Source organism: Streptomyces purpureus (genome assembly GCF_014648195.1).
GTDB lineage: Bacteria > Actinomycetota > Actinomycetes > Streptomycetales > Streptomycetaceae > Streptomyces > Streptomyces purpureus.
Genome location: NZ_BMQQ01000026.1, coordinates 54,908 through 99,004 on the forward strand (window position 1 = coordinate 54,908; position 44,097 = coordinate 99,004).

Below are 44,097 nucleotides of genomic sequence, written 5' to 3' on the forward strand. Positions count from 1 at the left end.
CCTTCGTCGTTGTCTAGACCTCCCGGGGGCTGGCGTGCCCTCCGCAGGTGACGGCAACGGCGCGGGGCCGGACGGCGCGGTCGGTCCACCATCGGCCGTGTCCGGTGGCGAGGGCGTGCTCGACGAGGGCACCGGTGCCGGGCGCCCCGGTCGGAAACGCCCGGGCGGGGGCCGGTGGTTGCTGGGCGGGACGAGGGATCACGGGTGTCTCCGTTACGGATGGCGGGGGCGGCCGGTCAGGGGACGGGCCGCCCCCGGGGTCAGCGCCGGCCGGCCTTGCGGCCGTGGTTCGCCCTCTTCTTGCGGTGGTCCTTCTTCATGCGGGCGCGCTTGGACATGGCAGGGTGCTCCTTCAGGCGGTGTGGCCGACGAGGAGGTCGGCGAGCTTGGTGAGGCGCTTGACGGTGCGCGGCTCCGTGGCGACGGGTGCTGGGGGGACACGCTGATCGCGGTCGTAGTAGGCGCCGTTGACGATCTCGGTGGCCGGGTCGCAGAGCCGTACGACGTGTGCGGCGCCCTCGGCCGGCGACTCGCCCTCGTGCGCGTAGAGCGGCATCAGGCTGGTGGTGCAGACGCCGGGGTGGACGGAGACGGCGGTGACGCGCGGGTCGGCGGCGAAGACGGTCAGCGCCAGCTGCGACTGGGCGTAGGCGGCGAGCCGGGAGTAGCGGCGGGTGCGGTTGGGGTCGTTCCACTGGATCGAGCCGGAGCGGTGGAGGGAGGAGGAGACATTGACCACCCGGCCGCCCGGCTCGCTGGTCAGGGCGGGTTCGAGCAGGTGCGTGAGCAGGTAGTGGGCGAGGAAGTTGACCTGGAACGCGATCTCGTTGCCGTCGGTGGTGACCGTGTGCCGCTCCGGGGCGGCCATGCCCGCGTTGTTGACGAGCACGTCCAGGTGCGAGTGCTCCGCCAGGACCCGGGTGGCGAGCCGCTCGACCTCCTCCAGGCGGGCGAAGTCGGCCCCGAAGGCGCACAGGCGGTCGGCGGGTACGTCCGCGAGGGTGACGAGCCGGTCGGCGGCGGCGCGCGCCTCATCGGCGGTACGGCCGTGCATGAGCACCGTCGCACCACCATCGGCGAGCAGCCGGGCGGCCTGGTAGCCGATGCCGGAGGTCGCTCCGGTGACGAGAACGGTGCGTCCGGACAGGGAAGAAGACATGGGTCGTCCAGGGATCTGGGAAGTGGTGGGGAAAACGGCGGGGCGCCGGACCGATCGCACGGTCCGGCGCCCCGGGTCAGGCGGACGGGCGGGCGTCAGCGCAGGGCGGACGCGCCCGTACGGCAGCGGGGCACGCGACGCGGCGGCGCCTGCTGAGGCGGCCGGTCGAGCTGGAGCCACGCGCTGTTCACGTGTCCCATCGAAGCCGTGGCCGTGGCCCTGGACAAGAGTGGATCCTCGTTTCTGACGTTCCCCTGATGGACTTCTGACGGCTTCTCAGCCGATGCCGGGGACGGAGGAGACGATCAGGTCGATCAGCTTGATGCCGAGGAACGGCAGGACGAGGCCGCCGAGGCCGTAGAGGGTGAGGTTGCGTCGCAGCAGGTCGTGCGCGGAAGCGGGGGTGTAGCGGACGCCGCGCAGAGCGAGCGGGATGAGGGCCACGATGATCAGGGCGTTGAAGATGATGGCGGAGGCGATCGCCGAGGTGGGGCTGTGCAGGCCCATGATGTTGAGCGCTTCGAGCCCCGGATGGGCCCCGGTGAACATCGCGGGGATGATCGCGAAGTACTTCGCGACGTCGTTCGTGATGGAGAACGTGGTCAGGGCGCCGCGGGTGATGAGGAGTTGCTTGCCGATCCGGACGATCTCGATGAGCTTGGTCGGGTTGGAGTCGAGGTCGACCATGTTGCCGGCCTCCTTCGCGGCCGACGTACCCGTGTTCATCGCCACGCCCACGTCCGCCTGCGCGAGCGCCGGGGCGTCGTTGGTGCCGTCACCGGTCATCGCCACGAGCTTGCCGCCGGCCTGCTCCCGTTTGATGAGGGCGAGCTTGTCCTCGGGGGTCGCTTCGGCGAGGTAGTCGTCCACTCCTGCCTCGGCCGCGATGGCCTTGGCCGTCAGCGGGTTGTCACCGGTGACCATGACCGTACGGATGCCCATGGCGCGCAGCTCGGCGAACCGTTCCCGGATGCCGTCCTTGACGACGTCCTTGAGGTGGACGATGCCCAGGACCCTGGGCCCGTCGGCGTCGTGGACGGCGACGAGCAGGGGCGTACCGCCCGAGGCGGCGATCGCGTCGGCCCAGGTGCGGGCCTCGGCCGGCACCGTACCGCCGTACATCTCCACCCAGTCGATCACCTGGGCCGCGGCCCCCTTGCGGATGTGGCAGCCGGAGCCGTCGCCCCAGCGCAGGTCGATGCCGCTCATCCGGGTCTGTGCGCTGAACTCGACGAAGCGGGGGTTCGCCGGCTCGCCCTCGGCAGGGGCGGTCAGGCCGTACTGCCGCTGGGCGAGGGCGACGACGGAGCGGCCTTCGGGGGTCTCGTCGGCGAGGGAGGCGAGCTGGGCGGCGTCGGCGAGGACGGCCGCGTCGACGCCGGGCAGGGGGACGAAGGCGGCGGCCTCACGGTTGCCGAGGGTGATGGTGCCGGTCTTGTCGAGGAGGAGGGTGTTCACGTCTCCGGCGGCCTCGACTGCGCGGCCGGACAGGGCGACGACGTTGCGCTGGACGAGGCGGTCCATGCCGGCGATGCCGATGGCGGAGAGCAGCGCGCCGATCGTCGTCGGGATGAGGGTGACGAGCAGGGCGACGAGAACGGTGGTGGACTGAGCCGCGCCCGCGTACCCGGCCATGGGCTGAAGTGCGAGCACGACCAGAAGGAACACGATGGTCAGCGCCGAGAGAAGGATGTTGAGGGCGATCTCGTTCGGGGTCTTCTGCCGCTCGGCGCCCTCGATGAGGGCGATCATCCGGTCCATGAAGGAGTGTCCTGGGCGCGAGGTGACCCGGACGACGATGCGGTCCGACAGCACGGTGGTGCCTCCGGTGACCGAGGAACGGTCGCCGCCCGCCTCCCGGATCACGGGCGCGGACTCGCCGGTCACGGCCGACTCGTCGACCGACGCCACTCCCTGGACGACGTCGCCGTCGGCCGGGACCATCTCGCCCGCCTCGACGAGGACGACGTCGAACTGCTTGAGGTCGGTCGCGGCGACGGCCTCGGTCGCCGCCCGGTCCACGTCCGTCCCGTAGCGCCAGTGGCGCAGGCGCAGCGCCACCGTGTCGGTCCGCGCCTTGCGCAGCGTCTCCGCCTGGGCCCGGCCGCGGCCCTCGGCGACGGCTTCGGCGAGGTTGGCGAAGATCACGGTCAGCCACAGCCAGACACTGATCGTCCAGGTGAAGACGGACGGGTCGAGCAGGGCCGACAGGGTGGTCAGGACGGAGCCGGCGGCCACCACGAACAGCACCGGATTGCGGACCAGCGCGCGGGTGGAGTTTGCGCAGGGCGTCCGGGAGGGACGTCACCAGTTGTACGGGGTCGAGCAGGCCGCCCTGGCCGGTCCGCCGGCGGCCGGACCGCCGGGGAGCGGGGTTGCGGGGCGGCGCGGGAAGCGGGGGCGCCTGCTGGGGCGCGGCGGAACGCATCGCGGGAGACCTTCTGGTAGCCCGGCCGTCCGTGCGGCGGCGGCCGGTGGACGAACGGACGGGCCACCCCATCCAGCGGCTCTGTCGAGGGCCGGTGCAGGCCGCCTGCGGACGCGGCAGGAGCCTTCTCATCCGCGGGGCGGTACCAAGGTGGGGGCCGTGGCGCGAGGGCACGGACGCCGGATGGGAGGACGTCCGCGCCCTCGCGGCCCGGGGACGGTCAGGCCACTGACGTCCACGGCACAGAGCGGCCGAGAAGGAACCTACGGGCTTCCCGGCGCGCGGTCGGCCTTTCGCGCACGGCTTTGACGGCGCTCTGACGGATCATGTCGAAACGCGTCAAAGCGGCGTCAGAATCGCTCGCGCCGACGGAAGAGGGTCGTCAACGCTCCCCCGGCGCCGGCGGCACACGCGGTTTCCTGAGCGGGTCGGATTCGGGCGGGGCAGCCCGCAGCACAGGGGAGTTGATCGCTGGTGAGCGAGGAGAACTGGGTCGGGCTCATGGTGGCCCTGTCACTGGTCGGCTATCTGGTGGCGGCTGTACTGCGACCGGGGAAGTTCTGAACGCCTCTCGGTGAGGTGCCTCGTGCCACCCGCCGCCCGCACCGGGGTACCGGGATAGGGTGACCGCCGCCGGTTCGTTGACGGGTTCGATACGCCCCCCGGCTTCGTAGCGGTGAGGCGAGGGAGGCCGACTGGTGGCCGGTCAGCTGACGGCGGTGCGGCGGTCGCTGTTCGCCGTGCATCCGGCCCGGACGCTGGTCACGGCCTTCGGCGCGGTGATCCTGCTGGGCGCGTTCCTGCTCATGCCGCCGGTGTCCTCGCAGGACGGAGGGGCGACCGGTTTCGTGACCGCCCTGTTCACGTCCACCTCGGCCGTGTGCGTGACGGGCCTGGTCGTGGTGGACACCGGCACGTACTGGAGCGGCTTCGGTGAGGGCGTGATCCTCGCGCTGATCCAGGTCGGCGGCTTCGGCATCATGACGATGGCCTCGCTCCTCGCTCTGCTCGTCTCGGGCAAGCTGCGTCTCCGGCTGCAGCTGACCGCCGCGGCGGAGACGAAGAGCTTCGGCATCGGCGACGTACGCCGTGTCCTGCTCGGCGTCGCCGGGACCACGCTCGCCGTGGAACTCGCCGTGGGCGGCTGGCTCGCGCTGCGCTTCCGGTTCGGCTACGACCAGCCCATCGCCGAGTCGGCGTACTCCGGGCTCTTCCACGCGGTCTCGGCGTTCAACAACGCGGGCTTCGGCCTCCACGTCGACAGCCTCACCCCGTACGCGCAGGACCCGTGGGTGACGCTGCCCATCGCCCTGGCGGTCATCCTGGGCGGGCTCGGCTTCCCGGTCCTGCTCGAACTGCTGCGGCACCGGACGCGCAGAAGGGTCACCGGACGCCGCACCTGGACGCTGCACACCCGGATGACCCTGCTGGCCACCCTCGTCCTGCTCCTGACCGGCACGGTCCTCACCTGCCTGCTGGAGTGGACCAATCCCGGCACGCTGGGGCGGTTCGACTGGGACGAGAAGCTCCTCAACGGGTTCTTCCACTCCGCGATGAGCCGCACGGCCGGCTTCAATGCCGTCGACATCGGCGCCATGCACGCCTCCACCCTGCTGATGACCTGCACGCTGATGTTCATCGGCGGCGGCAGCGCCGGCACGGCCGGCGGCATCAAGGTCACCACCTTCGCCGTGCTCGCCGCGGCCATCGCCGCCGAGGTGCGCGGCGAACCGAACTCCACCGTCATGGGCCGGCGCCTGGCCCCGCACGTCCTGCGCCAAGCGCTGACCGTCGCCCTGCTGGCCGTCGGCCTCGTGATCGGTGCCACGCTCGCCCTGCTGACCGTCTCCTCGGCGCCGATGGAGGCCGTCCTGTTCGAGGCGGTGTCCGCGTTCGGCACCGTCGGACTGTCCACCGGCATCACCGCCGACTTCCCGGACAGCGGACAGCTCGTACTGATCCTGCTCATGTTCGTCGGCCGGCTCGGCCCGGTCACCCTCGTCTCCGCGCTCGCCCTGCGCGAGCGGACCCGCCGCTACCAGCTACCCGAGGAGCGACCCGTCATTGGGTAACTACCTGCATCACCTGCGCCACCGCCGCCGCAAGCGGCTCGCCCAGCAGTACCCCGAGATGAGCGACCAGCGGGTCGCCGTCATCGGCCTGGGCCGGTTCGGCAGCTCCCTCGCCCTGGAGCTGACCCGGCGTGGCTGGGACGTCCTCGGGATCGACACCGACCCCGCGCTCGTCCAGCGCCACAGCGACACGCTCACGCACTCCGCCGTCGCCGACTGCACCGACCCGGAGGTGCTGCGCCAGCTCGGCGTGCACGAGTTCACCAGCGCCGTGGTCGGCATCGGCACGGACATGGAGGCCAGCATCCTGATCGCCTCCAACCTCCTTGAGGAGAACGTCCCCAACATCTGGGCGAAGGCGATCAGCCGCCAGCACGGCCAGATCCTGGAACGGCTCGGGGTCCACCACGTCGTGCTGCCTGAGCACGAGATGGGCGAGCGGGTGGCCCACCTCGTGACGGGGCGGATGCTCGACTTCATCGAGTTCGACGACGACTACGCCCTGGTGAAGACCGTCACCCCGGACAGCATCACGGGCGCCCCGCTGGGCCAGAGCGGGGTACGGACCAAGCACGGGGTGACCGTAGTGGGCATCAAGCGCCCCCACGAGGACTTCACCCACGCGACCGCCGAGACCGTGGTGATGAAGGGGGACGTCATCATCGTCACCGGCAAGACCCGCGCCGTGGAGGCGTTCGCCGAAATAAGCTGACGGCCGGCGGCTGCCGACGTGGTTCAGGTGGTCGCCTCCGCCGGCAGCTCCGGCCGGACCGGCTGGTGGGACGGCGTTTTGGGCAGGGCGATCACCATGGTCAGCCCGCCGCCGGGGGTGTCCTCGGCCGTGACGGTGCCGCCCATGGCCTCGACGAACCCGCGGGCGACCGCGAGGCCGAGGCCGACACCGGCACCGCGTGGTGCGTCGCCGTATCGCTGGAAGGGCTCGAAGACGCCGTCCTTCGCCTCGTCGGGGATACCGGGGCCGCGGTCGACGACACGCAGTTCCACCCTGTCGCCGATCGCGCTGGCGGACACCAGGACCGGCGTGCCGACGGGGTTGTACTTGACGGCGTTCTCGACGACGTTGGCCACGGCCCGTTCAAGGAGGCCCCGGTCCACCGTGACCATCGGCAGGGTCTCCGGGATGTCCAGGAGCACGCTGTCCTCCGGTACGCCGCCCAGCGCCATCGGCACGACCTCGTCGACGTCGGTCTCGCGGAACACCGGCATGACGGTGCCGGTCTGCAGCCGGGACATGTCGAGCAGGTTCCCGACCAGGTGGTCGAGCCGGTCGGTGCCCTCCTCGATGCCGGCGAGCAGCTCGGCCCGGTCTTCTTCCGACCACTCGACGTCGTCGGCACGCAGGGAGGTGACGGCGGCCTTGATGGCGGCCAACGGGGTGCGCAGGTCGTGGCTGACGGCGGCGAGCAGAGCCGTGCGGATCTTGTTGCCCTCGGCGAGCTTCCGGGCCTCGGCCGCCTCGCCGACCAGGCGCTGACGGTCCAGGACGACGGCGGCCTGGGAGGCGAAGGCGCCCAGGACACGGCGGTCCTCGGCGGGCAGGACCCGGCCGGTCAGGGCCAGGGCCAGGCGGTCGTTGACGGGCATGTCGACGTCCGCGTCCTCGGGCCGGGCGACCGGCCGTGCCGCGCCGACACCGCCCACACAGGTCCACGGCTCGACGTCGCTGGTCCGTTCGAGCAGGGCGACGGACTCCATGGCGAAGGTCTCCCGCACCCGCTCAAGGAGTGCCTCCAGGCTGGTGTCGCCACGCAGCACGCTGCCCGCGAGCAGGGACAGGGTCTCGGACTCCGCCCGCAGTCTGGCGGCCTGCTGGGTGCGGCGGGCCGCGAGGCCGACGACAGACGCCACGGACGCCGCGACGGCGAAGAACACGAAGAAGGCGAAGATGTTCTCGGGGTCGGCGATGGTCCACGTGTGGACGGGGGGCGTGAAGTACCAGTTCAGGAGCAGCGAACCGACGGTGGCCGAGGCGAGCGCCGGCCACATCCCGCCCAGCAGGGCCGCCGCGACGGTCACCGCCATGAAGAGCTGCATCTCGTTGGCCAGCCCCGTACCGCTGCCGAGCGAGGTCAGTGCCAGGGTGAGCAGGAGCGGTCCGGCCACGCCGACGAGCCAGCCCGCCACGAGACGCGGGCCCCCGAGGCGGCTGCGTTGCCGCTTGGGCAGCCCGCGACCGCGTCCGACGGCGTCGTGGGTGACGATGTGGACGTCCAGGTCGGGGCCCGACTCACGGGCGACGGTGGCGCTGACCCCGGGCCCGAAGATGTACTGCCACGAGCGGCGGCGGCTCGCGCCCAGGACGATCTGGGTGGCGTTGACCCCGCGCGAGAACTCGAGCAGCGCGGACGGGATGTCGTCGCCGATGACGTGGTGGAACGTGCCGCCGAGGTCCTCGACGAGGGTCCGCTGGACGGCGAGCTCCTTCGGCGAGGCCGAGGTGAGCCCGTCGCTGCGGGCGATGTAGACGGCCAGGACCTCCCCGCCGGCACCCTTCTCGGCGAGCCGGGCGGCCCGGCGGATCAGGGTCCGCCCCTCGGGGCCGCCGGTCAGACCGACGACGATCCGCTCCCTCGACCCCCAGATCGCCGAGACCTCGTGGTCCGAGCGGTACTGGTTCAGGTACTCGTCGACCCGGTCGGCCACCCACAGCAGGGCGAGCTCCCGCAGCGCGGTGAGGTTGCCGGGCCGGAAGTAGTGCGACAGGGCCGCGTCGATCTTGTCCGGCTTGTAGATGTTCCCGTGGGCCATCCGCCGGCGCAGCGCTTCCGGCGACATGTCGACCAGCTCGATCTGGTCGGCGTGGCGGACGACCTCGTCGGGGACGGTCTCCTTCTGCCGTACGCCGGTTATGGACTCCACGACGTCTCCCAGCGACTCCAGGTGCTGGATGTTCGCCGTCGAGATGACGTCGATGCCGGCAGCGAGGAGCTCCTCGACGTCCTGCCAGCGCTTGGAGTTCCGCGACCCGGGGATGTTGGTGTGCGGGAGCTCGTCCACCAGGGCCACGGCGGGCCGGCGGGCCAGGACCGCGTCGACGTCCATCTCCGTGAAGGTGCTGCCCCGGTACTCGATCTCACGGCGCGGAATCTGCTCCAGGCCGTGCAGCATGACCTCCGTACGCGGGCGGTTGTGGTGCTCCACGAAGGCGACGACGCAGTCCGTGCCCCGCTCGACACGGCGGTGGGCTTCGGAGAGCATCGCGTACGTCTTGCCGACGCCCGGCGCCGCGCCGAGGTAGATCCGAAGCTTCCCGCGTCCCATGGGTGCGATCTTTCGTGTCGAAGCAGATGATTCCGTGGCAGACCGGAGAGGCACGCGGCCGGAGGCGACAGCCGTTCTCAGCCCTCGAAGCGGTAGCCCATGCCCGGTTCCGTGATCAGGTAGCGCGGGTGGGAGGGGTCCTTCTCCAGTTTGCGCCTGAGCTGCGCCATGTAGACGCGGAGGTAGTTCGTCCGGGTGGCGAAAGTGGGTCCCCAGACCTCCTCCAGGAGCTGCCGCTGACTGATCAGGCGCCCCGGGCTGCGGACCAGAATCTCCAGCAGGTGCCATTCCGTCGGGGTGAGACGGACCGCTTGGCCGCCGCGCCGGACCTTCTTGGCCGCGAGGTCGACCGTGAAATCGTCCGTGACGACGGTGAGCGACCGAGGCTCGTCCGCCGGCAGCACGCCGCCCGCGCCGTCCGGCGTGTTGCGCCGCACCGCGGCCCGCAGCCGGGCGAGGAGCTCGGCCATGTCGAACGGCTTGGTGAGGTAGTCGTCGGCCCCCGCCTCGAACGCCTCGACCTTCTCGTGGGTGGTGCGCCGGGCCGACAGGACGACGAGCGGCACACGGGTCCAGCCGCGCAGGGCCTTGATCACGTCGATGCCGTCCATGTCGGGCAGGCCGAGGTCGAGGACGACGACATCGGGTCTGCGCTCGGCGGCCAGCCGCAGCGCGGTGGTGCCGTCGGAGGCCGCGTCCACCTCGTACGCGCGCGCCCGCAGGTTGATCGTCAGGGCCCTGACGAGCGGCGGTTCGTCCTCGACCACCAGCACCCGGGTCATCGGGGGTGCCACCTTTCTTGTCGTCTCGTCGTTCACGGCATCGCCGTCGGGCACGGGGTCCGCCTATACGGGAACCGCCGGGCGGGAGGAGTCCCGGCCCCGGCGGTTCCCAGCAGGCTGCCGACGGGACCGTCAGCGCGCGGCCAGGTCCTTCAGCGCGAGGTTGAGCTTGAGGACGTTGACGTGCGGCTCGCCGAGGAACCCGGCCGTGCGGCCCTCGGTGTGGTCCTCGACCAGCTTCGTCACCTGCTGCTCGGACAGGCCGTTGACCTTCGCCACCCGCTTGATCTGGATCTCCGCGTACTCCGGGGAGATGTGCGGGTCGATCGCGGAGGCCGAGCCGGTGACCGCGTCCTTGGGGACCTCGGACTCCGGCACACCGTTGAAGGCGGCCACGGCCTTCTTGGTGTCGCCGACCAGCTTGGTCAGCGTCGGGTCGGACGCGCCGAGCTGACTGGAGCCCGTGGACAGCGGGTCGTAACCACTGTTGGACGGACGCGGCTGGAACCACTTCGGGTCCGGCCGGGGCACCTCGTTCTCGTCGTCCGGGTTCTTCTTCGGCAGGTCCCAGGTCTGGCCGATCAGCTCGGAGCCGACCTCCTTGCCTTCGACGTTCACGATCGAGCCGTTGGCCTTGTCGCGGAAGAGGCCCTGGGCGATGCCCGTGACCGCGAGGGGGTAGAGGACGCCGGTCACGACCGTGAGGACGAGCAGCATGCGCAGCGCGGCCCAGGCCAGGCGTCCCGTGTTCGCTACGGAGTTGTTCATAGCCGATCAGCCGATTCCGGGGATGAGGGTGAGGAGCATGTCGATGAGCTTGATGCCGACGAACGGGGCGACCAGGCCGCCCAGGCCGTAGAGACCGAGGTTGCGCCGGAGCATCTTGTCGGCGCTGGTCGGCCGGTACTGCACGCCCTTCAGGGCGAGCGGGACCAGGGCGATGATGATCAGCGCGTTGAAGATGACGGCGGAGAGGATCGCGGACTCCGCAGAGGCCAGGCCCATGATGTTGAGCTTGTCCAGCGACGGGTAGGCGACCGCGAACATCGCGGGGATGATCGCGAAGTACTTGGCCACGTCGTTGGCGATGGAGAAGGTGGTCAGCGCGCCTCGGGTGATGAGGAGTTGCTTGCCGATCTCGACGATCTCGATGAGCTTGGTCGGGTTGGAGTCGAGGTCGACCATGTTGCCGGCCTCCTTCGCGGCCGACGTGCCCGTGTTCATCGCGACACCGACATCCGCCTGGGCGAGCGCCGGGGCGTCGTTGGTGCCGTCGCCGGTCATCGCGACGAGCTTGCCGCCGGCCTGCTCCCGCTTGATGAGGGCCATCTTGTCCTCGGGGGTGGCCTCGGCGAGGAAGTCGTCGACGCCGGCCTCTTCGGCGATGGCCTTGGCGGTCAGCGGGTTGTCACCCGTGATCATGACCGTCTTGATGCCCATCCGGCGCAGCTCGTCGAAGCGTTCGCGCATGCCGTCCTTGACGACGTCCTTGAGGTGGATGACGCCCAGGACGCGTGCGCCCTTGTCGTCCTCCACAGCCACCAGCAGCGGCGTGCCACCAGCCTCGGAAATCCGGTCCGTGAGCGCCTGCGCGTCCTCGGCGACGGTGCCACCCTGCTCCTTCACCCACGCGACGACCGAGCCGGTCGCACCCTTGCGGATCTTCCGGCCGTCGACGTCCACACCGGACATGCGCGTCTGGGCGGTGAACTGGACCCACTCGGCGTGGGCCAGTTCGCCCTGGTGACGCTCGCGCAGGCCGTACTTCTCCTTGGCGAGGACCACGATCGAGCGGCCCTCGGGCGTCTCGTCGGCGAGCGAGGAGAGCTGGGCGGCGTCGGCGACCTCGGCCTCGGCCTCGGCGGTGCCCTTGACCGGAACGAACTCGGCGGCCTGACGGTTGCCGAGCGTGATCGTTCCAGTCTTGTCGAGCAGCAGCGTCGACACGTCGCCCGCGGCCTCGACGGCGCGGCCCGACATGGCGAGCACGTTGCGCTGGACCAGGCGGTCCATGCCGGCGATGCCGATCGCGGAGAGCAGCGCGCCGATCGTGGTCGGGATGAGGCAGACCAGCAGGGCGGTCAGCACGATCATCGAGGTCTGCTGGTCGGCGCCCGCGTAGATCGCGAACGGCTTCAGGGTGACGACGGCGAGCAGGAAGACGATGGTGAGGGACGCCAGCAGGATGTTCAGGGCGATCTCGTTGGGGGTCTTCTGCCGGGCGGCGCCCTCGACCAGGTTGATCATCCGGTCGATGAAGGTCTCGCCGGGCTTCGTCGTGATCTTGACGACGATGCGGTCGGAGAGGACCTTCGTACCGCCCGTGACGGCCGAGCGGTCGCCGCCGGACTCGCGGATGACCGGAGCCGACTCGCCGGTGATGGCCGACTCGTCGACGCTCGCGACACCCTCGACGACGTCACCGTCGCCGGGGATGATGTCGCCGGCCTCGCAGACCACCAGGTCGCCGATCCGCAGGTCGGTGCCGGGCACGCGCTCCTCGTTCGGGCCGATGATCCGGCGGGCGACGGTGTCGGTCTTGGCCTTGCGCAGGGTGTCGGCCTGGGCCTTGCCACGGCCCTCGGCGACGGCCTCGGCGAGGTTGGCGAAGACCGTGGTGAGCCACAGCCAGGCGGTGATCGCCCAGCCGAACCAGTCGCCCGGGTTCTTGATCGCCAGGACGGTGGTGACCACCGAGCCGACCAGCACCACGAACATGACCGGCGACTTGACCATGATCCGCGGGTCGAGCTTGCGCAGCGCGTCCGGGAAGGACTTCAGGAGCTGCTTCGGGTCGAACAGACCCCCGCCGACCCGCCCGCCCTCGGGCTTGTGCCCGGTGGGCACGTCCGCGTGCGGCGCCGGGCTCGTCGTGGTGGTGGACATGTCGTCCTCGTACTTCTCTACGTCGGTGGTCATGCCGCGAGCCCTTCGGCGAGCGGGCCCAGCGCGAGGGCCGGGAAGAACGTCAGACCGGTGATGATCATGATGGTGCCGACCAGGAGCCCGGTGAACAGCGGCTTCTCGGTCCGCAGGGTGCCCGCGGTCTCGGGGACGGGCTTCTGCTCCGCCAGCGAACCCGCGAGGGCGAGGACGAACACCATCGGCAGGAACCGGCCGAGCAGCATGCACAGACCGAGTGCCGTGTTGTGGAACTCGGTGTTGGCTCCGAAGCCGGCGAAGGCCGAGCCGTTGTTGTTCGAGGCGGAGGTGTAGGCGTACAGGACCTCGGAGAAGCCGTGCGCGCCCGTGTTCGTCATCGAGGCCTCGCCGTGCCCGGTGGCCATCGCGACCGCCGTGCCGATCAGCACCAGCGCCGGAGTGATGAGGATGTAGCAGGCCGCGTACTTCATCTCGCGGGTGCCGATCTTCTTGCCCAGGTACTCCGGGGTGCGGCCGACCATCAGACCGGCGATGAACACTGCCACGACCGCCATGATCAACATGCCGTAGAGGCCGGAGCCGACACCGCCGGGCGCGATCTCACCCAGCATCATGCCGAGCAGCAGCACACCGCCGGACAGACCGCCGAAGGAGTCGTGGAAGGAGTTGACCGAACCGGTCGACGTCATGGTCGTGGAGACCGCGAACAGCGACGAGGCGCCCTCGCCGAACCGCTGCTCCTTGCCCTCCATCGCACCGCCCGCGAGCTGCGAGGCGGTGCCGGGGTGGGCGTATTCGAGCCAGGTCACCAGGACGACACCGACGAACCAGATGGTGGCCATGGCGCCGACGATCGCGTAGCCCTGCCGAACGCTGCCGACCATCCTGCCGAAGGTGCGCGGCAGCGAGAACGGAATGACGAGCAGCAGGAAGATCGTCAGGAGGTTCGAGAAGCCGTTGGGGTTCTCGAAGGGGTGGGCCGAGTTGGCGTTGAAGTAACCGCCGCCATTCGTGCCCAGGTCCTTGATGGCCTCCTGGGAGGCGACCGCTCCGGGGCTGATGGACTGCGTCTGCCCGGTGACGGTGGTGACCTCGTGGATGCCGGCGAAGTTCTGGACGGCGCCGGCCGCGACCAGCAGAACCGCCGCGATCACGGTGATCGGGATCAGGATGCGGACGACACCGCGGACCAGGTCGGCCCAGAAGTTGCCCAGCTCGCCCGTACGGGAGCGGGCGAAGCCGCGGACCAGCGCCACGGCCACGGCGATGCCGACGGCGGCGGAGACGAAGTTCTGGACGGCCAGGCCGGCGGTCTGAGCGACGTGGCCCATGGACGACTCGCCCGAGTACGACTGCCAGTTCGTGTTGGACACGAAGGAGGCCGCCGTGTTGAACGCCTGGTCCGGGGTGATCGCGGCGAAGCCCAGCGACCCGGGCAGGTCGTCCTGGATCCGCAGGATCAGGTAGAGGAACAGCACGCCGATCGCGGAGAACGCGAGCACGCCGCGCAGGTACGCGGGCCAGCGCATCTCCGTGTCGGGGTTGGCGCCGACGGCGCGGTATATCCACTTCTCGACGCGCAGGTGCTTGCCGGAGGTGAAAACGGCGGCCATGTAGTCGCCGAGGGGACGGTGCACGAGGACGAGCGCGACGATCAGCGCGGACACCTGGAGCACGTCAGCAAGAACGGGGCTCATATCCGTACTCAGAACCTCTCCGGCTTGACGAGGGCGAGGACGAGGTAGCCCAGCAGGGCGACGGCCACGACGAGGCCGATGATGTTCTCGGCAGTCACAGCTTCGCCACCCCCTTGGCGATCAGGACCACCAGCGCGAACACCGCGATCGTGGTGACGACGAAGGCCACGTCGGCCATCGCATGCTCCTAGAAGAGGCTCGGAGAGGAACGGACACCCTGAGAAAAGCGCACCCGTGGCGCGAAAGCGCCCCCCGTTGACGGCGCCCATACGCCTCCGACGGCCCCCTTGACGGCATCCATACGGCGCAGTGCCCCACGTCACGCCCACGGCGGACGGCGGCGGTCTCGCCGCAGCAGCAGCCGCACGACGACGAACGTCGCGAGGACGAACACGGGCAGCAACGAGACGGCCACACCGATGGCATCCATGTCGATCGCACCCCACCCCGAAATCCATGGGCCGTCGGCCGATCAGCCGAAGCAATGGCATGCCCGTTCACCTCAGGGTGGCCCCCGTGAGCCTGGAGGCCAGAGAGGTTGACGCAGCTCTGACGCGTGGGACGCCAGGCCTGATGCGCTTCTGATGCGGAGGGCGGGAGCGAAGCGGCCGGCACCCACAGCCCGCGCGCCCTTGCTCATCCCCTCGGCCCCGGCACCGTCAGGTCGAGGACGGCACGGCGACGTAGACGAGGAACAGCAGCACCACTGCCTGGAGCACCCTGGCGCCCGAATTCACCCGATCATCCTCTTCCTGACGAGATTCATACGCTCTGCCCATTGCCGCCTTGGTGATCATCCGGCAGGACTCTCCTGCAATGCCACGCGAACAGCGGTCTGACCAGCCGCAGTTGCGACATCAACATGAATCAAGGGGGAGACCTGTGAAGAAGATCCTGGCGGCGATGGCGGCCTCCGGCGCCGTCCTGCTGGCGTTGGCCGCCGCACCCGCCTCCGCGGCGGACGAGCCGTCCGACAGCGGTGGCGGGTTCCTCACCCAGACCACGCTCAAGGACGCGGCGACCGTGGGGGAGCTGGCCCGCGAGCGTGCGGAGGAGGTCCACGCCCGGACGCCGGCGAACAAGCTGTGCACCGGCACCTGGACCCACGCCGTGTCCACCGTCACCTTCCAGCGGGCGTCCGGCGGCACCCTGGCCTGGGGCTTCAAGCTGTCCAACACGGCTCGCGCGAACCTCGGTTCGCCCGTCACGGTGACGATGCCGTACGCGTACGTCAACGGCAAGGCCGTCAACCCGCCGTACGGCCCGCACACCGCCATCAGCACGTACAACTTCCACGGCAGCATGAACAAGTACCAGTACGTCGGCGGCGGCTCCGGCACCATCGCCACCGGCAACAAGCTGACCTTCTACTGGTTCCTGAAGGGCTCCAAGCCCAACTCCGCCGCCGACCGTTACATCACCTGCCAGCCCGAAGCCCGGAAGCGCGTGAGCACCTCATGAACAGCAGCCGTACGCCCCGCCCCACCGCCCGCATCCTGGACGGCCGCCACGAACTCGTCGTCGACGGCCTGTCCAGGAAGCAGGATTCGTTCACACTCCGCTACACCGTCACGCCGCCCCTGCCTGAAGGAGACGACGCGTCGCTCGTCCTCCTGGCGCTGGAGGCCCGCGACGACGCCGGCAACGAGTACAGCGACTGGGGCGGGGCGTACGGCCTGAGCGAGGACGGCGCCCACACGGACGGCACGATCACCGGGCAGCCCGCCGTCGCCCCTTCGGCTCGCGTACTCACGGTCCGCCTCACCTTTCTGCGGGAGGGACGGGAGTACCCCTGCGAACTCGATCTGGAGGTGCCGGGGGCGCTCCCCGACCCCGGCTGACGACGCGGGCCTGCCGCCCGACCTCATGCCGCCTTCTGAACGGAGGGCTCGGGGGACTTGCACCGTGCTCAGCCCCGCCGGGGTACACCGCATCAAGGGGTGCACGTGCACAAGGCTACTGGGGGAGTTCGGAGACCGAGCCCTTGGATCCGACGCCACGATTGCGTCCGGGAAGGCGCCCCCGGGCCACACCGGCGTCCGCCCCCTGTCGCCCATCCACCCGCAGAAGCTTCGCCTACGCGCCCGCCCTGCGGCGCCATGCCCCAGCCGTGCCCTTCGGAACGGTGAACAGCGGTCAACGACTGTGCTCCGCGGCCCCCGGGAGGCGCCACGTCGGAGGATGTTTCCGCAGGTCAGACGCTCTGCACCCTGTCCGAGCGGCGGTGATTCCCAAGCTTATGGCGCGGGTTCGGCTCCCATCATCCGCTGCACTGCAAAGCCCCAGGTCAGAGACCTGGGGCTTTGATATCGGTAGGCGGATACTCCTAGGCCATGTAGCTGTGGATCGGCCAGAACTGCGGCGTCGGGGGCGGGCCCGAGGCGCCGGCGGCCTGGAGGGCCGGGGCGAGACGCTCGGCGATGAAGCGCTTCGCGTCGTCCTCCGATTCCCAGATCTCGATGACACGCCAACCACCGGTCGGGCTCGGACCGGCCGCGTGGAAGATGCCGCCCGCGGGCTTCTCCTGCATCCCCAGCTGCTCCCGGACCTTGTCGTATATCTCCTGCGAGCCGTGTGGATTGTCCACCAGCATGGCGATCGCCATCACTGCCTCCTCTTGGTCGGTCTTCCATTCCCCGAGTGGTCATGCGGCGCGCGGCAGAAGGGGCCTGCCGATCTCCGTCCGCAGCGCTTCCAGGAAGGCTTCGGGCTGCTCGAAGGCGGGGTCGTCCGCGGCGTTCTCGATCACGTGCAGCGGCCATCCGTATCGGGCGCTCGCGGCCTCGGCGACCTTCAGCCGCACCTGGAGGTCGTGCCGCCCGCAGATCAGGCTCGTGGGCACGGTGATCCGTGCCAGGTCGGCCTCAGGGATCGGCGTCATCGCGAACTCCGGCATGAGGCTGCGGAGAACGGGCTTCTGGCCGGGCGCGCGAGCTCGGTCGAGAGCGTACGCCTCCAGCAACTTCATACTGTCCCCGAGCTGTTCGCGCAGCCTGCCCAGGTCCGTCATGCAGGCCCCCATGAGCTGGTCCTGCGCACGCGGCGTAGGCCGCACGAGGAAGCGGGCCATGGCGAGGGCGAACCTGGGGGCGGGCCGGAACCGGCCGAGGCCGTACGTGTCCACCAGCACCAGTCGGGCGAGCCGGTCTCCGTGGTCGCAGGCGAATCGGGCGGCGATGGCGCCGCCGAGCAGATGACCGGCCACGACCGGGCGGGACGCGCAGGTCCGCTCGATCAGCTCGCCCAGCCAGGCGAGGACGCGATCCGCCTTCAACGGGCCTTCGCCCGCCTCGGAGGCACCGTGACCGGGCAGGTCGGGAGCGACAACGCGGTGCGTCGCCATCAGGGCCGGCATGACGCGCATCCAGGTCGCGGCGAACTCCCCGGGGCCGTGCAGGAGGACGATCGGTGGACCGTCACCGCCTTCCAGCACAGCGGTCGGGACACCGGCCAGGTCGATGCGTCGTTCCGTGGCGGGGAACCCGGCGAGGAGCCGCTCACGGATGCCGCTGTCGGTGTGGGAGTCGTTCATCGTCGCCACCTCCATCCGCTCTCAGCGTCCTCGCGGCGACCCGCACCGGCATCGCTCGGAATCACCAAAGTCCCGCCGTCCGAGCGCCTGGTGCTTTCTGACCACGCGGCTGAGGTCAGACGAGGTGGTGTTCGTACGCGAACGCGCTGGCCGCGGTCCGCGACGACACGTCGAGCTTGGCGAAGATGTTCTGGATGTGCCGGGCGACGGTGTGCTCGCTGATCACCAGGGCGGAGGCGATCTCTCTGTTGTGCTTCCCGGCAGCGACCAGGCGCAGCACGGCCTGCTCCCGCGCTGTCAGGCCGGCGATACTCCCGGGTGCGTGCCCGGAGAACTTCTCCGGCGCGGCGCCCCGGGTGATCGAGTCGACCCGGGCGACGTCCGGCGCGGCTCCGAGGCGCTCGAACACGGCACGGGCCGCCTCGAGTTCCAGGGCCGCCGTGTCGTCGTCTCCCAGAGCACGGCAGGCCGCGCCCATGCCCATGCGCGTCCGCGCGGTCTCGTACGGTGCTTCGAGTTCCTGCCACGCCTGCTCCGCGCTGCGGAGTGCGACAAGGGCGGACCGTACGTCACCGGTGGCGAGCTCGACCCTGCCACGGACGTCCTTCGCGATCACGGGCAGTGCCCCGCTCGGGTAGCTCTCGGCGATCGCCCCCAGCTCGTCGCAGGCGCGGCGCGCGGCCTCCGTGTCCCCCACGGCCAGCATGATCTCGACGCAGGCGGGCAGCAGCCTCGCCCTCCTCAACGGCTCGGTGGTCTCCGCGATCACCCGGTTGATCGCGCCGGTCGCGGCGCTCTCGTCGCCCTGGGCCAGCCGCAGCAGGGCCAGCCCGGGCTGGGGGTCCCCTCCGCAGCGGGCGGCGTCCCGGTACGCCTCCTCGGCCGCCGCGAGCTCGCCGCGCAGGCGGTGGATCTCGGCCTGCCGGTAGGGGGACTGGGCGGCCGCCCAGTCGTTCCGTTCCTGCCGGAACCGCTCGCCCGCCCGCCCCGCCTCCGCGAGGGCTTCCGGCCACGCGCCGTGCAGCTGCATGATCTCGGCCCGGTATACGAGGCACTGGCCGCTGAAGGCCACCATGTCGGGCTGCTGCTGACACCACGACGTCAGCGCCTCGGTCCACTCCTGGGCGCGGCGGAGCTCGTACACGGCGCGGCAGGCGTCGATCACCTCGCAGTAGATCACTCCGGTGAGGACGGGGGAGAGCGCCCCCGCGGTGACGGCCACCATGGCCTCGTCCAGGAGCCTGAGCCCCACCTCGACCCGCCCCTCCCTCACGCACGCGTGCCCCTTCTCTTCCAGGGAGAGGGCGAGGAGGTCCGTGTCCCCGAATCGTTCCGCGATGACGACCGCCCGGTCGGCCGTTGCGTAGGCGCCGGCGTAGTCACCGCCGGCCCGCTGCGCCATGACGGCCGACATGAGGACGTAGCCCTCCTCGGCGCAGGCGACCTCTTCGGCCTCGACGAGCCGCTGGGCCCGTCCGAACCATCCGGCCGCGCGGCCCATCTCCCTCCTGAATGCCAGATCGGCGCCCGCCCAGAAGGCGCAGCGCACAGCGCGCAGCGGCCGGCCATCCTCCAGGTACGAGCCGTACGCCCGCTCGAGACCGCTGACCATGTCCTCGTGGCGGCCGGTCATGTGGGCGGACGTGGCGAGGAGTTCGAGGTCCTCGGCGCCGAGGGGAGTCACGTGATCCGCGAGATCCAGAGCCTTGTAGGCGTCCGCCCACGCCCGTACGGCACAGGCTGCCCGGCCGCGCTCAAGATCGCCGGCCACAGACATGACGGCCCTCTTCCCTGCACTGCTTCATGGCGCCTCCAAGGAGCACCTCAATTTTATTCGACGCCCAGGAATAGATCCATTTACCCCCTTAAAGGTGAATTGCCCCGGTCATGAGGTGAGCAGCGCGCCTGGCGTGCCTGAGCGAAACATGGGGCGGGGACGGCACGGCACATGCCGATCTGGAGCGCAACAAGAGTTCCACCCGCGCCCGCGCCGCTACGTGCCAGTAGGGGAGGTGGACAGCGGTCACCAAGGGGGCCGACGAAGCAGTCGGATCGAGGCCGCCGACGGGCGTTTCCACAGGTCAGATGCCATGCGCAAGAACAAGTGCCGGGTGATTCCCAAGCTCAGCGCGGGTTCGATTCCCGTCACCCGCTCCACGAGAAAGCCCCGGGCCAGAGGCCGGGGGCTTTGTTGTTGTCCGGACCACGCGCGCAGTCCGTGATCCAGCGGGTGCCCCAGCGGTCGATGGAGGCGGCGGCGTGTCAGTACGTTGCCGTCGCAGCGGCCGCTGGTGTACGGCACCTGCCGCGGCGTACGCCGTGAGCCCTTCGTGGAGGCCGGTGGACGTAGGGGCAGGGCTGCGGCATGCTCACGCGGACGATGACTGTGCCCGGATGGGGAGGGGGGCCGACGTGCTGCGTATTCACTTCACCGCTGAGGACCTGGTCCGCGTCCGGGTTGCCGACAGCGTGGGCGTGATGGCGGAGACGTACGGCTGTGCCGTGCTGGCCCGGCAGAACCGGGGGGCGCTGCCCTTCCGCGGCTGGCAGAACGCAGTCCCGGGCGGGATCGACGCGGCCTCGGGGCCGTTGCGGGCGCTTGCCGGGGCGGGTGGTCCGAGGCTGGACCTGCACACACTCGCCGGAGGCTCGACAAGCGTGGAGCAAGGTGCCGACACCCTCATGTCGGCTTCACGCGCGCAGTTGCGCGGAGAACTGGAAGACCTCACGTTCTTGTCGGCCCCCTCCGCCGTGTGGGTGCGGAGCCTCGCCGACGGAGACACGGCAGCGAAGCAGCATCTGGTCGACGCCTTGACCGCCTGCCACCGCGCGGCTGTCGCCCCGCATGCGAGACGTATCCGTGCGCACCTGGACGGCGTACGCGCCGGGTACGCACGCGCCATGCTGGAGGGTGGGGTCCAACGGCTCATGGAGGCCGTCTGCGCGCCCCCGGAGAGCTGTTGGTCGCCCCCCGTCCTGACGATCAGGTCCCCACGCAACGCCGATGTCCACCTCGCCGGGCGCGGCCTCGTCGTCGCACCGACCGTGTTCCTCTGGCGCCGCCCGATCCTGTACTGGAACCCTCTGGACGAGGCCGCGGCCCCGGTGCTGAGCGTGCCCACAGTGCGGGACCCGGTGACGGGGGCCGCACTGTGGGCCGACGAGGCGGCGGGAGATCACACCTCCCTGGTGGCACTCGTGGGCCGTACCCGAGCCGCGGCCTTGACGATCGTGACCGACGGCGCGTGCAGTACCACGGAGCTCGCCAGGCACCTGGACGTCTCGGCCGCCGCGGCGAGCCAGCACACCGGCGTGCTACGGAACTCGGGGCTGATCACCACCCGCCGCCACGGGCCCAGTGTCCTGCACACCATCACGGAGCTGGGCGCCGAGCTGCTCACCACCACGGGCCGCAGGCGCTCTGCCCCTCGTCAACGGCACGTCCGCACGCCCTGAAGCGGAGGTTGGGGTCCGGGCTCGCCGCGTGCGCAGGGGTCCAGGGGCTCTGCCCCTCCCGGGTCAGCGTGAACGGGCCGCACTGGATCCAACTACGGCCGCCGTCACGGCTGACGTCCATCCAGTACTTGTCACCGGCCTTGGTGTAACCGGTGATCCTCGCCCAGCCGTGCTGGACCCCATTGATGTTGCCGGCACGCAGTTCGACCTGACGCCGGTTGTACGGGAGGGTGTAGCCGGTGGTGAGCGGGGTGCTGGTGACCGTCCACTTCTCGGTGGCGGCGTCGGGGGCGCGCCAGTTCTGGCAATCGGCGGGGGATGCGGCGGCCGGTGGCGCGGTGGTCAGGACCAGGGCTCCGGACGCCAGCGCGAGACAGGACAGGACCGTGGTGAAGGTGGCGCGGAGCGGTGTCGCCGGCGCGCGCCTGATGCTGGGGCGCATGGGTGTGACCTTTCTGGGGCGGAGGGGTGCGGAGGGGGTCAGATGCAGGTGGGGACGCCTGGCATCCAGGCGGGGCCTTGGAGGTAGATGTTGGTGATCCACCCTCCGTAGTCCGGGAGGTAGGACCAGGCGTCATTGGTGATGCCGTCCGCGGTGATCCGCTGGCCGCGGGCTTGGCAGCTCACCCGTACCGGTGTTCCGCCCTTGACCGTGGTGACCACGGAGCTTGCGGTGGTGGTGTTCTGGCGGACGTTGATCACGTCGCCCCATGTGGTGAACGTGGCCCCTGAGCCGGGTTGGGTGCCGGAGCAGGTGGGGACGCCTGGCATCCAGGCGGGGCCTTGGAGGTAGATGTTGGTGATCCACCCTCCGTAGTCCGGGAGATAGGCCCAGGCGTCATTGGTGATGCCGTCCGCGGTGATCCGCTGGCCATGCGTTTGGCAGCTCACTCGGACACGGCTTCCACCCCGGATGGTGGTGACCGGTGCGCCACTGGTCGAGGGCCCCCGGCGCACGTTGAGAACATCGCCCCACGTGGTGAAGAACCCGTCGCTGTTGCTTCCGCCGCTGATCTCGACGAGCGGCAACCGGTAATCGGTGTTCCTGACCATGGAGGCGCTGACGCCAACGGGAAGAGCAGTGTTGGGCTCCTGGTAGAAGACGGTGTTGTCCCCCGGGTCGTCGACGATCTTGAGGTAGCGATAAGGGGTGTACCAGCCTGTCCAGGCTTCCTTTCGATGCTTGACCGGGTATGCGCCGAAGTCGTAGGCCCAGTAGCTCGTCTTGCCGGCGTCGACCCACCGGTCGAACAGCTGGGTGTGCCGTTCCGCGTGAACGTCGCTGAAGTGCATGAGGAAATCGCCCGGCTTCAGCTCGTTCTTGCTGATCTTGCGGGAGACGTCGGATCGGGTGAGGCCCTCGCCCGGGGGCAAGGCGGAGAAGCTGTTCGTGGCGTTGAGTGCCATGGAGACGAAGCCCGCACAGTCCGTGCGGTAGTAGGAGGGGAAGCAGCCGCCCGTGATGGCGCTCCACCTGATGTCGACGCTGCCGACTCCGGTCAGGTAGCAGTCCTCCTGGCTGTAGGGAATGCGCTCTCTCAGCTGGTACCAGGCATGAGCACGCGTGATGACCTCGCTGCGCGACATCGCGCCACCGACGACCGCGCCCGGCTCCTCCGGAGCCGGAAGCGCGGACGCGGGCACGGAACCGAGGCCGAGCAGAGCGATGACCATGGCCATGAGCAGCGGGATGAGGGAAAGATGTGTGCGCCGAGTCTTCACGAGCGGTGTGGTGTGCACGAACCATCTCCTGTCGCGCGAGCTTCTCGGGGTGTGGCGGCCGGGCTTGGCCGACGGTGTGGCACGTTGGTGCCGTGGAGCGTGGAACAGGTCCGTTCCGTATACGGATGCGTCCGGTCGGGCCTTACGCGCGGGGCGCCTCATCGGCCGCCGACACCGATGCCGCACATCGGAACGCCGGGTATCGGCTCCCAGTCGCCGCCGTAGCTCACCGCATTGGCGGGAAGCCATCCCCAGCCGTTGTTCATGAAGCCGACATCGGCTTGCGTGTACAGCCAGTAGTTGTTGACGCCCGTGCCGTTCTTCGGATTCGTCCCGCCCATGCGCTGGCAGACGACCCAGTTGTGACCGGCGTACAGGACGCCGGCGCTGGCCGTGCCGCCGTTGGGGTCCTGCCGGACGTGCGAGGTGATCCATGTCGGGCAGACCGAGGTGGGGAACCGCCCTCCCAGGAAGTCGGTGACCGTCGGCCCCTGCCGGCAGGAGCCGCCACTGGCCTGTGCGGAGACGGCCGTGCCCAGTGCGAGCACGGCTGTGGACGCGAACAACGCCGCCAGTGCGGCGCGGCGTTGGAATCTGCGACGTTTGACCATGTGAAGTCCTCTTCGTGACCGCCGGCACACGGATACGGCCGGCGTACACCGCGCTTGGCCGCGGTGTGGGTGAACGAAGGCTCCAGGAGGGGGGTCAGGCCGACAACGCGGTTAGCTCGTCACTTAAAGGGCCTGGTCATGGGCGGCACGACAGAGGCAGCAAGGCTGGGCGTGAGAGTCGGCCCGCACATCGCCGCAGTGTGCTTCAGTAAGAGCCCGTGCCTCGGAGTGAGATGGATGCCGCGTCGGCGACGAAGTCCTTCTCCATGCGGGAGCCCCACCGGGCGTCGCTCGCGATCGCATAGAGCTGACGGGTCGTCAGCGGCGGTGAGGGGCGGTTCGCGGGGCCGAGCGCCCCGCAGGGGCCGTTGCAGGTAACCGCCTGGATCTGCACGCCGTCCGGGCGCAGGATGCTGACCGAATTCTGGATCTTGTTGCGGTCGTTGGGGTCGGCACCGTTGCCGGTGAAGTCGATGGACGTGATGTGGGCCCAGCCGCCGCCGGGGAGCGGGTGGTCGGCACAGGTGATGACCCGGATCGATGTCATCGGGGAGAGGTCCGCGCAACGCTGCGGCGCTGTACCGGAGTCGGCTGGGGCGACGTTGACGACGACGCTCGCCGGGCCGTGCCCGTCGTCGAGGGTCAGCCGGCCCTGCAGGCGGCCGTCCGTGTTGTGCCCCTCGTACCGCGACGTCTTCGCGGAATCCGGTACGAGAGCGAGTAGCAGGGCCACCATCGACTCGGCGGTCGTGGCCACAGGGCTGGACATCCGGAGGGCAGCGGGCAAAGGGCCGGGCGACCATACGGGACCGTCTTCCGACGCGTACGAGGGCTGCCCCCGCCCATCCGGGGCGCTCCCCTTCTGCTCCAGGCCGGGCGCACTGCCCTGCGGCGCCGGCGCCGTGCGCGTGGCGGACACGGAGGGGACGGGAGAAGCCCCTGGGGAGAGCAGGCCGGCCGTCTGACCCGACACGGCCAGCGTGGCCCCCACGCCGATCACTCCGGCCGCCAGCGCGGCGATGCCCGCGGGGATGAGCGACGCCCTCGGGCTGCGGCTTCCCCCGACGGAACCAGAACCCGCCCGCCCCCTCCGCCCTGCCGGGACCGCGGTGGGCGGGGTCGGCGAGTCGGCGTCCGCGCTCCGCGCCCCCTCTGCCTGCCGAGCCTCGGCCGTACGGAGCGCAAGACGCCCGACCAGCGCGGCTCGGGACTGCTCGTCACGGTCCAGGCAGGCGTGGACGAGGTCCCTCCACGCCTGCGGCAGCGTCGGTGGGAATTGGGGGAGCTGATCCGACGAGCGCACATGGGACGCTCGCGCTCCCGGAGTGGCTCCCGGGAACGGGTGACGGCCCCCGGTGAGGATCTGCGTGGCCAGAATGCCGAACGCCCAGATGTCCCGGGTGGCGCGCACCTCGACGCCGTAGGCGGTGGCGTGCGAGGACCACCATTCCGGGGGCAGGTAGTCCGGAGTGCCCAGGGGCTCGATGTAGGCATGGGTGCCGTCGAGCTCCGCCGCCAGACCGAAGTCGGCGAGGACCGCGCGCCCGTCCGCCATGATCAGGACGTTGCCCGGTTTCAGATCGGCGTGCACCCAGCCCTGCGCGTGCAGGGAGTCGATCGCCGTCGCGATGTCGGTGAGGAGCTGGTGCGCCTGCGGCAGGGGGGCTCCACCCGGGGCGGCGGAGAGGAGCTCCGCCAGGGAGGAGCGGGCTCGCTCCATGACGAGGGCGGTGACTCCGTCCAGGTGCGGATGCGCCGGATCGTGGATGACATGTACGTCGTGGATGCGCAACAGCCCCGGCGAGCTGACGGCGGCGGCCCGGCGCTTCTCCCTGGTGGCCATGGCCCGCAGCGTCGCCTGGTGCGCGGGCGTCAGCCGCCCGCCGGGCATGAGCTTGACCGCCGCCTCGGTTTCCCCCGAGCCGTCGGCTCGCCGCACCGCGTACACACTGCTCCAGCTACCCGACGCGATGGGTTCGGTCAGGCGCCACTCACCGATGCGGTAACCCTCCGGAGCCGCGACCGCCCAGCCCTCGACCACCGGGCCGCGTTCGTCCCCCCGGTTCTCCTCACCCGGCCAGGGCGTCGGCGCGGCCTCCGCATGCCCGCGGTGCTCCGGTGCGGAGCCTGGCGCGAGACCGTCCTGGCCCACTGCGTCACGTCCCGTTGTCGATCGTCGAAGTTGACCGCGCGCTGCACGATCACGGAGCAGTCCGCCCTGCTCCGGCGGCGAGCCCGAGTGCCGGGCGCCGGGTGCCGGGCGCCTGAGAGTCCCGGCGAACCCTCCCCGCGGCACGCGCACGCTACCCTGTTCGCCTCCAGCCCGGCCAGCGGCCTTCCACGCTTTGCGGCGGACGTCACGGCACGCCCGCACCGACGGCGGCCGGCCCACCCGGAGTACCCACTCTTCAGCGTCGCAGCGGGAGGCGTACGCGTACATCGACGTGAGGTGTGTCATGGCAACGGTGACGATCGAGCTGCCGAACCGAAGACCGGAAGGCCCCTCGCGGGTCGTTCCGCTCGCCTCCGGCCAATCGGCCGCCTTCGGCCGTGGCGCGCCCGGCACTCCGGTCGACATCGAGCTGCCTTTCAGCGGTGTGTCCCGGCTCGCCGGGACGATCACTGCGGTCCGCGACTTCTGGACCGTGAGCAACCTGGCCCGGTACTCCGCCTTCGTCATCGAGAACCTCGAAGGCGCCGGTGAGCATCTGACGGTGGCACCCGGCCGCCTCGACGCTCCCATCGCCTTCGAGATGTCCCGGCTGATCATCCCCGCCCAGGGCGAGCCCTGCGAGCTGAAGATCTACGCGCCCGAGCACAGGTTCGCACCCGCCGACACGCCCGCCGGCACACTCGGCGAGCCCACCGACGCGCTGTACTCCCTCGACCCCGCCGCCAAGTACTTCCGGGTGCTGGTGGCCCTGTGCGAGCACCGCCTGCGCGATCCGGCATCGGTACAGATCCCCACCACGACGCAGGTGATCACCCGCCTGTGCGCCCTGCCCGAGTACCGGGGTCTCACGGCGTCGGCCGTGAACTTCCACATCGATTACCTGATGAGCACCAAGCTGCGAATCCGTGACTCCACGAGGCAGCCCCCGGACGGGCGGCTGCATCGCCGCAAGGACGCGCTGGTGTCGTTCGCTCTCCGGTTCGGTCTCGTACGGGAAGAGCATCTGGCGTTGCTTCCGGAGAACCGGCCCTCGGTGCGCCGGGGCCCGGACCACCCGTCCGCGACAGGCTGACGGACGGTGCGGCCCGAGGGTCACCCTGCAGGGTTACAGGTACGCATGCAGCGCCAGGGTTCCTAGGCTCGCCCTCGAACAAGGCGGGGACGGCACGGGCGCTGATCGCGCAGTACGCGCCCACCACCACCGCCCCGAGCACCGCTGTGTGAGGAAACCGTGCTTCCACCGATGATTACCCCCGTGCGCCGCGGGCTCCGGGGCCGTGCCGCCGTCGTTGCCCTGACCGTCCTGTCACTCGGCGCCTGCACCGATGGCCACCGAACCACAGGGGATGCGGGCTCGGCCCACACCACCTCCTCACCGAGCGCTGCTCACGCGCCGTCCCCCGCCCCCAGCCCGTCCGGCAGCCCGGCTGCCCCCGCACGCTCCACCGGTCCACGCCCCGCGCAGACGTCGATGGCCGTGTCCCCGAGTTCGCCCCGTAGCGCCACAACCTCCCCAGCCGAGAGCGCACACACCCCGGCACCGTCCCAGCCGCCTCGACAGAACTTCTCGTACCGGGGCATACGGCTCACGCTCCCCGCCACCTGGGCTGCGGACGGCGGAGCGGCAAAGGACCAGATCTGCCTGCGTCAGGCCAGCGTCCACCCCGACGCCTGCCGAGGCATCGAGCTCCATGTCCAGGTGAGCTCCTCCCGCCCCAGCGGCGGCAGCATCACGGATCACCACCTCTCACCGCTCGACCTCGACCTGGACGAAGGCTGGGCGGTCGGCCAGCCGGGCTGCCGCGCCCCGGGCGCAAGCAGCCTCGACGCCGACACCCCGCCCATAGCGAGCCGCCTCACGCGTCGCGACCTGACCACCCTGGCGGACGGCCGCAGAGCCCTGCACCGGGAATGGCGGGTGACCTGTGCCAGCGGACGCTCCTTCACCGTCGAAGCCTGGTACCTGCCCCAGAGCAAGGTCCTCGCCTATGCCCGCGCTGTCCCCCTCGCAGAAAGAGACGTCTACGCCCGGATCATCGGCTCGATGGACCTCCGGGACTACCGCCGCTGAACGCAAGCCATGGGCAGCAGGTGAGAGCCGTCCACCGCTGCCGGGCCGGCCCGCAGACGCGTCGAATCCTCCCCACGGCCGGGCCGGCACCGCTGGACGATCGAGCGCAGGATGTCCTGGCTGGGCGGCTGCCGCCGCCTGCACCGCCGCCACGAGCGCAAGGCCGAGCGCTTCCTGGCCTTCGCCGCCATCGCGACCGCCGGAGACGATCATCAATGCCGCCACGAGGCAGGGTCGGTACGGCGCCGTCGACCAAGTCGTGCAGCAACAGCAACAGCCCTCCCCCCGCCCGGGAATGGCACCTTGATACCGCGCCCGACAGGTCGGTACAGGGAGTCTCGTAGGTGATCACCGTGCCGCATGGTGTTGTCGGTCCGCAGCGTCTCGGCGACCTCCTGGGGCGTGACGCCTCCGCTCACGTACCCGGGGTGGCCGATCACGACCGTGGCCGAGGCTCGAAGGACTCGTGCGGTGTCCCGCACGGTCGAGCGAGGTGATCACTCGATCGTGAGTTCCTCCGCTCTCGCGTGCGGTGTGACGCGATGCTCGAAAGGGCGGCGCGTGACCGGCGCCGCCTGGATGCGCAAGGGGTGGGGGAAATGGACATGACGCCGGAGGAGCCACGCCGCGGGGGCCTGGACGGGCGGGCGGTGTTGTTGGTGGCTGGGCTGGCCGATCTGGCGGTCAGTACCGTCGGTTCGGCCGTGGGGACGGTACGGGGGCTGCTGCGACGCTCGGACGGAGGGGAGCTGACGGCGGATGCCGGGGACGAGCTGGTGGCGCGTGGGCGGCTGGTGATGGAACGGTACGCCGCCGTGCCGCCGGCCCACTTGGAGATCCTCGCGCGGCACTCTCTGGCTCGTAAGGCCGCCGGTGGCGTCTGAGCGGTGGGAGGCGGCCGCGTTCAAGGCGCGTGTCGACGAGGTGCTGCGCCGGTTCGTCGCCCAGGAGGCGGACGGGTTCGCGGCGATCGATCCGCTCCTGGGTCCGGTGGCCGAGCAGCTGGAGGCGGCGGTCGCGGACGGCAAACGGCTGAGGGCGGCGTTCTGCTACTGGGGCTGGCGCGCCGCGGGACAGCCCGACAGCGACGCGCTGCTGCGGGCGGCGGCCTCCATGGAGCTCGTGCACGCCGCCGCGATCGTGCACGACGACCTCATCGACGACAGCCCGCTCCGGCACGGTCGCCCCACCGCCCATGTCGCCCTGCTCGCTGCCTTACGGCACCAGTCCCACGCCGAAACCTCGGCGCGGTCGCTGGCGATGCTGGTCGGGGACCTGCTGATGGCGCTGGCCGGGCAGTTGTTCGCCGCCAGTGGTCTGCCCGCCGCGTATCTCGCACGGGCCCGTCCGCTGTGGTCGGTGATGGCCCGCGAGCTGGTCGCGGGCGAATGCCTGGAGATCCTCCGCACCGGAGACGCTCCGGACACCGAGGCGTCGTTGAAGGTCGTCCGCTACAAGACCGCCAAGTACACCGTCGAGCAGCCCCTGCTGATCGGCGGCGCCCTGGCCGGGGCCGGCCCGCGGCTGCGCGAGGGCTACACCGCGTACGGGCTGCCGCTGGGCGAGGCGTTCCAGCTCAGGGACGACCTGCTCGGCCTGTTCGGCGACCCCGCACGCACCGGCAAGGCCAACGCCGACGACGTGCGCGGCCGGCGGCCCACGGCCCTGCTGGCAGAAACGTGGCGGCTCGCAAGCGGCGACGACCGGGAGGTGCTGAGCGATCTGCTGGGACGCGGCGAGCCGGACGGGGAAGACCTGGACGCGGTCCGTGCGGTGATGCACCGCCTCAAGGCACCCGACCGCATCGAAAACATGATCGGCGTACGGGTCGGGGAGGCCCTCGACGCCCTGCACGAGCTGGACGTACCGGCGCACTCCGCCGCTGCCCTGACCGCGCTGGCGCATTCGGCAGCGGTCCGCCTGTCCTGACCGCTCGTACCAGGACGGCCGCCGTCCCCACCCCGCCTGAACGCCGACGATCCTGTGCAAGACAAGGAGAGCCCCGCCATGACCTACACCGAGGCATCGATGGAAGCCCTGCGGCAGGCCGGTGACGAACTCGCCGACGCCACCGTCGCGACCCTCTTCGAACGCGGGGAAGTGGGCAAGTTCAACACCCTGATGCGGTACGTCTCCACCGCCGGGGCGCCCCTGCCGGACGGGCTGCCCGACGTCGCCCGGGAGTACTTGGCTGCGACCCGTGTCCCGCCGGCCTGGGTGGACTGGGCGGAGATGGAGAAGGCCCGGCTGTTCTTCATCGACAACAACGTGCACGTTTCCACCGCGCTGTCCTTCGCCGCCATGCCCGCCTGCTACGTCGTCCCGCACGTGGCGCGGCTGCTGTCGGCGACCCACGGGCTGAAGTACCCCTCCAAACGCATGGCGGAGACAGGTCAGTTCACCGTCTACCTGATGCAGCCCGACGCCTTCGAGGCCGGCAGCCGCTTCATTCCCGCCGCCCAGAAGGTCCGGCTGCTGCACGCCTCCATCCGCCACCACCTGAAGCGCGAGAACCTCTGGGACAGCGAAGCGCTGGGGGTGCCGATCTGCCAGGAGGACATGATCGGCGGGCAGATGTTCTTCTCCATCCTCGTACTGGACAGCCTGCACCGCCTCGGCATCCACATGTCGACCGAAGGCGCGGAGGCGTACTACTACGCCTGGCGCGTCGTCGGCGCCATGCTCGGCGTCGACCAGGACAGCGTCCCCAAAACCCTGGAGGAGGCCCGCCGGTTCCTCGACCTGTACATGATCCGGCACATGGGTCCCTCGGAGGAGGGCAGGCACCTGACCCGCCAGCTCATCGACCTCTACGAGGAGGTAGTGCCCGGCACCTTCTTCGACCCGATCGTCTCCGCCCTCATCCGCCACCTCACCGGCGACACCTGCGCCGACTGGCTCGGCGTGCCCAGCACCCGGTGGGACACCGTCGTCAAGGCCGTCCCCCACCTCCTCGGCGTACTGGAGACGATCGAGGACCACTCCCCTTTCGGCGCCTGGGCCCTGGACCGCCTCGGCCACCTCACCACCGTCTTCGAGCTGTCCTCACTCACCCGCGGCCGCGTCATGCACTACGCCATCCCGGACACGCTCAAGAAGGACTACGGCATCTCCGGCACGGTGCCCCCCACCCGCCGCTGGACTCCGCCGGCACCGACCGTCGGCGGCTGACCGCTCCCCCCGGACTGAAAGCCGAACAGCACTTGCCCTGGAGTGCGCTCCAAGTCGTAGAGTCCCGCGCACCAGGGCGGGGGCCAGGCCCGGCCCATGCCAACAGGGGGGTTCGGCAATGCGTTACCGCGTTCTCGGCGGGACCGGCATGGAAGTGAGCAGGTACTGCCTCGGGACCATGATGTTCGGCTCCGTCGGCAACCCCGGCCACGAGGACTGCGTGCGGATCATCCACGCCGCCCTTGACCAGGGCATCAACTTCGTCGACACCGCCGACATGTACTCCGCCGGCGAGTCGGAGGAGATCGTCGGCAAGGCCCTGCAGGGGCGCAGGGACGATGTCGTGCTCGCCACCAAGGTGCACTTTCCGATGGGGGAGGGTCGCAACCGCGGGGGCAATTCGCGGCGCTGGATCGTACGGGAGGTGGAGGAGAGCCTCCGGCGGCTTCGTACCGACTGGATCGACCTGTATCAGGTGCACCGCCCGGATCACACGACCGACGTCGAGGAGACGCTGGGTGTGCTGGGCGATCTCGTACGGGCGGGAAAGATCCGGGCGTTCGGGTGCTCGACGTTTCCCGCCGAGGAGATCGTCGAGGCCCATCATGTGGCCGAGCGCCGGGGGCTCCAGCGGTTCCGCACCGAGCAGCCGCCTTACTCGCTGCTGGCGCGGGGCGTCGAGGCGAGCGTCCTGCCCGTCGTTCAGCGGCTCGGCATGGGCGCGCTGACCTGGAGCCCGCTCGCCTCCGGCTTCCTCACCGGCCGCCACCGCAAGGGCCGGCCCGTCGACCTCGGCAGCGGACGGGCCGCGCTCACCCCGGCCCGCTTCGACCCCACGCTGCCGGTGAACGCGGCCAAGCTGGACGCCGTGGAGGAGTTCGTACGCCTCGCCGACCAGATCGGCTGCACGCTGCCCGAGTTGGCGGTGGCCTTTCCCCTGGCGCACCCGGCCGTGACCTCGGTCATCATCGGACCGCGTACGCTCCAGCAGCTGCAGGACGCGCTCAAGGGGGCCGCGCTCGTCCTCGACGACGCCACCCTCGACCGGATCGACGAGATCGTCCCGCCCGGCACGAACCTCTACCACCCCGACGGCGCCTGGCGCCCGCCGCACCTGGCCGACCCCGCGCGGCGGCGCCGCCCGTCGGCGGACGACCGGGCCGCGGCTTGATCGGGCCACCAACCAGGCACAGCGTGCCACGACGACGGCCGGCGCACCGGCCTGGTCACCGAGGCCCAGCTCACCGCCTTCCGCGCCACTTCCGCCTACACCGACCGGGTGCGGCTGCGCGACCTGCTCACCCCCACGGGCTGTCCGCCGCACCAGTGGGCCACGTCGGCCGAGACCGGGCAGGCGATCCGCGACGACCGGCCCGGCACCAACTCCCGTCGGGCGTCCGCCCCGCTCGGCTCGTTCGCGGAAGTCTGAGCGACGGACAGACACATCTCGCACGCGACAGATGAAGAGGGCCCGACCGGCGCACGCCGGTCGGGCCCTCTCCTCGTATGCCGTTTCGTACGTCGTTCCGACTCAGTGGTCGGAGTAGCTGAAATCTCCCACGGTCCAGGCGCTGACATCCTCGATCGAGACGCGGTACATCCCACCCGTCTCCGGGATCCCCACCGGCCCCTGGATGATCCGGGCGACGTGGAAGTGCAGATGCGTCGGTGGGCCGTCCTCCCCGGTCGGCTTGTCGAAGGCGTCGGCGAACTCGCCCAGCTCGGCCGAATCCGTCAAGACCTCCGTCACACGCTGTCGCCACGCCGCTTCGGGAGCCAAACGCCCCGTGATGACAGCCCCACCGGTGATCACCGTCAGGGACATCTGATTGCTCTGCCCGGACTCGACCTTGGCGGCGATGTCAACGAGCAACTCGTCAGGCTTCGACATGAGTGCCGATTCTATTCGCCAGGCCGTCCGGCCGTCATGAGCGTGAGCCGGCCCCTGCGGTTACCTAACCCGTGAGCCCACAAAATCTATGTTCGCCGGAGTAGACATTGGAGTGGGGCGCGGCTAAGGTTTCTGTCGTAGACAGGAATCAAGGAAGGCCCGGCGGGGGATGAACCGCCGGGCGGCAGTACCCGCAGGACGGTGCGGTGGTGGAGTTCCGAAGCCACGGCTGTTGGAGAACGGCGACGGGACTGACGACCGGACCGGGTGGCTCGCAGGTTCAGGAGCCACCGCGAGCAGTACCAGCAGTACGGAAGTGAGCAGTACCCAGCAGTACCGCAGTTTGTACGTCGGTTTGGATCAGGGAAGAAACGGAGGAGTGAAGCGCCATCAGGATCGCCCGGGAGAAGCATCGAGCCCGGGTACCGCAGGACATCGATAGGCAGGTGGTCTCCGGTCACGCATTCGCGATCCCCGCATCCCCAAGCCCCTACAGGGCGGCGATGCGGACACGGTAAGCCGACGCGACGCTGAGTCGGCAAGATGGTGCAGTTCCTTCGGGGCCCTGGTGCCGTTCGGCACCAGGGCCCCTCGACGCGTTCCCCAGAGAGGTGAGAATGACAGCAGACGACCCGATCGGCCGTCTCGAAGACGACGACTACCCCGCGTACACGATGGGGCGGGCGGCCGAGATGCTCGGCACGACCCCCGGGTTCCTTCGCGCCATCGGCGAAGCCCGGCTGATCACCCCGCTCCGCTCGGAGGGCGGCCATCGGCGCTACTCCCGCTATCAGCTGCGCATCGCGGCCCGCGCCCGGGAACTCGTCGACCAGGGCACCCCCATCGAGGCCGCCTGCCGCATCATCATCCTCGAGGATCAGCTCGAGGAGGCCCAGCGCATCAACGCCGAATACCGCCGCGCAGCGGCCGAATCACAGCCGCCGGCCACGGAGTAGGACGGGCCGGCGGACCGGGCCGCCGTTCCCGGCGACCGTCCACCCGGTTCGAGGTACGGGACCGAGCACCGGGGCCGGGTCGTTCGGCCGACCGAGCCCTCGCTCGCCCTGCCCCGCGCGTCCCGCTCGACAGGTTCCGCGCCGCTTGCGTGCATGCGCTCCCCGCCGAGTGAGGAGCTTCGGACGGCCGAGCACCTTCGTGAGCTGCCGCCTCGGCGCAGCCGTCCGCGCGTCAACCTCTACCCTGGGGCGCCAGGTGGACAACAGCGAAGTGGCGGAACGGAGCGTGCGGTGACCACGGGGGAAGCGAATGCCGGGGACCTCATAGGCCAGCTGCTCGGAGGACGCTACCGGGTGACCTCGGTGGTCGGGCGCGGTGGCATGGGCGTGGTCGCCCGGGCCGTCGACGAGCTGCTCAACAGAGAAGTCGCCGTCAAGGTCCTGCGGGCCTACACCGACGCCTCCCCGCACGAGCTGGCCGGTCTGCGGGTCCGGATGCAGCGGGAGGCGCAGGCCGCCGCGCGGATCCGGCACAGCGGGGTGGTCACGGTGCACGACGTGACCGAGGAGCGGGGTCTTCCCGTCATCGTCATGGAACTCGTCCACGGGCCCTCACTCGACGACGTGCTCACCGAGCGCGGCACGCTCCCGCCGCACGAAGTGGCCGCGATCGGCGCCAAGTTGATGGACGCGCTCGACGCCGCGCACCGCGTCGGCGTCCTGCACCGGGACGTCAAGCCGGGGAACGTGCTGCTGGAGCGCGGCGAGCGAAGCGAGATGGGGGTCCCCCCGGCCGGAGGCTGGGGGAGGGTCGTCCTCACCGACTTCGGCATCGCCAGCATGGACACCGCCGGCGACGACGCCATGGACAAGCTGACCCGCAGCGGTCAGATCGTGGGCTCCCTCGACTATCTGCCGCCGGAGCGCGCGCAGGGCAGGGAGCCCGGGCCCGCGTCGGACATCTGGTCGCTCGGCATGACGCTGTACGCGGCGGTGGAAGGCGCCGCGCCGTTCCGCCGTACGTCCGCGTGGTCCACCCTGGCGGCGATCGTCACCGAGCCGCTGCCGGAACCCCGGCAGGCCGGTCCGCTCACGCCCGTGCTGCGAGCGCTGATGGCGAAGGAGCCGGAGAGCCGGCCGACCGCCGACCAGGCACGCGCGATGCTGGAGCAGGTCGCCGCGGGCGGGACGGCGCACGTCGCACCACTCTCACCGCACGCCCCGCCCGCACCATCGGCACCGCAGGCGTCTTCGGTACGTACGCCGACCGAGGCCGCGATCCCGACACCGCCGCCCGGCTTCGGCCCCGCCCCGGCCCACCCGGCCGCCCACCCCGTCCACCCTCAGCCCGGCGCCCCGTACGCGGGACCCGGAGTCCCCGCCGGCGAAACGAGCCGCATCGCGGCCCGGCGCGCACGCCGCCGCGGCCGCACGCTCACCGCATCCGTGGCCGCCGTCGCGCTCCTCGCCGCGGGTGGCGGAATCACGTATGCCCTGACGGCCAGGGAAGACGCCCCGGCCACGAACGTCGCGCAGCCGTCGTCGCCCGGCGTCAGCTCGCCCGCGGACAGCCCGCAGCCGTCCGCGGGAAGCACCCCGTCGTCCGCCGCGTCTCCCAGCTCCTCCGCCCAGCCGTCTCCCTCCAAGGAGAAGGAAGAGGACCGGACGACGAAGGGCCCCACGACGAAGCCCAAGGACGACGGGTCGGCCACGGCGTCCACCTCCCCCAAGGCCACGCCCAGTTCGACGGTGAAGGAGCCCACACCGGTGTCGACGGCCTGCACCGGCTGGGCGCGCCAGAACAACAGCGACGGATACGGCTACGTGTCCCAGGGCACCCACCTCTACACCGGGCCGTACTCGGAGTGCTCCTATGTGACCGCGGTCAAGTCCGGCGTGAAGGTCCACTACCACTGCTACGTCACCAATGCCCACGGCAACAAGTGGATCTACGCCCGTATCGACGGCACGAGCACCGAGGGCTGGATCTTCAGCGACAAGTCCACCCTGAAGACCGGCTCATTGGTCCGCTGCTGAAGTCGCGAGGAGAAGAATCGTGAGCGAGTGGGACCTGTCGGCGTACGAGGGGATGTGGACCACCGAGCGGGACGACTGGGAGCTGCACCGGGCCGGTGACTCCTATCTGCCGGTCAGCAAGGGCGACCGGCCGATGGCGCACCTGATGTGCGACGACGATCTGGCGGAGCTGGTCGTCGCGCGGATGCTCGCGGCCGGGGTCACGGTGGTGGACGAGCCGGGCTGAGCCGGGGCGCCGCAGCCGCGGTCAAGGGCCCGGCTCAGGCGGTCAGCCAGCAGCGGCGGTCGCGGGCCACGGTGTGGACACGCTCCACCTGCGCGGGGTCGAGCGCACCCGACATCGGCCCCAGGGAAGCCACTTGGCGCTCCTGATAGACCCTCACCTCCAGCTGCGTGGGGACGACGTCCAGCTTGGACACGTCGACCCAGACCAGTACCGGCTGTACGGGTACGCGGAAGCCGCAGTGCCGTTCCAGCGCCGCGGCGACGCGGCGGGCCTCGGCGCGGAGGTCGGCAACGTACGGCTGGGGGTCCGCGCCGTCGATCCGGAGTGTGTCGTCACCGACCCACACCGCCTTCTCGGGGTGGTGCCTGGTGTGGATGGTGAAGACGCCGCCGGGGCCGATCAGCAGGTGCTCGAGGTCCGGCCCGTCGGGCAGCGGTACGGCGTGCAGGACGTGCCAGCCCCTCTTGGTCAGCCGGTCCAGCTCGGCGCCCACCCGCGCCTCGGCGGCCCGCCCGGGTCTGCGGCCCAGGACGCGGGCCGCGATCCGGTCGAGGAGGCCGGTCCCGGGGCGTTCGGCGGCCAGGTCGTTGTCCGGGGTGAGGGGCGGGAGGGAGTCGGGGATCGGCGCGGCCGTCGGGCCCGACTGGGGCGGACCGGGGTCCTGCCGGGCCAGGGCGTCCACCGCCGCGTCGCCGTACTTGCGGTCGAGGAAGGTGATCTCCCCGGTCGTACGGTCGGCCCAGGCGACAGCGGTGCCGTCCGGGAGGTTGACGTAGAGACGGTCGTGGCCCTGCCGCTTCCACGAGGTGACCCGCAGCTCGCGCATCGCACCCCCACCCCCCGGTCGCTCCTGTCGGCCGCGCCCCCCGCGGGCCGTCCCGCCATCGGAGCACCGGGGTGACAGCGCTCACAAGTGCGCATTGAGGGAAGGGGTTTGCTCCTCCCGCGGGCTCCGGCGCCTCCGCCCCCGGATCGGAGCGGGTCAGGGATTCATGGGGAGCGGGTCAGGTGTTCAGATGGCTGAAGGCCACTTCGAAGCGCTCGACCGAGACGATCCGCTGGCCCTCCCGTTGCGCGGTCTGCTCGCGGATCTCGTGGGCGCGTTCTTCGCTCGCCCGCATGGTCTGTTCGTCCTGCCACAGGGTCATCGACCTGGCCTGTCCGGTGGCCCGGTCGACGAGGTAGTACACCCCGACGAAGCCGGGAAGCTCCTGGACCTGCTGGACGATCGCCTCCGACAGCGCGGCCAGGTCTCCCTCGGGCGGGACCGGTGAACCCTGGTAGGTGCTCAGCCTTGCGAACATCGCCGACCATCCTTTCCACGACTCCCCCGCGTTCACGACCAGCGTGCTCCCGGTGACCGGAGGCCGCATGCCGAGCCGTGGCCGGGGGGCCGGAGGCCTTGGCGCTGCGGGCCCGGGGGCCGTGGGGAGCCGTGGTCGGGGAGCCGTGGTCGCGCCCGCGCGGGACAATGGGGGTGACGCCCTCGGGAGAGGCTGGTCGTCGTGCCGTACATCGCCGTGACTGCCCTGAGCCATGCCGGGCTCGTCCGCGAGCACAACGAGGACAGCCTGGTCATCGGCCCGTGGACGCTGTGCGGCACCGTCACCGAGAACCCGCAGACTCTTCTCTTCCCCCTCGGCACCCCGCTCGTCGTGGCGATCGCGGACGGGCTCGGCGGGCAGCCCGCCGGGGAGGTGGCCAGTGCGCTGGTCGTACGGCAGCTGGCCGCGCTCGGCCCGTCGCTGGACGGGGCGGAGGCCGTACGCGAGGCCCTGGACCTGTGCAACGAGGAGCTGTACGCGGCCGCGGCGGGCCGGCCCGAGCTGGCCACGATGGGGACCACGGTCGCCGGGATGGTCGTACGGGGCAGGTCGCCGCTCACGTTCAACGTCGGCGACAGCCGGGTGTACGACGCGTCCGGCGATAGGTTCCGGCAGGTCAGCGTGGACGACAGCCCGCCGCCGCCACCGGGACGGCGTACGACGTCGGCGGTGACGCAGACGCTGGGCGGCAGCACACGGCCCATCGCCGTCACGCCCCACGTCACGGCCCTGGAGACGGGCGCGGACGCCCCCCGCTGGCTCCTGTGCAGCGACGGGCTGACGGACCCGGTGCCGGACGAGGAGATCGGCGCCGTGCTGCGGGTGCACAACGACGGCCGGGCCGCCTTCGAGCTGTGGAAGGCGGCCATGGAGGCCGGCGGGCCCGACAACATCACGCTCGCGCTCGTACGCCTCGGTGAGTGAGGCCCGCCGGGAGCGCCGCCCGGGGTACGGCCGCACCGCGCCCCGGAGGCGTTCCCGCTCAGCCGGTGAAGGGCTCGGGGTCGAGGGCGGCCAGCCGCTCCGGGTCGGTGAGGATGTCCAGGGCCGTGACCTTTCCGTCGCGGATCGTGAACGCCATGAGGGAGATCGGACGGCCCTCCGCCATCGCGAGGACTCCGGCCGCCCCGTTCACCAGGGCCGGTACGGACGCCTCGGCGAAGCGGGCGAAGGTGATGGCCTGACCCGCCACCGCCGCGGCGCCGCGGATCAGCATGCCCGGGCGCAGGGCGCCACCGTCGGAGCGGGCCACGATGTCCGGGTCGAGGACCGCCACGAGGGCCTCGAAGTCGCCGCCGCGGGCGGCGGCGAGGAAGGCGTCCACGACCTCGCGCTGGCGCGGGACGTCGCAGTCGGGCGCCGGGGCCGCGCCCTGGACCCGGCGGCGGGCGCGGCTGGCGAGCTGGCGGGTGGCGGTGGGGGTGCGGCCCACGATGGGCGCGATGTCGTCGAAGGGGACGGCGAAGAGGTCGTGCAGGATGAACGCGAGCCGCTCGGCGGGGGCCAGCGTGTCCAGGACGACGAGAAGCGCGAGGCCGACGGAGTCGGCGAGCAGCGCCGCGTGTTCGGGGTCGATCACGTCCCCGGCGCCGACGACCGGATCGGGCAGCCGTACCCCCGGCTCGTCGAGGGGTTCCTCGCGGCGCGAGGTACGGGAGCGCAGCATGTCCAGGCAGATCCGGCCGACGACCGTGGTCAGCCAGCCGCCCAGGTTCTCGACGCCGTCCGTCCCGGAGCGGCTGAGCCGGATCCACGCCTCCTGTACGGCATCGTCGGCCTCGTTGAGCGAGCCGAGCATGCGGTAGGCGACCGCCCGCAGGTGGCTGCGGTGGGCCTGGAATCGCTCAGCGAGAAGGGCGTCGGCGTAGGCCCGGTCCCTCGGCGTGCCGAGCTGCCTGGGCTCACCCGCTTCTCCTGGCTCCGTCGGCTCCCTGAGCTCGATGTGCTCGGGGTGCTCGGTGTGCTCCGTGGCCTCGGTGTGCTCGCTCGCGCCCTGCACGTCCCCCGGTTCCATCTGCCCTGTCCGCCCCATCCGTCGTATCGGTTCCATCTGGCCCTCTCCTCGCCCCCCGCCACCTTGACGGAGCCCGTCCGCCGAATGTGACGGGCGGCCCTCAGCCGGTCGCAAGCTGCTGCTCCAGGCCATTCAAGATCGCGTTGAGGCCAAAGGCGAAGGTGTTGTCGGGAGCCGCGTTGTAGTCCGTCCCGCTCGCGGACTCGATACGGGCGCGCAGCCGCGGGTACCCCCGCGCGATCTCCGTCGCCTCTGCCAGGCTCTCGGAGATCTGCGCCTCCGGGTCGCCGCCGTTACGGCTGAGCCTGCGGGTGAGGGAGATCGTGGCAGCGGCGCCCGCGGCGTTGCCCAGGACGAAGGTGAAGACGGTGGCGACGGCCTGGTCGGCCTCGGCGCCGGTGAAGCCGGCCTTCTCGTAGAGGCCGATCATGTGGTCGTCGACGCGCGACTTGGCCGGGCCGTACAGGAGATGAGCGGCGAGCGCCTGGAGCAGCCAGGGGTGGCGGGTCATCATCGCGTGCATGCTGTTCGCCATGGCCGTGGCGGCCTCGCGCCACTCCAGCGCGTCGATGTCGGGCAGTCCGACCTCCTTCCAGACCTCGTCACCGGCCAGCCGGACCAGGTTGTCCTTGTTCTTGACGTGCCAGTAGACGGCGGTCGCGGCCGAGCCGAGCCGGTTGCCCAGGGCGCGCATGTTGAGGCCGTCGAGGCCGTCGGCGTCCAGGAGCTCGATGGCGGCCTTGACGATCTGGTCTGCGGTGAGCGTGTTCTGTGCCATGACCCCACCATAGTTGAACTAAGTACAAGCGAGGCCCGGAAAGGACTTGCACTTAGTGCAAGTCGCCTTCTAAGCTGCACTTGCACTTAGTTCAAGCGGCCCGCACGAAGCCCTCGAAGGAGACCGGCATGTCCAGCACCACCACCGCCCTGTTCCAGCTCCTGATCGCCCTCGCCTTCATCTCCATCCCGCTCGTCCGGGCCCGCTACGGGGCGCGTGCCCAGAGCGCCGTCGAGAACGAGCTCGGCCGCCAGGGCGTGCGCACCACCGTGATGGCCGAGAACGGGATGCGGCTCGACGCCGGCGGCCACGAGACCTGGGCGCCGCTCGGCATCGCCCTCACGATGACCTCGCTGGCGGCCCTCAACCTCTTCGGCAACAGCTGGGGCGAGACCCTCTCCTGGTATCTCCAGCCCGTGGTACTGCTGATCAACTGCGTGATCCTCTACAGCAATCTCACCGCCACGGCCTCCGTCGCCGCCGCCTTCGCCAGGAGCGACGACAGCGAGCTCCGGCGGATCGACGTCAAGGCGATGCTCACCGCCGCCGAGCAGGGCTTCCCCCGCTGGGTCATGCCCTACCTGCAGAACATCCGCCACACCGTCGTCTTCGCCGGCTCGCTCGCGGTCCTCGCCCTCCTCGCCACCAGCTGACCCTCCGTCACCTCGCCTGGCAGGCCTGGAGTCGCCATCCCCGTCGCGGTCTGATCCACGGCGGCACGAGGCCGGGGGTTCAAGCCGTTCGTCGAAGCGGGGGATCCGGCCAACTCGGGGTGGAGAAAGCGTTTGCAGCACGCAGATCCTGGGAACACCCGTTCCCCATGCGTCACTTCTCGCCACTAATTGAGCACGTAACGTTACCGAAATCCATGGGGTCGATGTGTGTTTCGGCGACGTAGCCGCAAGACTCGCGTTCACCGATCAGGCACAAATTCGAGCGGAAGGATGCACACAATGCGAACCACCGCACGCTGGGCAGCGACGATTGCGCTGGCGGCCACAGCCGTTGGCTGGCCGCTGACCGCCGCCGTCGCCCAGCCTGCCCCCGCGCCCGCCTCCCTCTACGCCCCTTCGGCCCTGGTACTGACCGTGGGCCATGGCGAGAGCTCGGCCGACACGACGGTGGAGCGGGCCGTGACCCTCGCCTGCGAGCCCACGGCGGCCGGGACGCACCCGGACGCGGAGGGTGCCTGCGGGCAACTCCGTCAGTCCCGTGGTGACTTCGACAGGCTGCCCGAGAACACGGCGGGCATCTGCACACGGGAGTACAACCCCGTGGTCGTGACGGCGGAGGGCGTCTGGCAGGGCAAGCGCGTCTCCTACGAGCGCGTCTACGCCAACGACTGCGTACGCAAGTCCCAGGGTTCGCGCGTGTTCTCGTTCTGACACCTCCCCGCGTGGCACGTGCGATCCGAAGGCACGAGTCCGTACGCATGAGAGAGCCCCAGGCCGACGGCCTGGGGCTCTCTCGCGCCCACGCACACGAATCGAGCGCGGGGAATAAGGCGTTGGGGCGCTTGCCGTGGTTCGCGCCCTTCTTCTTGCGGGCGCGGCGCTTGTTGCCTCGTTTGGACATGGAGCACATCTCCCTGAATCGGGATTTTCCGGCCGTCGCCAGTCTAGGTTCGTGGGGACACACCCGCATCAGCAGCCCTTTGGGCGCCGTATACAGGCGGTATACAGTTTCGAACAGCGTTCAACTTCCGAGCGCGCGAGACATGGCGCTCGGCAACATAGGGGTGGGGGCCTTCGTGGCACTGTTCGGAAACGCGCACGCGATCGATCCCGCGGCGGCGCAGCAGGAGTACGCGCGGCTGCTGGGCCAGGGCGAGCAGGTGCACGCCGCGTACCTGCTGATCCGGGACACGATGCTCTTCACCGACCGTCGGCTGATCATGGTCGACAAGCAGGGGATCACCGGCAAGAAGGTGGAGTACCACTCGATTCCGTACCGCAGCATCACGCACTTCGCGGTGGAGACGGCGGGAACGTTCGACCTCGACGCCGAGCTCAAGATCTGGATCTCGGGGACCCAGATGCCGGTCCAGAAGACGTTCACCAAGGGCGTCGACATCTACGAAGTGCAGGGAATCCTCACGCAGTTCGTGGCCCGCTGACCCAACCGCGTTCGACTCGCACGTCAAAGGCCCCGGTCGTCGGACCGGGGCCTTCGGCTTACGTGGCCAGGGACAGCTGCGCGGATCGCCCGACGGGCCGCGGGGAAGCGGGCGTCGTGCCCCGATCGGGGCTAACGTCCCGGCGTGCGGCGGTCCGACCGGTTTGCCTTTGTCAACCGACTGGTAACTCACGCGACTGCAAAGCGACATTGCCGTACGCGAACTTCGCGGAGAGCTGCGGAGGACGCTGACCAAGTGTCATACTGGCGCCGCAGCCCTTCGTGCATCCCCCGTCGCGAAGGGCTGCTCATATGTCCGGACACACCAAGTCCCCCACGGGCAGGGGACTCCCCTCGTGGCCCCCTGTCCGCGTTTTTTCGAGTTAACAGTGGCGTAGAGTGTTTGCGCAAGTCCAGTTGGCCGCGGACGTGAACGTGGGGGTTCCAGTGGGAAACGGCGGCGAGCAGGCGCCTGAGCCGAAGCGCACGACCGAGCTGCCGACGGGGCCGGCGGCCGAGCCGGCGCCCGAGCTGACGACGTTGCAGCAGAAGGTCGAGTACATGGTGGAGAAGACCTTCCCGGGGCAGAAGGTCTCCGGCCGGTTCTTCGCCGATCTCGTCAAGGAGCGCGGGGGTTCCCTCTCGCACAGCTACTTCTCCAACATCCTGGCCGGGAAGGTGACCAACCCCTCCGAGGACATCCTCAAGGCGCTCGGCCTTGGCTTCGGGGTCGACTGGCGGTTCTTCAAGGAGGAGTCCGAGGTCGTCGACGACGTCGTGGCCGGGCTCCAGTTCCTCGCCAAGCGGCGTACGGGCGAGATCAGCGGGATCGCGGGGCGGGGGCTCGACGACGACGGACTCACCGCCGAGCTGCTGGAGTTCGCGCTCTCGCTCCTGGAGGAGACCAAGAGCCCCCGGCAGGACACCGACCAGGAGCCGCCGGCCTAGCTCCACGGGGCGCACAACAGCGCGCAACGGCGCACGTCGACGCCCATCGGCGCCCCGCACACCGCCCCCGCAGTGCGCCCCTTCGCTCGGTTCCCGCCCGTGGCCCCCGGCACGCGGCCCCCGAAAGGGCCCGCACGCGTGCCCGTCTCGTCGTACGCGTTGGCTAAAATCGCCGTTCGCATGTCACACACACGCGTGACGACGACCAAGAGGCCCCGATGTCCCTGCGCGAGCTGCGGAAAGAGTGCGAAGCCGGGCTGGCTGACCTGCCCCTCCCCGCCCCCTTCGACATCGCGGCGCTGGTGGCCAACATGGAGGCCGCCCGTGGCCGGAAGATCGTGCTGCGCGAACTGCCCGACCGGCTCGCGCGTCTCAACGCCGCCTGCGGCCTGCGGCTGAAGTCCGGAGACACCAGCCTCGTCCTCTACCGGCGGCGGCCCACCGAGTACCAGACCCAGCACGTCATCCTGCACGAGCTGTGCCACGAGTGGTTCGACCACGGCACCAGCCTCGACGCCGAGCAGCTGCGGCGGCTCATGCCGGTCTTCGACACCTCCCTCATCGGCCGGGTCCTCGGCTCCGGCGCGACGACCGTGCAGGCGCGGGCGCAGTACGACACCCACGAGGAGCGGATGGCCGAGTTCGGGGCCTCGCTCATACCCCGGATGGCGCGCGACGTCACCAGCGACGACATGGTCGGACGGCTCGCCAACTCGCTCTCCCGGCCCGTCGCCCACCGGCGCACGGGCCTCTTCAGACGTTCCCCCC

Annotated in this window: 44 protein-coding genes and 2 pseudogenes; 22 read left to right on the top strand and 24 right to left on the bottom strand. The window is 70.5% G+C overall.

Going from position 1 to position 44,097, the window contains the following annotated elements; translation table 11 throughout:
* Positions 1-13: 13 nt before the first annotated feature.
* From IEZ01_RS26800 to kdpB (IEZ01_RS26810), 3 genes and pseudogenes are all read right to left on the bottom strand, one after another.
* Positions 14-202, bottom strand: a complete 189-nt coding sequence (locus IEZ01_RS26800; RefSeq protein ID WP_189204195.1) for a hypothetical protein — start codon at positions 200-202, stop codon at positions 14-16.
* A 150-nt stretch (positions 203-352) separates the two neighbouring features.
* Entirely contained in the window at positions 353-1,159 is an 807-nt protein-coding gene (locus IEZ01_RS26805; RefSeq protein WP_189204197.1) for an SDR family NAD(P)-dependent oxidoreductase, read from the bottom strand.
* 276 nt (positions 1,160-1,435) lie between these two features.
* Positions 1,436-3,587 (bottom strand): annotated as a pseudogene (gene kdpB, locus IEZ01_RS26810) (potassium-transporting ATPase subunit KdpB).
* A gap of 474 nt (positions 3,588-4,061) precedes the next feature.
* On the opposite strand from kdpB (IEZ01_RS26810), the gene IEZ01_RS26815 reads away from it, so the two are divergent.
* The 3 genes from IEZ01_RS26815 (at position 4,062) to IEZ01_RS26825 (ending at position 6,371) form a co-directional block, all read left to right on the top strand.
* Entirely contained in the window at positions 4,062-4,151 is a 90-nt protein-coding gene (locus tag IEZ01_RS26815) for a potassium-transporting ATPase subunit F (protein ID WP_019888120.1), read from the top strand.
* A 134-nt stretch (positions 4,152-4,285) separates the two neighbouring features.
* Complete coding sequence (locus IEZ01_RS26820; protein WP_019888119.1) at positions 4,286-5,659, top strand: TrkH family potassium uptake protein; 1,374 nt, start codon at positions 4,286-4,288, stop codon at positions 5,657-5,659.
* Entirely contained in the window at positions 5,652-6,371 is a 720-nt protein-coding gene (locus IEZ01_RS26825; protein WP_229833242.1) for a potassium channel family protein, read from the top strand. The genes IEZ01_RS26820 and IEZ01_RS26825 overlap by 8 nt, the downstream gene beginning before the upstream one ends.
* Before the next feature lie 23 nt (positions 6,372-6,394).
* Here the strand turns inward: IEZ01_RS26825 and IEZ01_RS26830 are convergent, their stop codons facing one another.
* The 7 genes from IEZ01_RS26830 to IEZ01_RS26860 form a co-directional block, all read right to left on the bottom strand.
* Positions 6,395-8,941, bottom strand: a complete 2,547-nt coding sequence (locus tag IEZ01_RS26830; RefSeq protein ID WP_189204199.1) for an ATP-binding protein — start codon at positions 8,939-8,941, stop codon at positions 6,395-6,397.
* Between the two features lie 77 nt (positions 8,942-9,018).
* The gene (locus tag IEZ01_RS26835) at positions 9,019-9,723 is read right to left on the bottom strand and encodes a response regulator (protein WP_019888116.1); all 705 of its coding nucleotides are present in this window, start codon (positions 9,721-9,723) and stop codon (positions 9,019-9,021) included.
* 132 nt (positions 9,724-9,855) lie between these two features.
* On the bottom strand, positions 9,856-10,491 hold the full coding sequence (gene kdpC / locus IEZ01_RS26840; protein ID WP_019888115.1) for a potassium-transporting ATPase subunit KdpC: 636 nt from the start codon (positions 10,489-10,491) through the stop codon (positions 9,856-9,858).
* Between the two features lie 6 nt (positions 10,492-10,497).
* Positions 10,498-12,642, bottom strand: a complete 2,145-nt coding sequence (gene kdpB / locus IEZ01_RS26845) for a potassium-transporting ATPase subunit KdpB (protein WP_019888113.1) — start codon at positions 12,640-12,642, stop codon at positions 10,498-10,500.
* On the bottom strand, positions 12,639-14,303 hold the full coding sequence (kdpA, locus tag IEZ01_RS26850) for a potassium-transporting ATPase subunit KdpA (protein ID WP_028797767.1): 1,665 nt from the start codon (positions 14,301-14,303) through the stop codon (positions 12,639-12,641). Before kdpA ends, kdpB (IEZ01_RS26845) begins: the two co-directional genes overlap by 4 nt.
* An 8-nt stretch (positions 14,304-14,311) precedes the next feature.
* Positions 14,312-14,401: a K(+)-transporting ATPase subunit F gene (gene kdpF / locus IEZ01_RS26855; RefSeq protein ID WP_019888110.1), complete on the bottom strand. Its 90-nt coding sequence runs from the start codon at positions 14,399-14,401 to the stop codon at positions 14,312-14,314.
* A gap of 561 nt (positions 14,402-14,962) precedes the next feature.
* On the bottom strand, positions 14,963-15,100 hold the full coding sequence (locus IEZ01_RS26860; RefSeq protein WP_019888105.1) for a hypothetical protein: 138 nt from the start codon (positions 15,098-15,100) through the stop codon (positions 14,963-14,965).
* An 85-nt stretch (positions 15,101-15,185) separates the two neighbouring features.
* On the opposite strand from IEZ01_RS26860, the gene IEZ01_RS26865 reads away from it, so the two are divergent.
* Both IEZ01_RS26865 and IEZ01_RS26870 read left to right on the top strand, forming a co-directional pair.
* Positions 15,186-15,764 (top strand): hypothetical protein, encoded by a 579-nt coding sequence (locus IEZ01_RS26865; protein WP_019888103.1) that lies wholly within the window; start codon positions 15,186-15,188, stop codon positions 15,762-15,764.
* Positions 15,761-16,144 (top strand): hypothetical protein, encoded by a 384-nt coding sequence (locus IEZ01_RS26870; protein ID WP_019888100.1) that lies wholly within the window; start codon positions 15,761-15,763, stop codon positions 16,142-16,144. The genes IEZ01_RS26865 and IEZ01_RS26870 overlap by 4 nt, the downstream gene beginning before the upstream one ends.
* Before the next feature lie 485 nt (positions 16,145-16,629).
* Here IEZ01_RS26870 and IEZ01_RS26875 read toward each other — a convergent pair whose 3' ends face one another.
* The 3 genes from IEZ01_RS26875 to IEZ01_RS35930 form a co-directional block, all read right to left on the bottom strand.
* A complete protein-coding gene (locus tag IEZ01_RS26875) occupies positions 16,630-16,908 on the bottom strand; it encodes a hypothetical protein (RefSeq protein WP_019888099.1) in 279 nt (92 codons plus the stop codon).
* A gap of 39 nt (positions 16,909-16,947) precedes the next feature.
* Positions 16,948-17,835, bottom strand: a complete 888-nt coding sequence (locus tag IEZ01_RS26880; RefSeq protein ID WP_211231206.1) for an alpha/beta fold hydrolase — start codon at positions 17,833-17,835, stop codon at positions 16,948-16,950.
* Between the two features lie 115 nt (positions 17,836-17,950).
* A complete protein-coding gene (locus IEZ01_RS35930; RefSeq protein WP_189204201.1) occupies positions 17,951-19,612 on the bottom strand; it encodes a LuxR family transcriptional regulator in 1,662 nt (553 codons plus the stop codon).
* A gap of 635 nt (positions 19,613-20,247) precedes the next feature.
* On the opposite strand from IEZ01_RS35930, the gene IEZ01_RS26890 reads away from it, so the two are divergent.
* A complete protein-coding gene (locus IEZ01_RS26890; protein WP_229833243.1) occupies positions 20,248-21,291 on the top strand; it encodes an ArsR/SmtB family transcription factor in 1,044 nt (347 codons plus the stop codon).
* On the opposite strand, the gene IEZ01_RS26895 is transcribed toward IEZ01_RS26890, so the two are convergent.
* From IEZ01_RS26895 to IEZ01_RS26910, 4 genes are all read right to left on the bottom strand, one after another.
* A complete protein-coding gene (locus tag IEZ01_RS26895) occupies positions 21,233-21,733 on the bottom strand; it encodes a hypothetical protein (RefSeq protein WP_019888095.1) in 501 nt (166 codons plus the stop codon). The two genes, IEZ01_RS26890 and IEZ01_RS26895, sit on opposite strands and share 59 nt — an antisense overlap.
* 38 nt (positions 21,734-21,771) lie before the next feature.
* Positions 21,772-23,031 carry an SH3 domain-containing protein gene (locus IEZ01_RS26900; RefSeq protein ID WP_189204205.1) on the bottom strand — a complete coding sequence of 420 codons (1,260 nt, stop codon included), beginning with the start codon at positions 23,029-23,031 and terminating at the stop codon, positions 21,772-21,774.
* Positions 23,032-23,171: 140 nt separating this feature from the next.
* The gene (locus IEZ01_RS26905; RefSeq protein ID WP_019888094.1) at positions 23,172-23,624 is read right to left on the bottom strand and encodes a hypothetical protein; all 453 of its coding nucleotides are present in this window, start codon (positions 23,622-23,624) and stop codon (positions 23,172-23,174) included.
* 205 nt (positions 23,625-23,829) lie between these two features.
* Entirely contained in the window at positions 23,830-25,776 is a 1,947-nt protein-coding gene (locus IEZ01_RS26910; protein WP_158685689.1) for a serine/threonine-protein kinase, read from the bottom strand.
* 304 nt (positions 25,777-26,080) lie between these two features.
* Here IEZ01_RS26910 and IEZ01_RS26915 point away from each other — a divergent pair, with 304 nt between their 5' ends.
* A complete protein-coding gene (locus IEZ01_RS26915) occupies positions 26,081-26,869 on the top strand; it encodes a hypothetical protein (protein ID WP_028797766.1) in 789 nt (262 codons plus the stop codon).
* Between the two features lie 314 nt (positions 26,870-27,183).
* Here IEZ01_RS26915 and IEZ01_RS26920 read toward each other — a convergent pair whose 3' ends face one another.
* Positions 27,184-27,387, bottom strand: a complete 204-nt coding sequence (locus tag IEZ01_RS26920; protein WP_189204207.1) for a hypothetical protein — start codon at positions 27,385-27,387, stop codon at positions 27,184-27,186.
* Between the two features lie 109 nt (positions 27,388-27,496).
* Between IEZ01_RS26920 and IEZ01_RS26925 the strand changes: the two genes are divergently transcribed.
* From IEZ01_RS26925 to IEZ01_RS36095, 6 genes are all read left to right on the top strand, one after another.
* On the top strand, positions 27,497-27,868 hold the full coding sequence (locus IEZ01_RS26925; RefSeq protein WP_019888088.1) for a hypothetical protein: 372 nt from the start codon (positions 27,497-27,499) through the stop codon (positions 27,866-27,868).
* Between the two features lie 605 nt (positions 27,869-28,473).
* Positions 28,474-28,752: a hypothetical protein gene (locus IEZ01_RS26935; protein ID WP_028797765.1), complete on the top strand. Its 279-nt coding sequence runs from the start codon at positions 28,474-28,476 to the stop codon at positions 28,750-28,752.
* A complete protein-coding gene (locus IEZ01_RS26940) occupies positions 28,742-29,797 on the top strand; it encodes a polyprenyl synthetase family protein (RefSeq protein WP_189204209.1) in 1,056 nt (351 codons plus the stop codon). Before IEZ01_RS26935 ends, IEZ01_RS26940 begins: the two co-directional genes overlap by 11 nt.
* 78 nt (positions 29,798-29,875) lie before the next feature.
* On the top strand, positions 29,876-31,039 hold the full coding sequence (locus IEZ01_RS26945; protein ID WP_189204211.1) for an oxygenase MpaB family protein: 1,164 nt from the start codon (positions 29,876-29,878) through the stop codon (positions 31,037-31,039).
* A gap of 118 nt (positions 31,040-31,157) precedes the next feature.
* The gene (locus IEZ01_RS26950; protein WP_028797764.1) at positions 31,158-32,210 is read left to right on the top strand and encodes an aldo/keto reductase; all 1,053 of its coding nucleotides are present in this window, start codon (positions 31,158-31,160) and stop codon (positions 32,208-32,210) included.
* A gap of 108 nt (positions 32,211-32,318) precedes the next feature.
* On the top strand, positions 32,319-32,468 hold the full coding sequence (locus IEZ01_RS36095) for a hypothetical protein (protein ID WP_019888080.1): 150 nt from the start codon (positions 32,319-32,321) through the stop codon (positions 32,466-32,468).
* Positions 32,469-32,570: 102 nt separating this feature from the next.
* Here the strand turns inward: IEZ01_RS36095 and IEZ01_RS26965 are convergent, their stop codons facing one another.
* Positions 32,571-32,930, bottom strand: coding sequence for a hypothetical protein (locus tag IEZ01_RS26965; protein ID WP_019888078.1), 360 nt, complete (start codon positions 32,928-32,930; stop codon positions 32,571-32,573).
* Positions 32,931-33,547: 617 nt separating this feature from the next.
* Here IEZ01_RS26965 and IEZ01_RS26970 point away from each other — a divergent pair.
* From IEZ01_RS26970 to IEZ01_RS26980, 3 genes are all read left to right on the top strand, one after another.
* Positions 33,548-33,886 (top strand): helix-turn-helix domain-containing protein, encoded by a 339-nt coding sequence (locus IEZ01_RS26970; protein ID WP_019888077.1) that lies wholly within the window; start codon positions 33,548-33,550, stop codon positions 33,884-33,886.
* 291 nt (positions 33,887-34,177) lie between these two features.
* Complete coding sequence (locus tag IEZ01_RS26975) at positions 34,178-35,923, top strand: serine/threonine-protein kinase (RefSeq protein WP_189204213.1); 1,746 nt, start codon at positions 34,178-34,180, stop codon at positions 35,921-35,923.
* Between the two features lie 19 nt (positions 35,924-35,942).
* The gene (locus tag IEZ01_RS26980; RefSeq protein WP_189204215.1) at positions 35,943-36,149 is read left to right on the top strand and encodes a hypothetical protein; all 207 of its coding nucleotides are present in this window, start codon (positions 35,943-35,945) and stop codon (positions 36,147-36,149) included.
* A gap of 34 nt (positions 36,150-36,183) precedes the next feature.
* Here IEZ01_RS26980 and IEZ01_RS26985 read toward each other — a convergent pair whose 3' ends face one another.
* Entirely contained in the window at positions 36,184-36,975 is a 792-nt protein-coding gene (locus IEZ01_RS26985; RefSeq protein ID WP_019888073.1) for a nuclease-related domain-containing protein, read from the bottom strand.
* A gap of 178 nt (positions 36,976-37,153) precedes the next feature.
* On the bottom strand, positions 37,154-37,453 hold the full coding sequence (locus IEZ01_RS26990) for a hypothetical protein (RefSeq protein WP_019888072.1): 300 nt from the start codon (positions 37,451-37,453) through the stop codon (positions 37,154-37,156).
* Between the two features lie 201 nt (positions 37,454-37,654).
* Here IEZ01_RS26990 and IEZ01_RS26995 point away from each other — a divergent pair, with 201 nt between their 5' ends.
* Positions 37,655-38,398 (top strand): PP2C family protein-serine/threonine phosphatase, encoded by a 744-nt coding sequence (locus IEZ01_RS26995; RefSeq protein WP_019888071.1) that lies wholly within the window; start codon positions 37,655-37,657, stop codon positions 38,396-38,398.
* 58 nt (positions 38,399-38,456) lie between these two features.
* Here IEZ01_RS26995 and IEZ01_RS27000 read toward each other — a convergent pair whose 3' ends face one another.
* A complete protein-coding gene (locus IEZ01_RS27000) occupies positions 38,457-39,524 on the bottom strand; it encodes a sigma-70 family RNA polymerase sigma factor (protein WP_229833244.1) in 1,068 nt (355 codons plus the stop codon).
* Between the two features lie 64 nt (positions 39,525-39,588).
* Positions 39,589-40,266, bottom strand: a complete 678-nt coding sequence (locus tag IEZ01_RS27005) for a TetR/AcrR family transcriptional regulator (RefSeq protein ID WP_019888069.1) — start codon at positions 40,264-40,266, stop codon at positions 39,589-39,591.
* Between the two features lie 128 nt (positions 40,267-40,394).
* Here IEZ01_RS27005 and IEZ01_RS27010 point away from each other — a divergent pair, with 128 nt between their 5' ends.
* Both IEZ01_RS27010 and IEZ01_RS27015 read left to right on the top strand, forming a co-directional pair.
* Positions 40,395-40,919: a hypothetical protein gene (locus IEZ01_RS27010; protein WP_019888068.1), complete on the top strand. Its 525-nt coding sequence runs from the start codon at positions 40,395-40,397 to the stop codon at positions 40,917-40,919.
* Positions 40,920-41,219: 300 nt separating this feature from the next.
* On the top strand, positions 41,220-41,651 hold the full coding sequence (locus IEZ01_RS27015; protein WP_019888067.1) for a subtilase-type protease inhibitor: 432 nt from the start codon (positions 41,220-41,222) through the stop codon (positions 41,649-41,651).
* Between the two features lie 118 nt (positions 41,652-41,769).
* Here the strand turns inward: IEZ01_RS27015 and IEZ01_RS36100 are convergent.
* A pseudogene (locus IEZ01_RS36100) lies at positions 41,770-41,841 on the bottom strand (50S ribosomal protein bL37); the annotation flags it as partial.
* 175 nt (positions 41,842-42,016) lie between these two features.
* On the opposite strand from IEZ01_RS36100, the gene IEZ01_RS27020 reads away from it, so the two are divergent.
* The 3 genes from IEZ01_RS27020 to IEZ01_RS27030 all read left to right on the top strand — a co-directional run.
* Positions 42,017-42,382, top strand: a complete 366-nt coding sequence (locus tag IEZ01_RS27020) for a PH domain-containing protein (protein ID WP_028797763.1) — start codon at positions 42,017-42,019, stop codon at positions 42,380-42,382.
* Positions 42,383-42,942: 560 nt separating this feature from the next.
* Positions 42,943-43,329: a hypothetical protein gene (locus IEZ01_RS27025; RefSeq protein ID WP_052185790.1), complete on the top strand. Its 387-nt coding sequence runs from the start codon at positions 42,943-42,945 to the stop codon at positions 43,327-43,329.
* Between the two features lie 218 nt (positions 43,330-43,547).
* A partial coding sequence (locus IEZ01_RS27030; protein ID WP_229833245.1) for a toxin occupies positions 43,548-44,097 on the top strand: 550 nt, incomplete at its 3' end.

Bases quoted from the DNA above. Each gene is read 5' to 3' on its own strand.
- IEZ01_RS26970 (WP_019888077.1), top strand. From the start codon at position 33,548: ATGACAGCAGACGACCCGATCGGCCGTCTCGAAGACGACGACTACCCC.
- IEZ01_RS27005 (WP_019888069.1), bottom strand. From the start codon at position 40,266: ATGGCACAGAACACGCTCACCGCAGACCAGATCGTCAAGGCCGCCATC.
- kdpC (WP_019888115.1), bottom strand. From the start codon at position 10,491: ATGAACAACTCCGTAGCGAACACGGGACGCCTGGCCTGGGCCGCGCTG.
- IEZ01_RS26905 (WP_019888094.1), bottom strand. From the start codon at position 23,624: ATGGTCAAACGTCGCAGATTCCAACGCCGCGCCGCACTGGCGGCGTTG.
- IEZ01_RS26880 (WP_211231206.1), bottom strand. From the start codon at position 17,835: ATGAACGACTCCCACACCGACAGCGGCATCCGTGAGCGGCTCCTCGCC.
- IEZ01_RS26835 (WP_019888116.1), bottom strand. From the start codon at position 9,723: ATGACCCGGGTGCTGGTGGTCGAGGACGAACCGCCGCTCGTCAGGGCC.
- IEZ01_RS26990 (WP_019888072.1), bottom strand. From the start codon at position 37,453: ATGTTCGCAAGGCTGAGCACCTACCAGGGTTCACCGGTCCCGCCCGAG.
- IEZ01_RS26895 (WP_019888095.1), bottom strand. From the start codon at position 21,733: ATGCGCCCCAGCATCAGGCGCGCGCCGGCGACACCGCTCCGCGCCACC.
- kdpA (WP_028797767.1), bottom strand. From the start codon at position 14,303: ATGAGCCCCGTTCTTGCTGACGTGCTCCAGGTGTCCGCGCTGATCGTC.
- IEZ01_RS26950 (WP_028797764.1), top strand. From the start codon at position 31,158: ATGCGTTACCGCGTTCTCGGCGGGACCGGCATGGAAGTGAGCAGGTAC.
- kdpB (WP_019888113.1), bottom strand. From the start codon at position 12,642: ATGACCACCGACGTAGAGAAGTACGAGGACGACATGTCCACCACCACG.
- IEZ01_RS27025 (WP_052185790.1), top strand. From the start codon at position 42,943: ATGGTGGAGAAGACCTTCCCGGGGCAGAAGGTCTCCGGCCGGTTCTTC.
- IEZ01_RS26935 (WP_028797765.1), top strand. From the start codon at position 28,474: ATGACGCCGGAGGAGCCACGCCGCGGGGGCCTGGACGGGCGGGCGGTG.
- IEZ01_RS26915 (WP_028797766.1), top strand. From the start codon at position 26,081: ATGGCAACGGTGACGATCGAGCTGCCGAACCGAAGACCGGAAGGCCCC.
- IEZ01_RS35930 (WP_189204201.1), bottom strand. From the start codon at position 19,612: ATGTCTGTGGCCGGCGATCTTGAGCGCGGCCGGGCAGCCTGTGCCGTA.
- IEZ01_RS26805 (WP_189204197.1), bottom strand. From the start codon at position 1,159: ATGTCTTCTTCCCTGTCCGGACGCACCGTTCTCGTCACCGGAGCGACC.
- IEZ01_RS26830 (WP_189204199.1), bottom strand. From the start codon at position 8,941: ATGGGACGCGGGAAGCTTCGGATCTACCTCGGCGCGGCGCCGGGCGTC.
- IEZ01_RS27000 (WP_229833244.1), bottom strand. From the start codon at position 39,524: ATGGAACCGATACGACGGATGGGGCGGACAGGGCAGATGGAACCGGGG.
- IEZ01_RS26870 (WP_019888100.1), top strand. From the start codon at position 15,761: ATGAACAGCAGCCGTACGCCCCGCCCCACCGCCCGCATCCTGGACGGC.
- IEZ01_RS27015 (WP_019888067.1), top strand. From the start codon at position 41,220: ATGCGAACCACCGCACGCTGGGCAGCGACGATTGCGCTGGCGGCCACA.
- IEZ01_RS26875 (WP_019888099.1), bottom strand. From the start codon at position 16,908: ATGGCGATCGCCATGCTGGTGGACAATCCACACGGCTCGCAGGAGATA.
- IEZ01_RS27010 (WP_019888068.1), top strand. From the start codon at position 40,395: ATGTCCAGCACCACCACCGCCCTGTTCCAGCTCCTGATCGCCCTCGCC.
- IEZ01_RS26860 (WP_019888105.1), bottom strand. From the start codon at position 15,100: ATGATCACCAAGGCGGCAATGGGCAGAGCGTATGAATCTCGTCAGGAA.
- IEZ01_RS26985 (WP_019888073.1), bottom strand. From the start codon at position 36,975: ATGCGCGAGCTGCGGGTCACCTCGTGGAAGCGGCAGGGCCACGACCGT.
- IEZ01_RS26965 (WP_019888078.1), bottom strand. From the start codon at position 32,930: ATGTCGAAGCCTGACGAGTTGCTCGTTGACATCGCCGCCAAGGTCGAG.
- IEZ01_RS26945 (WP_189204211.1), top strand. From the start codon at position 29,876: ATGACCTACACCGAGGCATCGATGGAAGCCCTGCGGCAGGCCGGTGAC.